Annotated in this window: 56 protein-coding genes and 1 tRNA gene (1 of these 57 running past the window's edge); 32 read left to right on the top strand and 25 right to left on the bottom strand. The window is 26.0% G+C overall.

Going from position 1 to position 57,671, the window contains the following annotated elements; genetic code table 11:
- The 23 genes from AS160_RS03305 to aspS all read right to left on the bottom strand — a co-directional run.
- Positions 1 to 15 carry the beginning of a carbohydrate binding domain-containing protein gene (locus AS160_RS03305; protein ID WP_165144880.1) on the bottom strand. Its footprint begins 597 nt before the window's first position, so 15 of the gene's 612 nt are visible here — the first part of the coding sequence; it begins with the start codon at positions 13 to 15; its stop codon lies off the left edge, out of view.
- 31 nt (positions 16 to 46) lie between these two features.
- Positions 47 to 931 (bottom strand): hypothetical protein, encoded by an 885-nt coding sequence (locus AS160_RS03300; protein ID WP_165144878.1) that lies wholly within the window; start codon positions 929 to 931, stop codon positions 47 to 49.
- Positions 932 to 1,158: 227 nt separating this feature from the next.
- Complete coding sequence (locus tag AS160_RS03295) at positions 1,159 to 1,539, bottom strand: desulfoferrodoxin (RefSeq protein WP_165144876.1); 381 nt, start codon at positions 1,537 to 1,539, stop codon at positions 1,159 to 1,161.
- A gap of 12 nt (positions 1,540 to 1,551) precedes the next feature.
- Positions 1,552 to 2,064, bottom strand: coding sequence for a ferritin (locus tag AS160_RS03290; RefSeq protein WP_165144874.1), 513 nt, complete (start codon positions 2,062 to 2,064; stop codon positions 1,552 to 1,554).
- 166 nt (positions 2,065 to 2,230) lie between these two features.
- Positions 2,231 to 2,809 (bottom strand): CPBP family intramembrane glutamic endopeptidase, encoded by a 579-nt coding sequence (locus tag AS160_RS03285; RefSeq protein WP_165144872.1) that lies wholly within the window; start codon positions 2,807 to 2,809, stop codon positions 2,231 to 2,233.
- Positions 2,806 to 4,392 (bottom strand): CTP synthase, encoded by a 1,587-nt coding sequence (locus tag AS160_RS03280; RefSeq protein WP_165144870.1) that lies wholly within the window; start codon positions 4,390 to 4,392, stop codon positions 2,806 to 2,808. Before AS160_RS03280 ends, AS160_RS03285 begins: the two co-directional genes overlap by 4 nt.
- Before the next feature lie 89 nt (positions 4,393 to 4,481).
- On the bottom strand, positions 4,482 to 4,736 hold the full coding sequence (acpP, locus tag AS160_RS03275) for an acyl carrier protein (RefSeq protein ID WP_165144868.1): 255 nt from the start codon (positions 4,734 to 4,736) through the stop codon (positions 4,482 to 4,484).
- A gap of 110 nt (positions 4,737 to 4,846) precedes the next feature.
- Positions 4,847 to 5,683, bottom strand: coding sequence for a hypothetical protein (locus AS160_RS03270; RefSeq protein WP_165144865.1), 837 nt, complete (start codon positions 5,681 to 5,683; stop codon positions 4,847 to 4,849).
- Between the two features lie 4 nt (positions 5,684 to 5,687).
- Positions 5,688 to 6,953: a histidine--tRNA ligase gene (gene hisS, locus AS160_RS03265; RefSeq protein WP_165144862.1), complete on the bottom strand. Its 1,266-nt coding sequence runs from the start codon at positions 6,951 to 6,953 to the stop codon at positions 5,688 to 5,690.
- A 10-nt stretch (positions 6,954 to 6,963) separates the two neighbouring features.
- Entirely contained in the window at positions 6,964 to 8,466 is a 1,503-nt protein-coding gene (locus AS160_RS03260; protein ID WP_165144859.1) for a TrkH family potassium uptake protein, read from the bottom strand.
- 4 nt (positions 8,467 to 8,470) lie between these two features.
- On the bottom strand, positions 8,471 to 9,154 hold the full coding sequence (locus AS160_RS03255) for a TrkA C-terminal domain-containing protein (RefSeq protein WP_165144856.1): 684 nt from the start codon (positions 9,152 to 9,154) through the stop codon (positions 8,471 to 8,473).
- On the bottom strand, positions 9,144 to 9,581 hold the full coding sequence (locus tag AS160_RS03250) for an NAD(P)-binding protein (protein WP_165144853.1): 438 nt from the start codon (positions 9,579 to 9,581) through the stop codon (positions 9,144 to 9,146). Before AS160_RS03250 ends, AS160_RS03255 begins: the two co-directional genes overlap by 11 nt.
- Positions 9,571 to 10,254: a response regulator gene (locus AS160_RS03245; protein WP_165144850.1), complete on the bottom strand. Its 684-nt coding sequence runs from the start codon at positions 10,252 to 10,254 to the stop codon at positions 9,571 to 9,573. The genes AS160_RS03250 and AS160_RS03245 overlap by 11 nt, the downstream gene beginning before the upstream one ends.
- 9 nt (positions 10,255 to 10,263) lie before the next feature.
- Entirely contained in the window at positions 10,264 to 11,655 is a 1,392-nt protein-coding gene (gene hslU / locus AS160_RS03240; protein ID WP_165144847.1) for an ATP-dependent protease ATPase subunit HslU, read from the bottom strand.
- A 45-nt stretch (positions 11,656 to 11,700) separates the two neighbouring features.
- Positions 11,701 to 14,586, bottom strand: a complete 2,886-nt coding sequence (locus AS160_RS03235; protein ID WP_165144844.1) for a polysaccharide biosynthesis/export family protein — start codon at positions 14,584 to 14,586, stop codon at positions 11,701 to 11,703.
- Positions 14,587 to 14,606: 20 nt separating this feature from the next.
- On the bottom strand, positions 14,607 to 15,059 hold the full coding sequence (locus AS160_RS03230) for a tetratricopeptide repeat protein (RefSeq protein WP_165144841.1): 453 nt from the start codon (positions 15,057 to 15,059) through the stop codon (positions 14,607 to 14,609).
- On the bottom strand, positions 15,049 to 16,800 hold the full coding sequence (locus AS160_RS03225; protein ID WP_165144838.1) for a hypothetical protein: 1,752 nt from the start codon (positions 16,798 to 16,800) through the stop codon (positions 15,049 to 15,051). The genes AS160_RS03230 and AS160_RS03225 overlap by 11 nt, the downstream gene beginning before the upstream one ends.
- Before the next feature lies 1 nt (position 16,801).
- Complete coding sequence (plsY, locus tag AS160_RS03220) at positions 16,802 to 17,398, bottom strand: glycerol-3-phosphate 1-O-acyltransferase PlsY (protein ID WP_241244212.1); 597 nt, start codon at positions 17,396 to 17,398, stop codon at positions 16,802 to 16,804.
- Between the two features lie 19 nt (positions 17,399 to 17,417).
- Positions 17,418 to 18,743 (bottom strand): ribosome biogenesis GTPase Der, encoded by a 1,326-nt coding sequence (gene der, locus AS160_RS03215; protein ID WP_165144835.1) that lies wholly within the window; start codon positions 18,741 to 18,743, stop codon positions 17,418 to 17,420.
- Positions 18,744 to 18,755: 12 nt separating this feature from the next.
- Positions 18,756 to 20,312, bottom strand: coding sequence for a S1 RNA-binding domain-containing protein (locus AS160_RS03210; protein ID WP_165144832.1), 1,557 nt, complete (start codon positions 20,310 to 20,312; stop codon positions 18,756 to 18,758).
- Positions 20,312 to 21,154 carry a 4-hydroxy-3-methylbut-2-enyl diphosphate reductase gene (ispH, locus tag AS160_RS03205; RefSeq protein WP_165144829.1) on the bottom strand — a complete coding sequence of 281 codons (843 nt, stop codon included), beginning with the start codon at positions 21,152 to 21,154 and terminating at the stop codon, positions 20,312 to 20,314. The genes AS160_RS03210 and ispH overlap by 1 nt, the downstream gene beginning before the upstream one ends.
- Before the next feature lie 4 nt (positions 21,155 to 21,158).
- Positions 21,159 to 21,818, bottom strand: a complete 660-nt coding sequence (cmk, locus tag AS160_RS03200) for a (d)CMP kinase (RefSeq protein WP_165144826.1) — start codon at positions 21,816 to 21,818, stop codon at positions 21,159 to 21,161.
- An 11-nt stretch (positions 21,819 to 21,829) separates the two neighbouring features.
- Positions 21,830 to 23,590, bottom strand: coding sequence for an aspartate--tRNA ligase (gene aspS, locus AS160_RS03195; protein WP_165144823.1), 1,761 nt, complete (start codon positions 23,588 to 23,590; stop codon positions 21,830 to 21,832).
- A gap of 215 nt (positions 23,591 to 23,805) precedes the next feature.
- On the opposite strand from aspS, the gene AS160_RS03190 reads away from it, so the two are divergent.
- The 4 genes from AS160_RS03190 (at position 23,806) to AS160_RS03175 (ending at position 26,799) form a co-directional block, all read left to right on the top strand.
- Positions 23,806 to 24,927, top strand: a complete 1,122-nt coding sequence (locus AS160_RS03190) for an S-layer homology domain-containing protein (protein WP_165144820.1) — start codon at positions 23,806 to 23,808, stop codon at positions 24,925 to 24,927.
- A gap of 75 nt (positions 24,928 to 25,002) precedes the next feature.
- Positions 25,003 to 25,200, top strand: a complete 198-nt coding sequence (locus tag AS160_RS03185) for a hypothetical protein (RefSeq protein ID WP_165144817.1) — start codon at positions 25,003 to 25,005, stop codon at positions 25,198 to 25,200.
- Positions 25,185 to 25,667: a hypothetical protein gene (locus AS160_RS03180; RefSeq protein ID WP_165144814.1), complete on the top strand. Its 483-nt coding sequence runs from the start codon at positions 25,185 to 25,187 to the stop codon at positions 25,665 to 25,667. Before AS160_RS03185 ends, AS160_RS03180 begins: the two co-directional genes overlap by 16 nt.
- A 1-nt stretch (position 25,668) precedes the next feature.
- On the top strand, positions 25,669 to 26,799 hold the full coding sequence (locus AS160_RS03175; protein WP_165144811.1) for a transglycosylase SLT domain-containing protein: 1,131 nt from the start codon (positions 25,669 to 25,671) through the stop codon (positions 26,797 to 26,799).
- A 327-nt stretch (positions 26,800 to 27,126) separates the two neighbouring features.
- On the opposite strand, the gene dnaK is transcribed toward AS160_RS03175, so the two are convergent.
- The gene (gene dnaK / locus AS160_RS03170) at positions 27,127 to 28,932 is read right to left on the bottom strand and encodes a molecular chaperone DnaK (RefSeq protein WP_165144808.1); all 1,806 of its coding nucleotides are present in this window, start codon (positions 28,930 to 28,932) and stop codon (positions 27,127 to 27,129) included.
- Between the two features lie 280 nt (positions 28,933 to 29,212).
- Between dnaK and argS the strand changes: the two genes are divergently transcribed.
- The 8 genes from argS to uvrA all read left to right on the top strand — a co-directional run bounded on the left by argS (position 29,213) and on the right by uvrA (position 37,350).
- Positions 29,213 to 30,922: an arginine--tRNA ligase gene (argS, locus tag AS160_RS03165; RefSeq protein ID WP_165144805.1), complete on the top strand. Its 1,710-nt coding sequence runs from the start codon at positions 29,213 to 29,215 to the stop codon at positions 30,920 to 30,922.
- Between the two features lie 9 nt (positions 30,923 to 30,931).
- Positions 30,932 to 31,381 (top strand): hypothetical protein, encoded by a 450-nt coding sequence (locus AS160_RS03160; protein WP_165144802.1) that lies wholly within the window; start codon positions 30,932 to 30,934, stop codon positions 31,379 to 31,381.
- Complete coding sequence (locus tag AS160_RS03155; RefSeq protein WP_165144799.1) at positions 31,356 to 32,555, top strand: TIGR04013 family B12-binding domain/radical SAM domain-containing protein; 1,200 nt, start codon at positions 31,356 to 31,358, stop codon at positions 32,553 to 32,555. Before AS160_RS03160 ends, AS160_RS03155 begins: the two co-directional genes overlap by 26 nt.
- A gap of 2 nt (positions 32,556 to 32,557) precedes the next feature.
- Positions 32,558 to 33,262 carry a hypothetical protein gene (locus tag AS160_RS03150; RefSeq protein ID WP_165144796.1) on the top strand — a complete coding sequence of 235 codons (705 nt, stop codon included), beginning with the start codon at positions 32,558 to 32,560 and terminating at the stop codon, positions 33,260 to 33,262.
- A 91-nt stretch (positions 33,263 to 33,353) separates the two neighbouring features.
- A tRNA-Asn gene (locus AS160_RS03145) sits at positions 33,354 to 33,428 on the top strand.
- A gap of 371 nt (positions 33,429 to 33,799) precedes the next feature.
- A complete protein-coding gene (locus tag AS160_RS03140) occupies positions 33,800 to 34,204 on the top strand; it encodes a Fur family transcriptional regulator (RefSeq protein WP_165144793.1) in 405 nt (134 codons plus the stop codon).
- A gap of 12 nt (positions 34,205 to 34,216) precedes the next feature.
- Complete coding sequence (gene rd, locus AS160_RS03135) at positions 34,217 to 34,378, top strand: rubredoxin (protein ID WP_165144790.1); 162 nt, start codon at positions 34,217 to 34,219, stop codon at positions 34,376 to 34,378.
- A 146-nt stretch (positions 34,379 to 34,524) separates the two neighbouring features.
- The gene (gene uvrA, locus AS160_RS03130) at positions 34,525 to 37,350 is read left to right on the top strand and encodes an excinuclease ABC subunit UvrA (protein ID WP_165144787.1); all 2,826 of its coding nucleotides are present in this window, start codon (positions 34,525 to 34,527) and stop codon (positions 37,348 to 37,350) included.
- Between the two features lie 23 nt (positions 37,351 to 37,373).
- Here uvrA and rd (AS160_RS03125) read toward each other — a convergent pair whose 3' ends face one another.
- The gene (gene rd / locus AS160_RS03125) at positions 37,374 to 37,535 is read right to left on the bottom strand and encodes a rubredoxin (protein WP_165144784.1); all 162 of its coding nucleotides are present in this window, start codon (positions 37,533 to 37,535) and stop codon (positions 37,374 to 37,376) included.
- Positions 37,536 to 37,640: 105 nt separating this feature from the next.
- On the opposite strand from rd (AS160_RS03125), the gene AS160_RS03120 reads away from it, so the two are divergent.
- From AS160_RS03120 to AS160_RS03025, 20 genes are all read left to right on the top strand, one after another.
- A complete protein-coding gene (locus AS160_RS03120; RefSeq protein WP_165144781.1) occupies positions 37,641 to 37,874 on the top strand; it encodes a DUF3783 domain-containing protein in 234 nt (77 codons plus the stop codon).
- 4 nt (positions 37,875 to 37,878) lie between these two features.
- The gene (glgX, locus tag AS160_RS03115) at positions 37,879 to 40,026 is read left to right on the top strand and encodes a glycogen debranching protein GlgX (RefSeq protein WP_165144778.1); all 2,148 of its coding nucleotides are present in this window, start codon (positions 37,879 to 37,881) and stop codon (positions 40,024 to 40,026) included.
- A gap of 1 nt (position 40,027) precedes the next feature.
- On the top strand, positions 40,028 to 41,242 hold the full coding sequence (locus tag AS160_RS03110; RefSeq protein WP_346774416.1) for a CinA family nicotinamide mononucleotide deamidase-related protein: 1,215 nt from the start codon (positions 40,028 to 40,030) through the stop codon (positions 41,240 to 41,242).
- Between the two features lie 23 nt (positions 41,243 to 41,265).
- Entirely contained in the window at positions 41,266 to 43,296 is a 2,031-nt protein-coding gene (locus tag AS160_RS03105) for a chemotaxis protein CheA (RefSeq protein ID WP_165144772.1), read from the top strand.
- Positions 43,297 to 43,305: 9 nt separating this feature from the next.
- Positions 43,306 to 43,731 (top strand): chemotaxis protein CheW, encoded by a 426-nt coding sequence (locus AS160_RS03100; RefSeq protein WP_165144769.1) that lies wholly within the window; start codon positions 43,306 to 43,308, stop codon positions 43,729 to 43,731.
- A 40-nt stretch (positions 43,732 to 43,771) separates the two neighbouring features.
- Positions 43,772 to 44,137, top strand: a complete 366-nt coding sequence (locus AS160_RS03095; RefSeq protein WP_165144766.1) for a response regulator — start codon at positions 43,772 to 43,774, stop codon at positions 44,135 to 44,137.
- Entirely contained in the window at positions 44,134 to 44,517 is a 384-nt protein-coding gene (locus AS160_RS03090) for a hypothetical protein (RefSeq protein WP_165144763.1), read from the top strand. Before AS160_RS03095 ends, AS160_RS03090 begins: the two co-directional genes overlap by 4 nt.
- A complete protein-coding gene (fliP, locus tag AS160_RS03085) occupies positions 44,504 to 45,283 on the top strand; it encodes a flagellar type III secretion system pore protein FliP (protein ID WP_165144760.1) in 780 nt (259 codons plus the stop codon). Before AS160_RS03090 ends, fliP begins: the two co-directional genes overlap by 14 nt.
- The gene (fliQ, locus tag AS160_RS03080) at positions 45,283 to 45,549 is read left to right on the top strand and encodes a flagellar biosynthesis protein FliQ (RefSeq protein ID WP_165144757.1); all 267 of its coding nucleotides are present in this window, start codon (positions 45,283 to 45,285) and stop codon (positions 45,547 to 45,549) included. The genes fliP and fliQ overlap by 1 nt, the downstream gene beginning before the upstream one ends.
- Positions 45,550 to 46,317, top strand: coding sequence for a flagellar biosynthetic protein FliR (fliR, locus tag AS160_RS03075; RefSeq protein ID WP_165144754.1), 768 nt, complete (start codon positions 45,550 to 45,552; stop codon positions 46,315 to 46,317).
- On the top strand, positions 46,287 to 47,372 hold the full coding sequence (gene flhB, locus AS160_RS03070; RefSeq protein WP_165144750.1) for a flagellar biosynthesis protein FlhB: 1,086 nt from the start codon (positions 46,287 to 46,289) through the stop codon (positions 47,370 to 47,372). Before fliR ends, flhB begins: the two co-directional genes overlap by 31 nt.
- 5 nt (positions 47,373 to 47,377) lie before the next feature.
- Entirely contained in the window at positions 47,378 to 49,486 is a 2,109-nt protein-coding gene (flhA, locus tag AS160_RS03065) for a flagellar biosynthesis protein FlhA (protein ID WP_165144747.1), read from the top strand.
- A 27-nt stretch (positions 49,487 to 49,513) separates the two neighbouring features.
- Positions 49,514 to 50,869 carry a flagellar biosynthesis protein FlhF gene (flhF, locus tag AS160_RS03060; RefSeq protein WP_165144744.1) on the top strand — a complete coding sequence of 452 codons (1,356 nt, stop codon included), beginning with the start codon at positions 49,514 to 49,516 and terminating at the stop codon, positions 50,867 to 50,869.
- Complete coding sequence (locus AS160_RS03055) at positions 50,866 to 51,723, top strand: P-loop NTPase (protein ID WP_165144741.1); 858 nt, start codon at positions 50,866 to 50,868, stop codon at positions 51,721 to 51,723. The genes flhF and AS160_RS03055 overlap by 4 nt, the downstream gene beginning before the upstream one ends.
- A 15-nt stretch (positions 51,724 to 51,738) precedes the next feature.
- The gene (locus AS160_RS03050; protein ID WP_165144738.1) at positions 51,739 to 52,383 is read left to right on the top strand and encodes a hypothetical protein; all 645 of its coding nucleotides are present in this window, start codon (positions 51,739 to 51,741) and stop codon (positions 52,381 to 52,383) included.
- Positions 52,376 to 52,999 carry a chemotaxis protein CheC gene (locus tag AS160_RS03045; protein ID WP_165144735.1) on the top strand — a complete coding sequence of 208 codons (624 nt, stop codon included), beginning with the start codon at positions 52,376 to 52,378 and terminating at the stop codon, positions 52,997 to 52,999. Before AS160_RS03050 ends, AS160_RS03045 begins: the two co-directional genes overlap by 8 nt.
- 3 nt (positions 53,000 to 53,002) lie before the next feature.
- On the top strand, positions 53,003 to 53,473 hold the full coding sequence (gene cheD, locus AS160_RS03040) for a chemoreceptor glutamine deamidase/glutamate methylesterase CheD (RefSeq protein ID WP_165144732.1): 471 nt from the start codon (positions 53,003 to 53,005) through the stop codon (positions 53,471 to 53,473).
- A 153-nt stretch (positions 53,474 to 53,626) separates the two neighbouring features.
- Positions 53,627 to 54,316: a FliA/WhiG family RNA polymerase sigma factor gene (locus tag AS160_RS03035; protein ID WP_165144729.1), complete on the top strand. Its 690-nt coding sequence runs from the start codon at positions 53,627 to 53,629 to the stop codon at positions 54,314 to 54,316.
- Positions 54,309 to 54,629: a hypothetical protein gene (locus AS160_RS03030; protein WP_206528055.1), complete on the top strand. Its 321-nt coding sequence runs from the start codon at positions 54,309 to 54,311 to the stop codon at positions 54,627 to 54,629. The genes AS160_RS03035 and AS160_RS03030 overlap by 8 nt, the downstream gene beginning before the upstream one ends.
- A 30-nt stretch (positions 54,630 to 54,659) precedes the next feature.
- The gene (locus tag AS160_RS03025; RefSeq protein ID WP_165144723.1) at positions 54,660 to 57,566 is read left to right on the top strand and encodes a DEAD/DEAH box helicase; all 2,907 of its coding nucleotides are present in this window, start codon (positions 54,660 to 54,662) and stop codon (positions 57,564 to 57,566) included.
- Positions 57,567 to 57,671: the final 105 nt, after the last annotated feature.

Below are 57,671 nucleotides of genomic sequence, written 5' to 3'. Positions count from 1 at the left end.
AAATCTTTTATTCATATTTCCACCTCCTAATGAATTTTATTTAAATTTAGAAATACATTGTTATTGATAATGTTCCAGATGTTTGATTTTCTTCTTTATTTCCATCCCATAAAATTGAAGGTGAAACAACTATATCCATATAATTATAATTTGCTGAAATGCCAAATTTTGAAACAGGTGTTTCGCTATCAAAAGTAAAATAACTATTTATAGATAAAATATCAGAAAGTTTATATTCTCCATCAACTCCAATTAAATATGTTTTAAATGTTTCTGCATCCGGGGAAATATATGAAGTTAAATCAAATTGTTCAAAATTAAATTTTAAACCAGCGGTTAGTTTTTCTAATTTATTTTCTTCTATATTATATTTAGCATAAGATAATACATTTAATAAATTCAAATTAACATCAATTCCTGTTTCCATTTTTTTATAATTTTCATATAATACTGTTTTTAGAGATATTGGACTATAAAACATATTTGCAAATAATACATTTACTTTTGGTAATTGATCTTCTTTATTTGTGCTTTTTGAATCGAAATTCATATCTAAAGCAGCATATATACTTCCTAAATTATTAGGAAATTCTACAGATAAATTCCCTGCTAACCATAAGTCGTTGCCAAAAGGAGAAACTCTAAAATTTTGAACTTTTTTACCTAAAAATAAGTTAGCAAAATTTAAGTTTAATATACCATAAGCTTGATCAATTTTGAAACTACTATTAACTGGTTCTCTAATTAAACCTATAAAATATGAATCCCCTTTAATTCCCAAATACAACAATCCTATGCTTTCTGATGATTTGATTTTTGGTTCAAAAGTTAAATCATAATTCACTTCAACATATCCATCTAAGTTAATATCAGCGGAAAATAAAAACGACACCATTAAAACAACTAGAAAAATTGATAATATTTTTTTCATATAATACCTCCCATTCAAAATTTTAGAATCTTCATCATATCTACATTATAGCAATGTAACTATTACATTAAAAACTCAATTATCTTTATTTTTTCCTAATTATTCTCTATTTTTTTGTATTTCTATTTAATAGTTTTTATTATCTTAAAATGCTATTAATAATATTAACAATATATAGTAAATTTTTAGTAAAAAAAAGAGGCCTTAAAGGCCTCAAAATATTTTTATTATTTTTTCCATAATCCATGTAAATTACAAAATTCTCTTGCTGAAACTTCTTTTCCTTTAGCAACTTTAAACAATGCCTCAGGTTTATCGTTTGGAGTTAAGAATTTTTTAAATACTTCTCCATCAACTGTTAATTCTATCCATTCTATATAATGTTCTTCAGTCATAGGATGAGCTGTTGTTTCACCAACTTTTACTAAATAACCATCTTCAACTTCTTGAATAAATGGAACATGTTTTTCAACTGATGAATCTGCTGTTTTTTCTTCAAATAGTTTCATAGGTTCCCCACAACAAATTAATTCTCCAGCACCTTCATGTAATACTTCAACAATGTTTCCACACTTTTCACATTTATAAACTTGTCCTCTCTTAGTCATTAAAATCCCTCCCTACGCTTGTGTTATTGGTGGTGTATAAACCCTTTGAGCCAAATCTTTATCTAACATAAATAATGCATCTTTACTATCACCAATTAATTCTAATTTATCCAATATTTCTCTCGCATTTTCTTCTTCTTCCACTTGTTCATCAATATACCATTGCAAGAAATTATATGTAGCTCTATCTTTTAACTCTTCAGCAATATCAACTAAATCATTAATACATTGAGTTATGTGTTGTTCATGTTCTAATGTAGCTTCTATAACATCTTTAATCCCATTCCATTTATGTTGTGGTTCTTTAATTTCTTTTAAATCAACTTCAGAACCTTGACTCAATAAATAATCAAATAATTTCATAGCATGATCTCTTTCTTCCATTGCCTGAATCCTCATCCAATTCGCAAAACCTTTTAATCCCATATTATCAAAATATGCTGACATCGATAAATATAAATAGGAAGAATATAATTCTTCGTTTATTTGCTTATTTAATGCTTCTGACATTTTACTTTTTAACATACCATCACCCCTTTTTAATTTTATTACATAAATATTATACACCTTAAAAATTTTTAAGTCAATGTTTTTTTAATACAAATATATTTTTATACTTTATCTAAAATTATTATATTATATTTTTTAGATTTTGTCAAGTTATTTTTAAAAAAATCCTCCATAAGGAGGATTAAAGAGTATTTTTGTAAATTCTTAGTAAAGCTGAAAAATCTACTAAAAAATGAACAAAAATTGCACTTATTATTCCATACTTAAAATATAAAAATGAAAAAAATAGACCAAAAGCAAATCTAATTGGAAATGTTAATACAAAATATTTTTTACTTTCTAATCCATTAAATAAATTAAATATATGAATTAATGCAAATAAAAAAGATGATATAATAGAAACATGCATAATATTACTTAATTCATTTAGTAAAAGTTCATTCAAAATACCTCTAAAAAATACTTCTTCAGTTATAGATGCAGCTATAGGTATTAAAAATAATCTTTTTCTGTTAATATAAAATTTAAGAGAATTTGTTTTTACCCATTTATCAGGTAATATATTTATAATTATTCCATATATTAAAAATATTAAATATATTAAATAAGGAATTTTTATAAATATTATTAAATTATATAATGGTATTAATAATAAAAATATTATACTTTTTATTATTAATCCTTTTTCAAATTGAATATTTCTTTCTATTAAATAAATAATAAAAAAATATAAGACAATATTTAAGAATAATAATATCATTTTAATCCCTTTATCTCTTTTAATTTTTCTACAAATGCTTTGAATATCGGGTGTGGTTTTCCAACTTTGCTTTTTAATTCCGGATGATATTGCACTCCAATAAAAAACGGATGTTCTTTTAACTCTACAGCTTCTACAAAATCCGACTTTGCTGATATTATTAATTTTCCTTCTAAATTACTTTCATCTGGATATGCAAATAATTCTTTAAACCTTTCTAAATTTACTTCATATCTATGTCTATGTCTTTCGAATACTATTTCTTCATTATATATAGAATATAATTTAGTATTCCTAAATATTTTTGTTTCTTGAGAACCCAATCTCATTGTTCCGCCTAATTTTAATATTTCCTTTTGTTCTTCCATCATATCTATAACTGGATAAGGTGTATTTTTATCAAATTCATATGAGTTAGCAGTTTCTAATTTACCGACATTTCTTGCATATTCAATTACCATTATTTGCATTCCTAAACAAATACCAAAAATAGGTATTTTATTTTCTCTTGCTATTTTTACTGCCTTTATTTTACCTTCAATACCTCTTCTCCCAAAGCCTCCAGGAATTATTATCCCATCATATTTTGACAATAATCCTTCAGCTTCCTCCTCAGTTAATTCTTCAATTGTTTGAGAATCTAATAATTCAGGTTTTTCTGCTCCGCTTAAGAATATACTTTCAATTATACTTTTATAAGCATCATCTGTTCCTAAATACTTCCCAACTATAGCTATTTTTACTGGAGCAAAGTTTTTAGGATAATTCCAATTTAATTTATTATCTATTTTTATATTTAATTTCTCTGCTATCATATTTTGTATTCCTAAATTAAATATTTTTTCTGGAACTTCATATACATTATCTGCATCTGGCAAATTAATAACATATTTTCTATTAACTCCTGCAAATAAGGCTATTTTATCCATACTATTCGAATCTATTGATTTTTCTGTTCTAATTATTAACATATTAGGATGAATTCCTATTTTCCTTAACAATTGAACTGATTGTTGTGTTGGTTTTGTTTTAAATTCATTAGTAACATTTAAATACGGAACAAATGTTACATGAATAAAAAAGAAATTTTCAATACCTTCTTCTAAAGAAAGTTCTCTTACCGCTTCTAAAAATATTTCTCCTTCGATATCTCCTACAGTCCCACCTATTTCAATCATAAGTAAGTCAGTATCTATACTTTTAATTCTATTTTTTATTTCATCTGTAACATGTGGTACCATCTGCACAGTTGCACCTAAATATTTCCCTTCTCTTTCTTTTTCTATTATGCTTTTGAATATTTGACCTGCTGTTATATTATTATATCTTTTCATATTTATTCCTAAAAATCTTTCATAATGCCCCAAATCAAGATCAGCTTCATACCCATCATCTGTAACGAAAACTTCACCATGTTGATTAGGATTCATTGTACCTGCATCAACATTCAAATATGGATCTATTTTTAATGAATTAACCTTTATTCCGCAATCCTTTAATACTCTACCTATTGATGCAGAAACAATTCCTTTTCCAATTCCACTTAAAACCCCACCTGTTACAACAATATATTTTTTAGCCATTTCTTCACCTCCACAATGATATTTAAATAATAATTATTATATAATTTTAAATAAAATAAGGGAAGCGAAAGCTTCCCTTATAAAGGTCATTATTCTTCATCTATATTTAATTTTTCTGCTAATGAATCTACAACATCTTCTACTGTTTTTATTTTCTCTAATTCTTCATCTTCTATAGATACTCCTAATTCTGACTCGAATGCCATTGTTAAATCAACTAACTCTAATGAATCTGCATCTAAATCATCTGTAAAAGAAGCGTCTAAAGTTACGTCTTCCTCATCAACATTTAATGTATCTACTATAATTTCTTTTACCTTTTCAAAAAGTTCATCTCTTGTCATTTAAATACCTCCCTATATATTTTCACAAGACAGCCAATAATAAAATCGGTATTATTATATTAATATTTTTCCACAATGTCAAGTAAATTTTCTTTGTATTTTTTGTAAAATTAAAACATTTTTTTCAATTTTTCAGCTTCTTCCTCAGAAATCTTATTATTTGATACTAATTCTTCCATTTTTTTTATTCTTTTTACACTATTTAATTGAGATAAAACAGAATATAAATAACTTAAATATTCTTCTCTTGTTTCAAAATTATTTTCTACTAATTCCTCATTATTATCAATATTATTATCAATATTTTTTTCTTCTAGATGTTCTTCAGTTTTTATATTATATGTCCCATCTTTAATATACAATGTATTTGTTTCCCTAATTAAAGAAATAAGTAAAAACCATTCATATAAATTAAATGTAATTATTCTAAGAAACATAATAAAATTGGAATCTCTATATTTTATTACTGGTTTATCAATGACATTATTTATAATTTCCATATTTTGGATAAAAAATTGATCTTTAATTATTTTATTTAAAAGATTTATATATGTAACCCATAAAAAGAATAAAAATAGAATAAACAAAAATGTATCAAATTGAGGCAAAGAATATTCTAAATTTTGTAATTCTTCTAAAGAAGTTATTTGACTATAAATTTTTTCAATTTGATTAGATAATTTTAAAAATATTAAAGTGAATCCCAAAAAAGAAATAATATATCCAAACAATACTTTTAATGAATCTTTTTCTTTTATTTTACCAAAATCATAATTTTTTATTCCTTTTGTTTCAAATATTTTCTTCAATCTTTTTATATGCTCATCTCTATTTTTTAAAAGTATATGATACACAAACATTGTAATAGCAAAGCTTACTGGCCATAAATATGGTATTAAATAAATTATCATGCCGATTATTACAATTAAAGGATTCAAAATAACCATCAAATCACTCCAACATAGATTTTTCTTTTAAAATTTGAGGAGCCCAATATTTTTCCACTTCAAATTGTTCTCCAGTCTGCATATTTTTTATAGTTATTATATTGTTTTGCATCTCATTTTCACCAATAATAACTACAAAACGGGCATTTAATTTATTAGCATGTTTCATTTGATTTCTAATACTTCTATCTGATATATTTAAGAATACTTTTAAATCTTCATCCTTTAACTTTTTAGCTAATTTCATAGCTTCAATATCTGTTTCTTTCCCTGAATAAGCAATATATACATCAATAACTTCAGGATTTTCTATGTTTATATTTTCTTTTTTTAATGCTAATATTACTCTTTCAATTCCCATTCCAAAGCCTATAGCTGGAGTTTCTTTTCCTCCTATTTCTTCCACTAAAGAATTATATCTTCCACCACCTAAAATTACTGATTGAGCACCTAAATCTAAATGCTCAATTTCAAAGGCTGTTTTAGAGTAATAATCAAGACCTCTAACAATTCTTGAATCTATTTCATAATTAATTTCTAATGCATTTAAATAACTTATAACTCTATTAAAATGATCCTTACAATCATCACATAAATAATCTAAAATGACAGGAGCATCCTTTGCATATTTATTATCAATTTTACAATCTAATAATCTCATTATATTTACATCATATCTTTTTTGACAATCTTCACACATATTAGGTAACATAGGCTTATAATAATTTTTAAGAGCCTCTCTATATTTCGGGCGGCATTCTGGACATCCAATACTATTTATCTTAATTTTATAATTTTTTAATCCTAAAGCTTTTAATAGCTCATCTGCCAAAACAATTATTTCTGCATCTGATATTGGTGTATCTGTACCAAAAATTTCTACTCCTATTTGATGAAATTGTCTTAATCTTCCAGCTTGAGGTTTTTCATATCTAAACATTGGACCAATATAATATAATTTTATTGGAGATCCCATATTAATCATTGAGTTTTCTACATATGCCCTTACTACAGAAGCCGTTCCTTCTGGTCTTAGTGTGACCGATCTACCACCTTTATCTTCAAATGTATACATTTCCTTTTGTACTATATCACTAGATTCCCCTACACTTCTTTTAAATAGTTCAGTTGGTTCTATAATAGGGGTTCTAATTTCTTTATAACCATACTTCAAAAATATTTCACGTGCTTTATTTTCTATATAATACCAAAGCTTTATTTCATCACCAAAAATATCTTGTGTCCCTTTAAACTTTTTATACTGACCCATATTTTACCCTTTAAAAGGGGTCACCTCCTCTAAGTTTCAAAAATTTTAGTTGAATAACATCTTTAATATCCCTAAATATTTTAATTATAGCAAAGAATATTACAAAAAATTCTAACCTTCCCAAATACATTCCCAATGTTTCTATCCATATTACACCTAAAGGTGCATTTGGTGTTGTAATACCAACCGATAACCCAACAGCTGATAATGCAGAAGCATATTCAAACAGCGAATCTTCCATAGTATATCCATATGATAATAATACTAATACGCCAATTATGTATATTAAAAAATACATTGATACTACAGCAATTACATCTCTTAAAGTATCATATGATATTCTTTTTTTAGATATTCCCTTATATACTTCAATATGAAAAACACTTCCTTCTGGTTTAAAATAATTTTTTATTTGATGTGTTATTATTTTCCATATAACGAAAACTCTAAATAACTTCAACCCACCTGAAGTAGAGTCCATCATTCCTCCCAATATCATTAAAATTGTCATTATCAATAATCCAAAATTATTCCAATTATCATATGATACTGTAGAAAAACCTGTACCTGTTAACGCAGAAACCGCTTGAAATACTGCATGCCTTAATCCACCAAAAAAACCATATAAAATTTTTGTTGTAAAAAATAATAATAAAAATATTGATATTAAAAGTATGAAAAACATTGTCTTTGGTTCAGGATTTTTTTTAAATAAATCTTTTCTTCTCAACGCCGCATAATGAACCCCAAAGCCAGTACCACCCGAAATCATTAGAATTATTATTATTATTTCAGCATTTACATTATTAAATTCACCAACGCTATTTATTTTTGTAGAAAAACCACCTGTTGCCAATGCGGTTAATGTATGATTAAAAGCATCAAAAAAATTTAATCCAGCAATAAATTTCAAAAGAAATATACCTATAATTGCCCAAGATAAATAAATTCCAAATATTATTTTAGCAGAATCTCTTAAATTCGGAACAACATTATCTGTTCGGCCCTCAGCTTGATATAACCCAACTCCTAATGCGCCAGTAGCAATAACCATAATTAATGCAAAACCTGCACCACCAAAATACTGCATTAAACTTCTCCATAATAAGAAAATTTTAGGTATTTTTTCCACATCAACTAAAGTAAGCCCAGTTGTTGTCCAGCCACTAGTAGATTCAAAAATTGCATGGTGTATATTTAATATGCCAGAAAATACAAATGGCAGAGCAGAAAAGAAAATTGCTAATGTCCAAACTAAAAAAATTATTACAATTGCATCCTGAATATTTATAGAATCATTTTCTTTATTCCATCCTATTAAAATAAAAAATGAACCAACAAAAATACTTATTAATCCAGATTCTAAAAAACTATATAAAGAATTAAAATCTTTATATAATAAAGAAAGAGTTCCAAATAATATTAATCCTATTCCAAAATATACTAACATTGTACCAGTATTTTTGAATATTATTTTATATCTATGTTTCAAATTATATAAGTATTTTGGCATATTTTCATCCTTTCAAAATCTTGAGTTTTACCTCTGGAACCTTGTCTTTCAAAGAAAAAATAACCAATTTATCTCCTGGTAAAATCTCCGTATTTCCTTGAGGAACAAATATACCATCTTCCCTAATAAGCATACTTACTATTGAATTTTCTGGCATATGTAAATCTTTTAATTTTTTATTTGCTGCATAATCTTGCTTTTTTATTTTTACTTCTATAATTGCAAGTTTATCAGCATAAGGATTAAAGAAGCTTAAGTTTGTTTGATATTCTAAAGATGCTTCAATTATTTTTTCTATCCAATTAGTTATACTAACAGTTTCTATATGATTTAATAAAAATAATTTTTCATTTTCAGGATAATTAACTAATGAAATAACTCTTATATCCTCATATAAACTTTTAATTAACCAAGATACTACAAAGTTCAGTGCATCATCATCAGAAAGAGATATAACTCCACCTACTCTATTTGGAGCCATATCTAAACTTTCTAAAAAACTAATTTCTGTAGGATCATGTAAAATACCATCTAAATTAGAATAATAGGCTTTCAAAGATAAAATTTTATTTATATTTACTTCTTTAGAAGAAATATAATAAACACTATAACCTTTATGTAATAAATTTCTGACAATAGAATAAGCTATATTCTCTCCTTCTATAATATAAAAAATTTTATTTTTCATTATTTACACCTTCATTCCCAACTAGTTCATCAACTGCATGTTCTATTGGACAGAAGATATTTAACCCAGCTTTTTCAAATAAACTTTTTTTATGAGGATCATTAACACGTGCTATTATTTCTATGTTAGGATTTTTGGATTTATAAAACATATTGCAAGCATTAGCTAACATAAAATTCAAATTATCATCAGGTGTAACCAAATATATAATATCAGCTTTTTCAGCCTTTACTTGCTCTAAAATGGCAATATCCGAACTATCCACAACCATAGAAAACCCAGTAAAGTTGTATTTTTTTAATCTCTCTAAAGCTTCGACCTTTTTATCTACAACAATAACATTATGATCTTTCGAAAATTTTTTAGCTAATTCAGATCCCAATCTCCCACAACCAATAATAATAATATATTTCATTTTATTTTTCATTATCATATTCCTCCAAAATGCGGATGATAATATCTTCCAATTCTTTATCTTTTATAACATTTTCAGCCAATGCTTTTGCAGCATAATAATGTTTTTTTAATAAATTAATATTTTTTAATTTTTTCCAATATAAATATCCTAAAAGGATATGTCCTTCATATCTATTAGGATTATCACATATCAAAGAACTAATTTTATCTTCTAGAATAAAAAAATCCAAATTATTATCAGATTCAAATTTAAATAATTCATTCTTCAATTTTCTATATTTGCTTTCAAAACTTTCACCTTTAAATATTGATTCAGCCAACATTATAGAAAATTCTTCTGGAACTATTGGCTTTTCAATCCAATCTATAACCCCTATTTTAAAAGCATTTTTTATTGAACTTAAATTCATTTTATTACTTACAATATACAATGGGGTTTTTGGCTGATATGTTTTTAAAACCTCTAATAATTCTATTATATTTTCTCCATGTAATTCACTTTCGCTTATAATAAGCGAAAATCTTTCTTTAAAATTTTCTTCGTGATAAAGAAATTCTTTAAGCTCTTTTACAGTATATATTATTGTATTAACAAAATCAATATCTTGAAGATAATTATTTATCATTTTTTCGTATAACATCACTATTTCAGGTGTATCATCGATTATTAATATTTTATTCATAATCTCCTCCTAAAGGACAAACTCACTTAAATCCTTATTATCTGCTAAATCTCCAATTCTTTGCCTTACATATTCTTTGGTAATTTGAATATCTACTTCCGAATCTAGCGGAGCTTCATAGGAGATTTCTTCTAATACTCTTTCAACTACAGTATATAATCTTCTAGCGCCAATATTTTCTATTTTTTCATTTAGATTAAATGCAATTTTTGCAATTTCTTCTATACCCTCATTTGTAAATATAATATTTACACCATCTGTCTTTAATAATGCATTATATTGTTTTGTAATAGCATTTTCTGGCTCTACTAAAATCCTAACAAAATCTTTTTCTGTTAAAGCTTCTAATTCTACTCTTATTGGAAATCTTCCTTGCATTTCAGGAATTAAATCAGAAGGCTTTGCAACATGAAAAGCTCCTGCTGCAATAAATAACATATAATCAGTTTTTATTGGTCCATGTTTTGTAATTACTGTAGTACCTTCAACAATTGGTAATAAATCACGTTGTACTCCTTCCCTAGAAACATCAGGTCCAGAACCTCCTGATTTTGCTGCTATTTTATCCATTTCATCAATAAAAATAATACCTCTGTTTTGAGCTCTATCTATAGCTTCTTGAATCATTTTTTCCTTATCTATTAATTTCTCTGCTTCCATAGGAAGTAAAACCTTTCTAGCATCTTTTATTTTCATTTTTTTTCTAATTGTTTTCTTAGGCATCATATTTGAAAACATTTCTCCAATTTGTATTCCCATATCTTCAAATTCAGGACCTAATCCTGCAAACATTGGTGTTGGAGTTTCTTCAACTTCAATTTCTATTTCAATATCTTCTAATTCTTTGTTAATTAATTTCTTTTTTAATTCCTGTCTTCTTTCAAAATTATTTGTTTCTACTACAGGTTCTTCTTTTTTAGGTTGATTCTGACCAAACATATTTAACAATTCCATAAAATTGCCCGCTGGTTGTTGTTTTTTCTTATTAATTCCCATTATAGCATCAAGAATTTTCTCTTCTACCATTTCTTCAGCTTTTTCTTCAACATCTTTCATCATTTCGTTTCTAACCATATTAATAGATACATCAACTAATTCTCTAATCATTGATTCTACATTTTTCCCTACATAACCAACTTCTGTGAATCTAGTTGCTTCAACTTTAATAAATGGTGCATTAGCGATTTGCGCTAATCTTCTAGCAATTTCAGTTTTTCCAACGCCAGTTGGACCTATCATTAAAATATTTTTAGGCATTATTTCCTTTTTTATTTCTTCAGGCAATTTTAATCTTCTATACCTATTCCTTAAAGCTACAGCTACTGCCTTTTTAGCATTATTTTGCCCTATAATATATTTATCTAATTCCTTAACAATTTCTTTTGGTGTTAATTCTACCATATACTCACCTCCGCAAATTCTTAATCCCCCTTACGGGGGATTTAATTAATTTCCATTAAAAGAATTTATTATACTATTAACATTACTATATGTTGTATAACCTGTATTAAAGAAACTCATAAAATTACTTACTATACTCATAGCATTAACTACATTTGTTAAAATATTTTTTGGAACATATATTATATCTCCTGGTTCTAATAATTTATTCATAACATCTGGAACATTTCCACCATTATAAAAGTCTTTTAAATTCAAAACAATTGGTGGTTGATCTGGTCCATCTTTAAACAAGAAAACATTTGATAATTCAGCTGATTGTGTATTAATTCCAGCTTTAAATAATGCCTCTATTACATTTAATCCTTTAGTATATTGTAATAATCCTGGTTTTAATACTTCTCCAAAAATATATACATATTGATTATGGGTATTAGGAACATAAACAACATCGCCTGGATTTATATAAATATTATTCAAATCTTTTATTTTATCTAAATCAATATTATCTAAAACTCCGTTCGGTTTATATATTTTAATATATTTTTGTGTTTTCCAATCAATAGATAATTGACCTAAAATTTCCGTTAAAGGCATTGCAACTTCTGTTTTAATACTTCTAGGTGTAGTATTTCCTAGTATAGTTATGTAATTTAAATTTATTGATAATACAAAACTAACATATGATCCTTGAGGAATTTTAGCCAAAGGATTATTTATAACATCTAAAGAATTATATTCAGCAATTTTTTCATTATTATAGTAAACAGTTATTGTTCCTTCCTTGGAAGGAGAAAAACCATTTACAGCACTAAAAACATCAATTAATGTTACATAATCTTCTGTTTTAGGGGTAATAACATTAACTGAACCATTTTTATATATTAAGACATTATCATTTTTTACTTTCTTTACATTTATATACGTTTCTCCTACAACTGGTAATTTACTTAAATCATTTTCAGCATCTACTCCACTATATTTTTGAATTTCTTCGTTAATCTTAATTTCTATTTCATATTTATCTGAAGGTATATATCCTGCTCTTAATAATATATTCCATATTGAATCATTTAATTTAGCAGAATATGTTCCATTAACAACACCTTCTCCTAATATATAAACTTCTCTTTTTGAAGCTTTAGCTAAAATCATTGTTCCTGGATCAATAATATTATTATATACTTTATTTTCTTCAATAATTATTGATTTACTTTCTCCATTATTTACCAATAATAACTCGCCACTAAAATCATTATTGAATCCTTTTGTTTTAGAAATAATTGCTGATAATGTAATTGGTTCTGAAATATCAAAATCTAATCTTCCCGTATAATTAAAAGCACCAGATGTATAAACATAATTCTTTTTTATTTTTATAGTTATAACACTTCCCGGTTCTAAACTAGAATATTCAAATGAATTTATTTTTTCTTCTGTAAGCCCTAATTTTGCTAAAATTGTTTTTTTGTCAATTCTTTCTTTTTTATCAAAATATATAGTTTTTGCAATATCACCAACTATATATACATATTTTTCAATTGGTATAATATCTATATACATACCATTTTTTAATTCAATATTATCATTTGCTAATATTGTTTCTTTAGTTTCAGGATCAAATATTCTTATTTCTGATAATTCTTTATCTACTCCTAATTTACCTATTAATGTTTCTAAATCAAATTTTTCTGTTTTTGTAAAGATTACTTTTCCTTTATTTGTTACATATACATATTTTTCAATAGGGGTAAACTTAATAATCATACCTTTTGTTAGGTTAATATTTTCTGTTGGATATGCTATTTCACCAGTATCAGGATTAAATATTTCTATATTATAATCATTTTTTTCAAATCCCATTTTCCCCAATAGGGTATATAAATCAAATTTTTCTTTTACATCAAATAATATTTTTCCTCCACCATTATTAGAACTTACATATACATATTTTTCAATTGTATCAAATTCAACTATATCTCCGATATTCAATTCAGTATCTTCATTAATATTTTCCAACTTATCTTCTCTATATACTGAATACTTTACATATTTTGGTTCTATTCCTAATTTAGCCATCAATGTTTTTAAATTAAAATTTTCGTCCTTTTCAAATAAAATTTTACCACCTTTATTTAATCCAAATACATATACATATTTTTCCAATTTATTAAATATTACAGTATCGCCTTTTTCTAAGGATATATTATTATTTCCTTTTAAATCTTGAAATGTATATTTAAAAACATTTTCGCCTCTTAAAATTAAAATTTCATTTTCATAATTCTCTGGATTAATATTTGATAATGATATAATATCTTTTAAAGTAATACCTTCAAAATACTGTATAGTTTTAATCCCAAAATCAGTATAAATATTAATATTTGTATTAAATTCTATCGGAATGACAATTGTAGAATTTTCTGGAATAATAGGATCTTCATCCAACAATAATCCTTTAAATAAATTTGTTATATCATATGATTTCTCTGTTCCATCAGGATACTTTACTATGGCTCTAGAACTTTTCCAAGGCTCCGCAAATCCTCCACTTAGTGATATTATTTTAGTTAAGGATAACTCTGGTTTTGGTAATTGTATAATTCCAGATTTCATAACATTTCCAATAACTTGTACTTCAAATGGAGCATAACTTACAATACCTAAAGTTACATTTGGAGATTTAATATACTCACTTATTTTATCTTTAATCTCTTTCTCCAAAATTTCAATTGTTTTCCCTTGAGCATATAATCTTCCAATAGGAGGAACTGTTATTTCTCCATCAGGCCCTACTAATATTTTTTGATTAGAATATTCAGAATATCCAAAAACCCATAATCCCAAAACATCTCCCGTTCTTATCAAATAGTTAGAAAATGCAGAAATAGTTAATATTACTAAAACTACGATAGCCGCTTTGTGTTTCATACCTTAACCTCCTCAATATCCTAATATTGATTACTTATTATGCTTTCTATCAAATTTATTTCTTGACTAGAAAAACCTTTTAATTTTAAATTCTCAATAATATTTTTTGCAATATCAAATTTATTTAATTTCATAGCAGATTTTAATTTTATTATATTCATATCAATATAAAATTTTTCATTAACATTTACTTCCAAGCATTCATTATAATTTCCTGATAAATAAAGTGCTTTAATATAATAATAATATGTTTCTTCTTCATCCATCCCTTTTTCAATAGATTTTTCAAAATTAACAACTGCATCATTATAATTATTTTCTAGCAAAAAACAAACGCCTAAATTATGATATATTAATGGATTTTCCTCATCTTCTTTTAAAGCTAATAAATAATTTTCTATTGCTAATTTAATATTATTTAATGATAAATATTTATTTCCTAATTTAATAAAATAATTACTTTTATTCTGCAATTCCAACACCTTCCGAATAATAATACATTGTATCGCTAATAATTTTACTATCCAATTGTAAATTAATCTTTACAGGTCTAATACCTGGAGCTATTGGTGCAAATAAATTATATGAAATATTTTGAATTATTTTATAACTATTCTTTATATAATTTTCAAAAACATTAATATATTTAGTTTGAATAATATCTCCACCAGTTAATTGAATTAAATGTTTTATCTCATCATTTAAATCTTTATCGGTTATAATATATAATGTAGTATTAGTTACCAATAACGGCATTATGTTAGTTATATTTATATATTTTTCATAATTGAAGTTTTCATCATCTTTCAATATAATTATTGATTCGCTCTCAATTAATGGAAGCATTTCTAAAAATAAATATTCCATATTGTAAAATTTCATTATTTTAGGTTTTTTATAAGACATATAATAATTAAACGCATATCTTCCTTCAGTATCTGTTATATATATTTTTTTTCTTATATAGTTTATAAAATTATCTTCAGGAGATACTGTATTTATCTTTAAATTAATTTGTTTTTTTGCTACATTAAAGTCTATACTATATAGAAAAACATAATAATTCATTATATCCGTTAAATATTCAATTTGATCTAAAACTAATTCATATTTATTATAATCAAATTTCATCAAAATCCCTTTATCATATTTAATTAGATATGGAAAATCAAATATTTTTGTTATTAAATTATTTTGATATAGATAAACTCCATCATTCATATATGATATAATATATGCATTATAAGGTAATGATATTATATTTATAGGATAATGTTCATTTTCTAGAGGAATTATTTTCTCTATTTCTAAATTCCATGTTGAAAATACTAATATTTGCTTATTTTTTATATCTAATAAACTCAATTCATCGTTAACAAAGCTTCCATGGGTTATGACATATTTTTCTTCTAATTTTTTTTCTTCAATTAATTTACCATTAATATCAAAAACTAATATACTATTATTCGATGCAGAATAAGTCCAAAATCTTCCAACTCTATCAAAATTAACTAACAATAAATTACTAAAGTTATTTAATTTTTCAAATCTAAAATCTTGCTGATTAGAAAAGTTTCTTATTATATATAATCCGCTATTTCCAGATAAATAAAAGTTATCTGTCCTAATGTCATAGTACATATTAAATGGTTTAAAGGTTTCTTCTTTAATACTTTCAAATCTTATCCAATTTTCCTCTGAATTTTCTAAATTTGTATAGTATATTAAATCATTTTCAATATCTAATATATATATATATTCATTTATAATCAAAAAATCATTACCAATAAAAAATTTCTCATTTGAATCAACAATATTTTTTATTCTTCCAATCTCTTTAATTTTTATTTCCGGGTTTATATTAAATTTTATCTTTTTTAAAGAATCGATAAAATTTAATAAAGATATAGCTTCACTATTATTAGGCGAAAAAAATAAAATATTATTTAAATCTTCTTTTGCTCTATTAATATTCCCCAATAACAAATCCAGCTTTGCTGCATAATACCAGAAATATGGAATATCATTTAAATATATTTGATTAGACATAGCTTCTTCCAATTTCAATTTCGCATCATACCTTTTTCCAGAGAAAAAAGAATCTAGGCTCTCAGAAAAAAGTTTTCGAGCCATTTTTTCGCTTTCTGTTAAATTTTGCGAAAAAGATACACTAATAATAAAAATAAATAATAATATAATAAAATTTCTTTTCATTTTATTTATTAAATGTCTTTCTAAATATTTCTATAATATCTGTTTTATTTTCATTTTTATTTAATAATCTTTCAATATTTGATTTGTGTTTATAAACACTAATTAATGCTAATAAAATATTTAATATGCCCAATTCAAATGAATATATAAAACTTATAATACCTATTGTAGTTAAAGTAACAATAGAAGCTAATGAAACATATTTTGTAAATAATGTTATAGGAATCCATATTAAAAAGAATATAAGTCCTAATATAGGATTTAATGCAAAATAAACTCCAACTGTAGATGCAACTCCTTTACCACCTCTAAATTTTAATACAATTGGATAGATGTGTCCTATTACAGCAAAAAAACCTACAAAATATGCAATATTACCGCTTAGTTTATACGCTAAAAAAGTTGGAATAAAAGCTTTTAATAAATCAAGTATCATACTGAACACACCATAAAAAGCTCCTGCACTTCTTAATACATTTGTACCACCTACATTACCACTTCCAACTTTTGTTATATCAATTCCAGCTAATTTTGCCATAATATAACTAAAAGGTATTGATCCACTTATATAACCTATTATAATCCAAAATATATCCATCAATATAATCACCTCAATACTAGCCTCTTTTTTTAAATTTAACAAATACTGGTGCTCCAATAAATGGATCGATATATCTTCGAATCATATTTTGAATTGCTCTTTGATATGACTTAGGTATTTCTTGAGGCATATTACAGAAAAATGTAAATACTGGAGGTTTTATATCTACTTGAGTCCCATAATAAATTTTAATCCTTTTTCCTTTTCTAATTGGAGGTGGAGAAACCATCATAAATCTTTCCAATGCAGCATTTAACGCACTAGTTGGTATTCTTTTGGTATATGAATTATACGAATTATCTATAGCATCCATTAATTTTTCTATGCCCCAATGTTTAGCCGCTGATGTAAAAACTACTGGACTATAATTTACAAAATATAATTCTTTTTCAAAAAGTTTTAAATATTCTTCCATTCTTTTATCATGATATTTTACTAAATCCCATTTATTAAATGCAATTACTGTAGCTTTACCTCTATTTTCTGCAGTCCCTATAACTTTTTTATCTTGTTGAGTAATACCTTCAACAGCATCTATTAATAAAACTACAACATCTGAATTTTCTATTGCTCGAATAGTTCTAACTGTACTGTACATTTCTACAGACCCATAAGATGTTTTTGATTTTCTTTTTAAACCTGCAGTATCTATAAATAAATATTTTTGACCATTAATTTCAACTAACTCATCTATGCTATCCCTTGTAGTTCCAGGAACATCAGAAACTATAGCTCTTTCAATACCAGTAATAGCATTAAACAAAGAAGATTTACCAGCATTAGCTCTCCCTATTAAAGCAACTTTTATAACCTCTTCATTAGATTCTTCTTCAATTGGATGTTCAGGTATTTTTTCAAAAATCCCCTCTATAAGTTCATCTAAATTTTTATTATGTTCTGCCGAAATAGGAATTGGTTCACCTAAACCCAATTTATATAATTCAGGCAATATATTTATCTCATATTTTTCATATGATTCAACCTTATTAGCAACAAATATAACTTTTTCTTTTACCCTTCTTAAAATATCTGCTAAGTAATAATCTTCTGGTGTTAATCCATTTCTTCCATCTACTACAAATAATATTAAATCAGAATCATTTAATGATTCTATAACTTTTTTCTTTGCAATTTCTTCTAATTCATTAGTAGGTTCCTCAAAAATACCACAAGTATCAACTAAGGTGAAGGCACGCCCATCATAGCGTGCCTCACTAAATATTTGATCTCTAGTAACGCCTGGATAATCCATTACAATAGCTTTTTTTTCTTTTATCAACCTATTAAATAAAGTTGATTTACCTACATTTGGTTTTCCAATAATTAGCACAACTGGTTTCATATACTCACCTCATTATTTTATTAAACTAATAACCATACTACCTTTTTGCTCTTCATTTTCAAATTCAATAGATAATATTTCCCCTTCAACACTATCTCCAATTTTCAATACATGTTCCATTTCTTCATTTTCTTTCAATTCAATTTTTGATTTTGGAACAAACGCTTCAACTTCATATTCATCAATTAATACAACTGCACCCTTTCCAACATATTTAACAACTTTTCCAGATATTTTATCTCCTTTTTTCAATTCATTAGATATTTTTTTCCAAGGATTTTCTTTAGTTTGTTTTACACTTAATTTTATTTTTCTATTTTCTTTATCAACATGCAAAACTTTAACTGTAATTTTTTCCCCTTCGTTAAATAAACTTTCTACATCATCTACAAAATTCCAAGACAATTCTGAAACATGCGCAAACCCTGTTAATCCATCATTTAATTTAACTATTATACCATTAGGTAATATTTTTTCAACAATACCTTCTACTATATCTCCATATTTTAATTTATTTTCAATATCTTCCCAAGGATCCCCCATAACTTGTTTATAACTTAAAGATATTTTTTTATTATCTTTATCGATGGATAATACTTTAACTTTTACTACATCTCCAACTTTGACCACATCTTCTATTTTACCTTTACCCGACCAGAATATTTCTGATTCATGAACTAATCCTTCTATACCCTCATCTAATCTAATTGCAAAACCAAATGGGAATATTTCTACAACTTCTCCTTTAACAATAGAATCTATTGGGAACTTTCTTTCAACTTCGTCCCATGGATCATTTTTTAACCTTTTTACTGAAATAGATACTTTTTTACTATCTTTATCTAATTTTATTATTACACCCTTTAATTTATCTCCAATTTTATAATATTTCATATGATCAAAATTTTTGTCCCAAGATAATTCACTCTTTGGAGCCAATGCTGTAATATATTGATTTAAATTAACAAACAAGCCAAATTCTTTTATATCGGTTACAACACCTTCTATTATCATATTTAAATGATGATTATTAAAGAATTCTTCTGTATATTTTTCTATTATACCTCTCCTAGATACAACAATATTTGTTTTATTTCTTCTCTTTTCATTTTTTAATACAAGAAAATCCATTTCTTCCTTTGGAAAATCTGAATTTCTATTTATCATTGCTAAAGAACCTGGTAAAAATCCTTCTATTACATTCTCTAATATTACCTTATATCCTTTATTAACCTTTTCTTTTATCTTTCCTTTAACAATTTTACCTTCCGTTATTTCTCCAATAATTTCATCTTTTTTTGCTGCTTTTTCAGATCCAAATGCTTGACCTTCTGATTCATTAATTTTTAATAATTTAACTGTAATTTCATCACCCAATTTATAATCATTAACATTTTTTAATAAATAATCTTTTCCCACATAAACATCAAAAGGTTTACCTTCAGCAGAAACAAAAACTCCATCGGAACCTTGAGTAATAATTTTTCCTTTTATAATATCCCCCTTTTTTATTTGAAATTCCGTTTCTTCGTTTAAAAGTTTTTCAAATTCGTTTTTATCTCCAACCATCAAAAACCCCTCCTTAAATATTCAATAACTTCTTCAACAGATTTATTTGGTGTTGATGTACCTGTTAAGATACCAATTTTATTATAACCTGAAATATCCATGCCCTTCAATTCATCTACCGAGTCAATATGAACAGCATTATCATTGTATTTTTTTGCTATTTCATATAATTTTCTAGTATTCGAACTGTGTTTTCCTCCTATTATTATAACAAATTCTGCCCAAATTGCAATATCTTTAGATTCATTTTCTCTTATTTTCGTTTCATAACAGATTGTATCCTTTATAACAACTTCATTAAAATCAGATAACCTAACTATCTCTGCAGAAAATTCTCTAAATTTATTGTAATCCATTGTTGTTTGGCTAATAATACATATTTTACTATGATTATATCCCTTTGGTTCTTTAATAATTTCTAGTTTTTTTTCATCAATATTACCTTTTAATCCTATCATCTCGGCATGCTCTTTTTTCCCATATGCAATTATATAATACCCATTTTTTTGTATATTATATGCATAATTAAAAACTTTTTCAACTATAGGACAAGTTAAATCAATTACCTTACTAAAATTATCTCTTAAATATTCTTTATCTTTTAATGGAATACCATGCGCTCTTATTATGCATATAGAATCTTTCGAATCCATGGGTAATTTATCTAATTCATAGAAAAAACAAATATTGTTTTCTATAAGCTCTTTTTTTACCTTGTTATTATGAACAAGATCACCATATATATATACCTTTTTATTTTCTTTTGATAATGTTAAAGCTTCTTTATAGGCTCTTTCTACACCATAACAAAAACCTATTTTTTTTGCCAAACGTATTTCCATATTTTCACTCCAAATTTATTTTTCTAATAATTATATTTTTTATTTCATTTACTACTGTTTCAATATCTTTGCCTGTTGTATCTACTATAATTGAATCAGACGCAGGTTTTAATGGAGCTATTTCTCTTGTAGAATCAGCTTCATCTCTCTTTTTAATATCTTCATATATACTTTTATACTCTACATTTTCTCCTTTTTCTAATAATTCTTTATACCTTCTTTTAGCCCTTTCTTCTATCGACGCTGTTAAAAATATCTTCACTTCAGCATTTGGTAAAACTACTGTTCCTATATCCCTACCATCTATTACAACACCGTGATTTTTAGATATATTCCTCAAAATTTCATTTACTTTTTCCCTAACTAGTGGTCTTTTTGCTACTATAGAAGCAGCCTTTCCTATTTCAGATGTTCTAATTTGAAAATCTAACTTTTCATCAAAAAGATAATAATCTCCATTTATTATTTTTATGTCAAATTCTTTTAATGCACTATATATATCTTCATCATTGTTAAGATCAATACCTTTTTTCTTTAAAAAATATCCAAAAGCTCTATATAAAGCTCCACTATCCAAATAATATAATTTAAATATTCTTGCTATTTCCTTTGCTATTGTGCTTTTTCCAGAACCCGCAGGACCATCAATTGCTACATTAAACATTTTATTCCTCCTTAAAGATCTAATTTAATCTTTAATTCTTTTAATTGTCTTTCTGACACCGCAGAAGGCGCTTCGGTCATAGGATCAGAACCACTTGCTGTTTTAGGAAAAGCTATTACTTCTTTTATTGATTCTTCACCAACCATAATAGCTATTAGCCTATCAAAACCTAATGCAGCTCCACCATGTGGAGGTGGTCCATATTTAAAAGCTTCTATTAAAAATCCAAATTTTTCATTAATTTCTTTTTCGCTTAATCCTATTAATTCAAAAATTTTATTTTGTAAATCCTTTCTATGAACCCTTATACTTCCACTGGCCATTTCATATCCATTAATTACCAAATCATAACATTGAGCTCTAATTTTTAAAGGATCTGTATCTGCGTATTTTTCAAACTCTTCTAATTTTGGCATTGTAAAAGGATGATGTTCTGCAACTAATCTTTTTTCTTCTTCATCCCATGCAAACATTGGAAAATCAACTACCCACAATACATCAAACCCTTCTTTTTTATCCATTTCTTCTTTTATTAATTTATTTCTAATATGACCTAATATTTTATTAATTTCTAATCTTTTTCCTACTAAAATAAATGCTATATCATTGTTTTTTATTATTTCTTTTTCAAATAATTCTTTTAATTCATCTTCAGCTAATTTCTTTATAGACGATTTTACTTCACCATTTTCATTTCTCACCCAAATCATACCGTTTGCACCAACAGATTTTGCAAATTCTGTATATTCATCTATTCTTTTTCTAGAAAATTTATTCCCTTTGTTTTCTAATACGATACCTCTAACACTTTCACCTTTTTCAATAGAAGATTTAATAAATTCTGCTTTCGTATTTTTAAAATATTCAGTAAAATCTTGAATTTCTAATCCATATCTTGTATCCGGTTTATCTGATCCATATTTATCCATAACTTCATCATATGTATATCTTCTCAATGGCAATTCCAACTCATAATTTAGCAATTCTTTAAATAATTTCCCTAATAATCCTTCTGAAAAAGTTAATATATCATTCATATCAACAAATGACATTTCAAAATCTATTTGAGAAAATTCTGGTTGTCTATCTGCTCTAAAATCTTCATCTCTAAAACATCTAGCTATTTGAAAATATCTATCAAAACCAGATACCATTAATAATTGTTTAAATAACTGAGGCGATTGAGGTAATGCATAAAAAGAACCAGGTTTTAACCTTGAAGGCACTAAGAAATCTCTTGCTCCCTCTGGAGTACTTTTTGTTAAGTATGGTGTTTCTATTTCAACAAAATCATTTTCAGAAAAATATTGTCTAACTATTTGCAATGCTTTATGCCTCATTAATATATTTCTTTGCATTCTTTCTTTTCTTAAATCTAAATATCTATATTTTAATCTCAAATTTTCTGAAATTTCTTCTTCCTTATTAACATATATAGGTGGCGTCTCAGATTCTGATAATATTTCAAGATCTTCAACTAAAACTTCTATTTCACCGGTTTTCATATTTTTATTTACTGCATCTTCAGGTCTATTTCTTACCTTTCCTTTAATAGCAATAACATATTCATTACCTATTTCATTAGCTAAATCATATATATTTTTATTTTCAGGATCTATTACAAATTGAATTTTCCCATATCTATCTCTTAATAATCCAAATTTAATACCTCCTAAATCCCTTATTCTTTCAACCCAACCATTGAGAATAACAACATCATTTACATTTTTACTATTTAATTCTCCACATTTATGTGTTCTTTTTAAACGCATAATACACCTCCGCTAATTTCATTTTTATATTTTAAAGGATTATGATATAATACTGTAGAAAGTTATATTAGATTACTTAATTTATTTTAAATAAAGTATATCATAAAAATGTGTCTAAAAATACCATTTTATTTTACCATTTTTTTTGATTTTTGTGGTAAAATAGTATTTGATAATTACAATTATAATAAATAAATTTTTTTGGAGGTGTTAGGATGAAAAAACTTTTACTCATTTTAACAGTATTAGCTTTAGCTGTATTTTCCTTTGCAGCGACAACTTATAAGGATGTACCTGTAAATCATTGGGCATTTGATTCTATTGAAAGATTATCATCCTTAGGTATTATAGAAGGATTCCCAGATGGTACATATCAAGGATTATCCCAAGTAAACAGATACCAACTTACAGTAGCTTTAGATAGAGCATTAAAATATGTTGAACAACAATTATTTGCTACATTAGCTGAAAAAGTTGTTTCTATTGATAAGCAATTACAAGAATTATCTAAAAAATCTTCTGGATTAACTAAAGCTGAAGTTGAAAATATTATAAAAGATTCTATGTCAAATTTTGATGCTGGCGATTTAAACAATAGAATAAAAGAATTAGAAAACTCAATCAACGAATTAAAAACAGCTTATGAAGTTATTAGTTTCTTAAGTACAAAAGTTGATTCATTATCAAACTTAGAAACAAGAATTGCTAATTTAGAAAATAATCTATCTACTTTAAAAGAACTCTCAACAGAATTATCTTCATTAAAATCCGAAGTTGCTACAAATAAAGCAGCTTTAGAATCAATAGGTGTTTTAGCTAATAAAGTTGCATCTTTAGAGACAAAAATTAATTCAATTAATTTTGATTCTCAACTTGCATCTTTAGAAAGTAAAAAAGCTGATAAAACTGATTTAGAAGCTTATGCAAAAATTTCTGATTTAAATACTTTATCAGGAAAATTAAGCAATTTAGAGAATTTGACTTTATCTAATTCTGACAAAATAAAATTATTAGAATCAAATTTAAATAACTTTGTTACAAAATCTGATCTTCAAGAATTTGTAACTTTCGGATCTTTAAATAATGAATTAAAAAATTATGCTTTAAAATCTGATTTATCAGGTTTAGTAAAAGATTCTCAATTAAATGATTATGTTACAAAAAGTGATTTAGAAGCTCAATTAGCTAATTATGCAACTTCAGATTCAATTGTTGATTCTGCTAGAGTTAATAAAATTGAAAAAACTGCAAATCAAGCAAATATCTTGAGTTGGTTAGGTGTTTTATTAGGAATAGCAGGAATAACTATATACTTTATAAATCCTTCAAACTATTAATCTCAATCCCCTATATATAGGGGATTTTTTAATATGGTATAATATTCATGGAATTAAAGTAATTGGAGGTGAAGTATGAAAAATAATAATTGGAAAAAACTTTTTGAAGATTATAAAAATAATGAGGAAATAAAAGATGATTTAAACAAATTTAGAGCAGGATATTATAGAAGAAACGATGATTGTGCAGAATGTTTACAATGCATAGGAACAATCGCTGTAGTTGATACTTGTTGTGAATGTGCGGGAGGGGATCTTTGTTCTTGTATTTAAACAAGCTTTATTTAACTGGAATATTTTTATCTATATCTTTTATATTATATATTATTTCAAAATTTTATCATATTGCACCGAATATAATACCTTTATTATTACCAATATTTATCCCACTGTTGAATAATTTATACTATTCTATAATATTTACAGTGGGATTTTTCTTTTTAAACTTACTTGTTGGATTACATATACAAACTTTATCTTTAATTATATTATTTTTTATTCCTTTAATTTTCTTTTATTATTCTAAAAAATGGATATATTATGTTTTAGCTTATATTATTTCTCTTACTACATTTTTAATTTTTTTTAATTTTCTAATACCTCATTTTTTATTAAACAATAAAATATTGTATATTTTTTCTATTTTAGCTTATTTGATAGGAATAAATATTTATTGTATAGGAATAATTGAGTTATCTATAAGAATCAAAAATTATTTAAAAGATTATTGGGGGAAATAATATGAAAAAATTATTTATTATTATAATATTACTTCTTACTATAATATTATATTCGGATCTACCAGATATAGATATAAATTTTGATTCAAATTTGTTTTCTGATGATTTTAATGAATATTTCGAAGATATGAATAAAGAATGGAATGAACACTTAAAATATATAGATAAACAATGGGAAAAATTATATGAAGAAAGTCAAAAGGAATGGGATAAATATTACGAAGAATATACCAAAAAAGAAGTAGAATTTATAAAAAACTTTAAAGCAATTTGGGGAGAAGATTTTGAATATGTACCAGATAAATGGTACGATTTTTCCAATGATTTAAAATCTTTTAGTATTGTCACTTTTAAAGGTGACATTGAAAATAAATATGGATATATAGAAGTTAAAGTTATAGTTGATAAAAATGAATCTAAAAAAAATATTGAAAAAAAAATTAAAGATCAAGCAGAAAAAACAATTTTTAAAAAGGATGAATATACAAATAAACCTATTTTAGATAATTTGGTGAAAAAAAATGATTTAGAAACTGTCAAAATAAAAAAGGAAAAAGAGTTTGAGAATAAGGTTATATATACTACGAAAATACCTATAAAAAATAATCCATTTCTAGAAAGAGCAAAACAATATATACCAATTATTGATAATATAAAAAATAAGTACGGAATTCCAAGGTCATTTATTTTATCTATAATACAAAAAGAATCTTCTTTTTTACCAAATGTAAGATCTAAAAGCGGAGCATTAGGTTTAATGCAATTAATACCGCGATACGCAGCAACTGAAGCATATATATATTTATATAATAAAAAACCTAATCCAAGATCTTTAGTTAATGAACTATATAACCCAGAAAAAAATATATTGTATGGTGCTACTTATATATATTTATTACATAATAAATACTTTGAATTTGAAAAAGATTATTCAAAGAGAAAATATTTAGTTATTGCTGGATACAACATGGGTCCAATTGCAATTTCAAAAATGGTTAGAGGACTTAATCTTGAAAACTTTGATTTATCTTCATTATACCATTATCTAATAAATAACACCAGGAAAGAAACATCAAATTACTTAAATAAAGTTTTAATATACGAGAAAGAATGGAATAAAGTTTACCCTTAAGATTTAAAACATTTTAAGGCTATAAAAAATTAATACAATTATACTAAAAATTATAAAAATTTTTTTGGTAAGATAAAAAACTACGATGTAATACACTCTCAGAAAGTGGCACAATTAAAAATGAAATAAAGAACTTATACAACATAGTTCCAGTACTCTGAGTATATTATTTAATTTGATTGGAATTTATACTTTTTTTATGATTGTATTTTTTAATGCTTTTTATATATCCACAAAAAAACACCCCCTACTTTTATTTTATCACTTTCGGGGGTGTTTTTTTTATTATTTTATTTTTTGGGTTCAGATCAATGGTCCAGAGTTTTTTTAATTATTTTGTGAATCTTCTGGATTCGTATTTGTTTCTTCATTTGTTGATTGTTGAGCTTGTTGATAGATAAATTGTCCTAATTTCATTGATTCGTTCTTTAAGTCTTCCATAACTATTTTTAATTTAGATATATCATTATTATTTATAGCATCTCTCACATCACTTATTAATGATTCTAACCTTGTTTTTTGATCTTCTGGTATTTTATCCTTATTTTCATTAATTAATTTTTCCACTTGATATGATAAGTCATCTGCTTGATTTTTAAGTTCAATTTCTTCTCTTTTTCTCTTATCTTGCTCTTCATATTCTTGAGCCTCTCTAATCATTCTTTCAATATCTTCTGAAGATAATTTATTCCTTCCAGTTACAACCATTGATTGTTGTTTTCCAGTTCCTAAATCTTTAGCAGAAACATTAACAATACCATTAGCGTCTATATCAAATGATACTTCAATTTGAGGAACTCCTCTAGGTGCTGGTGGAAGTCCTGTTAATTTGAAACTTCCTAAGAAGAAATTATCTCTAGCAATTGGTCTTTCACCTTGGAATACTCCAATTTCAACCTCAGTTTGAAAATCTGCTGCTGTTGTAAACACTTTACTTTTTCTGATAGGAATTTTACTATTCTTTGGAATAATAACTTCCATTAATCCACCTTTAACTTCAACCCCTAATGATAATGGAGTAACATCAACTAAAACTAAATCTTGTTCAGTGTTACCTGTCATAATAGCTGCTTGAACTGCAGCTCCAACAGCAACTGCTTCATCAGGGTTTACTCCTTTACTTGGTTCTTTATGGAATATTGATTTTACTAATTCTTGAACTGCTGGAATTCTTGTTGATCCTCCAACTAATAATACATCATCAATTTCATCAGCTGATAACCCTGCATCTTTTAATGCTGTTTCAATTGGTTTCCTTGTAGATTCTACTAAATCTCTTACTAATTCTTCAAATTTCTTTCTTGTTAATGTTTTTTGCAAATGTACTGGTTGGCCATTAACAACTGTAATAAATGGCAAATTAATTTCAGTTTCTAATTTTGTAGATAATTCAATTTTTGCCGTTTCAGCAGCTTCTTTTAATCTTTGCATTGCTTGTCTATCAGAAGAAATATCTGCACCATTTTCTTTCTTGAATTCTTCTACTAACCAATCTATAATTTTTTGGTCAAAATCATCTCCACCTAAATGGTTGTTTCCTGATGTTGATACAACTTCAATAACACCTTCACCAACATCAAGAATTGAAACATCAAATGTACCCCCACCTAAATCATATACCACTATTTTTTTATCTTCATGAACTTTATTTAATCCAAAAGCAATAGATGCTGCTGTTGGCTCGTTAATAATTCTTAAAACTTCTAATCCTGCAATTTCACCAGCTTCTTTTGTCGCTTGTCTTTGTGCATCATTAAAATATGCAGGAACAGTTATAACTGCTTTTTTTATTTTTCCACCCAAATATGCTTCTGCATCTCTAACTAATTTTTGTAAAACAAAAGCACTAATTTGTTGTGGAGTAAAACTTTTGTTATCCACATTTACTTTATAATCTGATCCCATTTTTCTTTTAATTGATCTAATAGTTCTTTCAGGATGCAATACAACCTGTCTTTTTGCTGGTTCTCCTACAATAACTGTTCCATCTTTTGAAAAATGTACAATTGAAGGTGTTGTTCTTTTACCTTCAGCATTAGGAATTACTTCAACGTTTCCATCAGGTTTCATCCATGCTATAGCTGAGTTTGTTGTACCAAGGTCAATACCAACTACATATTCTTTTTCAGCCATTTTATCTACCTCCTTATTCTTCTTTTCGATTTCCATATATATTATACTGCAAAAATCAAAAAAATGTTCAATCGAAATATAAATTTAACAATTTTATACAATATTTATTATTAAATAATTATATTAAATATAAATGTATTTTTTACTAAATTGTATAGCATTCTTAATTATAGATTGCTATATAAATTTATTTTTTATTATTAACAATATAATTTATACTTTTTTTAACAATATCTATGTTATAATAAGTTATATAGAATTTTTGAAAGGGAGTGAAAAAATGAAATTAATTGAAAAAATATTAGAGGATATATTCAAAGAAACTGTAAAAAAAATATACCCAGATACAGAATTAAAGGATCCTATAATCCAAAGAACATCAAATGAAAATTTTGGTGATTTTCAAACTAATTTTGCTATGATAAATTCAAAAATATTAAAGAAAGCTCCTAGGTCAATAGCCCAAGAAATAATAGATAATATACCTGAAAATAATATAATTGAAAAAATAGAAATTGCTGGGCCAGGATTTATTAATATTTACATAAAAAATGAATTTTTGGTTGATTATCTACCAAAAATTGAAAAAGAAGATCCAGATTTTTCATTTATTAAAGACAAAGGAACTGTTGTTATTGATTATTCTTCTCCAAATATCGCAAAACCAATGCATATAGGTCATTTAAGAAGTACGGTTATTGGTGATTCTATAAAAAGAATATATAGATATTTAGGATATGAAGTAATAGGAGATAATCATTTAGGTGATTGGGGAACTCAATTTGGAAAACTAATAGTCGCTTATAGATTGTGGTTAGATAAAGAAAATTATGAAAAAGATCCTATAGGCGAAATGGAAAGAATTTATGTAAAATTCGAACAAGAATCTGAAAAAAATCCGGATTTATTAGAAGAAGCACGACAAGAATTAAAAAAATTGCAAGATGGAGATCCAGAAAATAGAAAGTTATGGCAAGAATTTATTGATCTTTCTTTAAAAGAATATAATAAAATTTATAAAAGAATGGATATAGAATTTGAAACATATTATGGCGAATCACATTATCATGATATTATGCCAGATATTGTTAAATTATTATTAGATAAAGGAATAGCTACATATAGCGAAGGCGCTGTTGTTGTATTTTTTGAAGAAGAAGAAAATTTACCACCAGCTATTATACAAAAGAAAGATGGCGCATTTCTATATGCAACATCTGATCTAGCTTGTATTAAATTCAGAAGAGAAACATATAATCCAAATAGAATATTATATGTAACCGATGAAAGACAACAAACTCATTTTAAACAAGTATTTAATATTGCAAGAAAAATCGGCTGGGACGGAAATTATCAACATATTTGGTTTGGATTAATGAGATTTGCTGATGGTGTATTTTCAACAAGAAAAGGAAATGTTATTAAATTAGAAGAGTTATTAAATAAAGCCGTTGAAAAAGCTAAAGAAATAATTGAAGAAAAAAATCCTAATTTATCAGAGGAAGAAAAAAATCATATTGCAGAAATTATAGGTATCGGAGCCGTAAAATATTCAGATTTGAGTCAAAATAGAATTAGTCATATAATTTTTGATTGGGATAAAATGTTAGCATTTGACGGAAATACCGCGCCATATTTATTATATACATATGCTAGAATTCAATCTTTAAAAAGAAAAGCCAAAGAGACCGGATATTCTTTAGAAAATATAAAATTAAATTTAATTGAACCATTAGAAAGAAAACTAGGACTATTATTAACACAACTACCAATAGTAGTTATGAGAGCGGCTGATGACTATAAACCAAATTTAATTGCTGATTATTTATTTGAATTAGCACAGACATATAATTCATTCTATAATAGTTTACCTGTATTAAAAGAAGAGGAATCTATTTTAAAATCAAGATTATTATTATCTCATTTAGCTGGTGAAGTTCTAAGAAAAGGTTTAAACTTGTTAGGAATAAATGTAGTAGACAAAATGTGAGGTGTGATGATGATTTACCCTATAGCTTTTTCGTTATTACTATCTGGATTAGCAGCATTTTATTTAAAAGCGAATTTATTATATATGATCTTAGTAGTAATTTTTGGATTAATCACAGCATTATTTTCCTTTTTATCAAAAAAATATGATAAATTAACTATTGTTTATTTGTTTATAGGTACATTATTATCTATTTTTGGAATTATTAAAAGTTTTAATATAGACATATTTATTATTTTAGTATTAGCATCTACTATTTTTTCATCTTTATATAGTTATAAAAATAAGAGATTATTTATTACTTTAGCTTGGATTATTAATGCTTTAGCTATTGGCTCATATATATATGTAAATATCTCTACTTCTTCTGCAATCATTATTGCTATATTGATTTTTGCATCTGGATTAAGAGATATATTCCCTAAAAAGGATGATGCTATTGAAAAGGATAATTTTTAGATTATTTAAATCAAATAGGTATTCATATGTTGCATTAATATCTGCAATAGAAAAAGAAGATATTCAAATAGAAATAATATTAGAAAAAAATTTTGAAAAAATATTAGAATATAATCCTAAAGATACATTAATTGCCTATTCATTCATGAGTTTTGATATATTTGATGTTGAAAAAGAAATTCCAATTTTAAAAGAAAAAGGTTTTAAAATAGTAGCAGGCGGGCCCCACCCAAGCGCAATGCCTGAAAACACATTAAATATAGGTTTTGATTATATATTTGTAGGTGAAGGGGAAAAAAACTTCACCGATTTTTTAAAAAATATATTAAATAATATTGAAATAAAAAACAAAATAATTTTTTCTACAGATATTGTAGATCTAAATAAATATCCTCCTTTTGCAATAAAAAATCAACATTTTATGCCTATAGAAATTACTAGAGGTTGTCCATTCCTCTGTGGATACTGTCAAACGCCTAATTTATTTGGAAGAAAAGTTAGACATAGAGATGTTGAAATTATACTAGAGTACGCTAAAAAAGGTATTAAATTTAATAGAAAAATTGCCAGGTTTATAACCCCAAACGCCTTTGGATATGGTTCAAAAAATGGTGTGATACCAAATGTAGAAAAAATAGAAGAATTACTTTTTAATTTAAAGAAAATAGGTATGGAGGAAATTTATTTAGGATCTTTTCCATCTGATGTAAGACCAGAATCTGTTACTCCTGAAGTTTTAAAAATTATAAAAAAATATGTAGATAATAATATGATAATTATAGGAGCTCAAAGCGGTAGTGAAAGAATTTTAAATAAAATTAAAAGAGGTCATAATTTAGAAATTGTGGAAAGAGCTTTAGCTTTATTAAACGACTACGGATTTATACCTTATGTTGATTTTATATTCGGATTCCCATTTGAAACTGATGAAGATATTAAAAAAACTTTTGATTTTATGGATAAAATAACAGAAAAATATAATGCAGTTATTCACTCACATACATTTATGCCATTACCTGGAACTCCTTTGTTTAATACTGGACCAGGGAAACTAAATAAAAAATATTATAAAAAATTAGGAGATTTATCTAGAGATGAAAAATTAGGCGGTTATTGGCATAAACAAGAACAATTATCACTAAAACTATATAATCATTTTTTTGGAGGCGAATAAATATGAAAAAGATTGTAGTATTATTAATTATTTTATTTCCATTATTAATGTTTTCAAATGTAATCATCCAAAAAGCTGTTGATTTAAACAATGATTCCCTTAATGAGAAAGTTATATTAGAAGGTGATTATATTAGTTCTATTTTTATTGATAATCTTAAATTAACTATTGTAGGAAAAGAGTCAACTACAATAGAACTAGGATTTGGAGCTTATGAACCTTCAATTGATTTTTATGATTTTGATGGAGATAAAGAATTAGATATTTTTGTAAAAGGATATTCTGGAGGTAGTGGAAATTATAATTATTATTATATATATTCATATGAAAATGGAGAATTACTAAATCCTGATTTTATTTTTTTAAAATTAGAAACGTCGTTTATGGATGGATTTAAAGCATTAATAAAATACGAAGATGCTTATACATATATAGATTTATCAGATAGAAAAGAAGAATATATAAATATGAATGCTTATAATAAATACGAGAAGTTTATTGGTGAATATAATGAACTTTTCATAGGAGGAGTAAATGAATTATACCCATATGACTTTGGAAATGATGGAGTATATGAACTATCTGGAAAAATAAAAATTTCAGGGTTATACCATGCTGATACTATAGGTTATGCTAATTTTATTTATTCAATAAAAGAAAAAAGAATTAGATGGCTTGAAATTTCCAAAATAATTTATGTAAAATAATTATTTAAAAAATATATATATATATTTAATAATTGTATCAAAAAATTTTCTTGATTAAATTCAAAATATATGTTATAATAAGTCTTGTCGTTCCGGCGTAGCTCAACGGTAGAGCGGGTGGCTGTTAACCACTAGGCTGGGGGTTCGAATCCCTCCGCCGGAGCCATTAAGTTCAGCGAAAGCTGAACTTTTAATTAAAAAAACGTTTTGTGAAAAAAATATTTTTTTCTTAAATTTTTTATAGAAAATATGAAAGTTTTCTTTTAAGTAATATTTATTTTTGGGAGGGATAATATGGAATTAGGATTGGGGATTCTATTATTTTCATTTGTAGTAATTGTGAGTTTTTTAACAAGCGGTTGTGCATTATGTAGTTTAAAAAATATAAAAAAATAGAGACCATTTCCATCCTTCTGCCCCTTCGGGGGCTTTTTTATATATATGATATCAATTTTACATATTTGAAATATATAAATATTGACAATATCTAAAAAAAATAGTATAATAAATTTAGATAATGTCAAAGGAGATATGATTATGAAAAAATATGAGGAAATTCTTAAAAGTTATGGGATTAGACCAACATTTCAAAGATTAACTATTTTAAAGTTAATATCCGAAAGAAAAGAACATCCTTCAGCAGATGAAATATATGAACTATTAAAAGATCATACTCCTGCAATTTCAAGAGCAACAGTTTTTAACACTGTAAATTTATTAAGTGAAAAAGGTGTAATTGAAGAAATCGTTACCCCCCGTGCAATTAGATACGATTATTTTTATAATGAGCATAATCATTTTTACTGTGAAAAATGCGGAAAAGTTTTTGATATCGAAGAAAAACTTCCAGATGTTCCTAAAATAGAACAGATTGAAGGCCATAAAATAACGAAAATACAATATTTACTTACAGGTATATGTAAAGATTGTCTAAATAAATAAGGAGGGAAAACTATGAAAAAATATGTATGTACAGTATGTGGTTATATTTATGATCCAGAAGAAGGAGATCCAACAGCAGGTATCCCAGCAGGAACAACTTTTGAGAATTTACCAGAAGATTGGGTATGTCCAATGTGTGGTGTTGGAAAAGATATGTTTGAAGTACAAGAATAATTTCAGCCCGCTTTTAAAGCGGGTTTTTTATTATTTATTTTTATTCATTATATATTTTACATATAATATTTATTTTTTTGTTTTAAAACAAAAAAATAAGTTTGATATAATTGATATAATATTATAAAAATATATGAGGTGGAGAAATGGATTACATATTTGTAAAAGGCGCTAGAGAACACAATTTAAAAAATATTGATGTTAAAATACCTAAAAATAAACTTGTCGTCATTTCAGGGCTTTCTGGCTCCGGAAAATCCACTTTAGCCATGGATACAATTTATGCTGAAGGACAAAGGAGATACTTGGAATCTGTTTCTTCATATGCAAGAATGTTTTTAGGAGAATTAAAAAAGCCTGATGTTGAATATATTGAGGGATTATCTCCAGCAATAGCTATTGAACAAAAATCCGTTTCTCATAATCCTAGATCTACTGTAGGTACAGTTACTGAAATATATGATTATATGAGAGTTTTATTTGCTAGAATCGGGAAGCCGTTTTGCCCTAATTGTGATATACCTGTAGAAAAATCTTCTGTAGATGAAATAATGGAAAAAATTTATACTCAATTTGAAGAAAATTCAAGAATTTATATTTTTGCTCCAGTTGCTAAAGAAAAAAAAGGTGAATTTAAAAAAGAAATAGAACAAATGAAAAAAAATGGTTATAAAAGAGTTGAAATTGATGGTGAAATATTTGACCTAGAAGATATTACCTCTTTGAAAAAGAGTTATAGACATACTATTAATCTTTTAATAGATAGATTAAAATTAAAAAAAGAAAATTTTGAAAGATTATATGAAGCAGTTGAATTATCGTTAAGAGAATCAGATGGTTTTGTTGAAATTAGAGAAATAGATACTAATGAAAAAACAATTAAATCAATTATATATAGTGAGAAATTAGTTTGTCCAAAATGTGGATTTAGTTTCCCTGAAATTACTCCAAAATTATTTTCTTTTAATAGTCCATATGGTGCATGCGAAGAATGTCATGGTCTTGGATTCAAATATGAATTTGAACCCACATATATACTTGATCCAGATAAAAATATTTACGAAGGTGCTTCTAAATCTGGAAAAGATACTTATATGGTAAAAAATTTAGAGAAGGTTATATTACATTATAATGATGATCCAAATAAGAAAATAAAAGATCTAAAACCAGAAACTCAAAATGCATTATTATATGGTTCAAAAGATAAAATAACCTTTGAATACATTACCCCTAATGGTACATATACTTTTAAAAAACAATTTGAAGGTTTATACAATATGTATGAGCGAAGGTATAATACCGCAGAATCTGATGAGGTTAAATTACGTTATCAAAATGAATTTATGACTATGAAAACCTGTCAAAGTTGTGGTGGAAAAAGATTAAAAATCGAACCTTTAAGTGTGAAAATAAACGGATATAACATTCAAGAAATATCTGATATGCCTATAGAACAATCAAAAAAATTTTTTGAAAGCATTCAGTTATCAGATTTCGAAACCCAAATTGTTGGCGAATTATTAAACGAAATTAAAAAAAGATTGGGGTTTTTAGTTGATGTTGGTCTAGGATATATTTCTCTTTCGAGAACTGCAAACACATTATCAGGAGGCGAATCTCAAAGAGTACGTTTAGCTACACAAATAGGTTCTGGTTTAACTGGTGTTACATATGTTTTAGATGAACCTACTATAGGGCTACATCCTAGAGATAATGATAGATTAATAAAAACTTTAAAAAAATTAAAAGATTTAGGAAATACAGTTTTAATAGTTGAACACGATGAAGAAGTTATTAAGTCTTCAGATTATATTGTAGATTTAGGACCTGGTGCTGGTGTTAATGGTGGTAATGTTATATATAGTGGTTGGATAAAGAACTTACTAAAAAATCCTAAGAGTTCTTTAACTGGTCAATATATTACAGGTCAGAAAAAAATAGAAATTATTAAATATAAAACTCAAAGAAAAGAAATTAATAATTCAATAAAATTATTCGGTGCTTCTCATAATAATTTAAAAAATATTGATGTTGAAATCCCATTAGGTAAATTTATTGTCGTCACTGGTGTATCTGGGTCCGGAAAATCTTCCTTAATTATGGATACATTATATCCTGCGATGATAAAAAAATTAAGAGGTGCTAAGGTAAAGCCAGGATATTATAAAAAAATAGAAGGTTTAGAAAATGTAGATAACGTGATAGCTATAGATCAATCTCCTATAGGAAGAACTCCTAGAAGTAACCCTGCTACATATACTGGAGTCTTTGATTTAATTAGAGATTTATTTGCTGCAACCAAAGATGCAAGAATGAAAGGATACAACAAGGGAAGATTTAGTTTTAATGTTAAAGGCGGAAGATGTGAAGCTTGTAATGGAAATGGATATTTAAAAATAGAAATGCAATTTTTACCAGATGTATATGTTACTTGTGATGTTTGTAAAGGTCAAAGATATAATAAAGAAACATTAAGTGTTAAATATAAAGGAAAATCTATAGCTGATGTATTGAATATGTCTGTGGAAGAGGCTTTAGAATTTTTTGAAAATATTCCAAGAATAAAAAATATTCTTAAATTATTAAATGATGTTGGTGTTGGATATATAAAATTAGGGCAACCAGCTACCACCTTATCTGGTGGTGAAGCTCAAAGAATTAAATTAACATCTGAATTGAGAAAAAAAGCCACTGGAAAGACTGTATATTTTCTAGATGAGCCAACTACAGGATTGCATTTTGAAGATGTTAAAAAATTAATTGAGGTATTACATAAACTTGTTGAAAAAGGAAATACAGTAATCATTATTGAACATAATTTAGATGTAATAAAAAATGCTGATCATATAATAGATTTAGGACCTGAAGGAGGAGAAAACGGAGGTTTTATAATTGCACAAGGCACAGTAGAGGATATTATTAATGCAAATACTTATACAGGTCAATATTTGAAAAATGTATTAAAAAAATAATTGCCCCAATCGGGGCAATACTATTATTCTTGTACTTCAAACATATCTTTTCCAACTCCGCACATTGGACATACCCAATCTTCAGGTAAATCTTCAAAACTTGTGCCTGCTGGAATACCTGATGTAGGATCCCCTTCTGCTGGATCATAAATATACCCACATACTGTACATACATATTTTTTCATAAAATCTCCCCCTTTTTAAAATCTATAATAATTATACTATTTCTTTTTATCATTGTCAATTATATGGTATAATATATTTGATAATATAAAAATTGGAGGGATAATATGTTTGATGAAATAAAAGATACACCTGTTATTATTTTAAATGGTTTTGATAGTGAGCAAATAAATAAATTAATGAAAGCTGTAAAAAGTATCGATGGCTTACCACGAATTATTTTTGCTACTACTACTAAAACAAATGTAGAATGGAAAATAGGTGATTTAATAAAAGAATTAAAACAAGAAGATGCGGAGGTTAAAAAAGCTTTAAGAGAAGCTTTACAAAAAAAAGAGTGATTATATGAATAATTTTTTCTATTATGAAAATCCTAGTAAGGATGTAATTTTAAAAACAGAAAAGGGTTACCCAAAATTAGGAGCTACAGTTGACACCGAAGGAGTCAACTTTGCTCTTTTTACAAAAAATGGAAAAAAAGTTTGGCTTGAATTATATGAAAATTTTTATGATGATACCCCTTCTCATATATTTGAATTGGATCCAATAAAAAACAGAACTGGTAATATTTGGCATATATATATTCATAATATTAAACATGGGCAATTCTATGGTTGGAGAGTAGATGGAATTTATGACCCTTTAAACGGACTTAGATTTAACAAATACAAGCTTCTTTCTGATCCTTATGCTAAAGCTATATCAGGTTCATATAATTGGGACGAAGAAGCTGTATACGGTTATGACAAACACTCTGAATTATTAGACTTATCTTTTTCTAAAATAGATTCTGCAATAAGTCCTACAAAATCTATTGTAATTGATGACTCTATATATGATTGGGAAGATGATGTACATCCAAGAATACCTTTTAAAGATTTAATTATATATGAATTAAATGTTAGATTATTTACTATGAATCCAAATTCTAAAGTAAAATCAAGAGGAACTTTTGAGGGATTATTAGAAAAATTATATCATTTGAAAGAATTAGGTGTTAACGCAATTGAATTAATGCCTGTTTTTGAGTTTAACCCAGATTCTATTATACGCACTAATCCTATTACAGGAGAAAAATTAAAGGATGTTTGGGGATATAACCCTCTTGCTTTTTTTGCTGTAACAGGAAATTATTCAAATGGATTAAAAATTGGAGAACAAGTATATTTATTTAAAGATTTTGTAAAAACATTACATAAAGAAGGGTTTGAAGTCATATTAGATGTTGTATACAATCATACTGGTGAAGGAAACGAATTAGGGCCAACATTATCTCTTAGAGGTATTGATAATTCAGTTTATTATATATTAAGTGAAAACAAAAGATATTATGAAAATTATTCTGGAACAGGCAATACTTTAAATTGCAATCATACCGTTGTTAAAAATCTTATAATTGATAGTTTGAGATATTGGGTTACTGAAATGCATGTAGATGGATTTAGATTCGATTTGGCTTCAATCTTAGGAAGAGATAATAAAGGAAACTGGATAGGTGACTTGTCATTATTAAAAGATATTGCTGAAGACCCTATTATTTCAGGTTCAAAATTAATAGCAGAAGGTTGGGATGCTGCTGGTGGGTATTTTCTAGGAGCATTTCCTGAAGGATGGGCTGAGTGGAATGGGAAATTTAGAGATGCCGTTAGAAAATTTGTTAAAGGTGATGAAGGATTAGTCGGAGAAATTGCTTGTAGGATAGCTGGAAGCGAGGATTTATATGGTAACAAATCTCCTTTTGCTAGTGTTAATTTTGTTACTTCGCATGACGGTTTTACTATGTGGGACTTAGTCTCATATAATGAGAAACACAATGAAGAAAATGGGGAAAATAATAATGATGGAGCTAATGATAATTATAGTTTCAATTATGGCATAGAAGGCGAAACTGATAATGATGAAATTATCAAAATTAGAAAAAGACAAATAAAGAACTTTTTTACAATATTGATGATTTCTCAAGGAACACCTATGATATATATGGGGGACGAATTTTGTAGAACTCAATATGGCAATAATAATGCATATTGTCAAGATACCATTAAAAATTGGGTAGATTGGGATAGAAAAGAAAAATTTTCAGATATATTTATATTTGTTAAAAAATTAATAGATTTTAGAAAAAAACATCATACTTTAAGAAGAGAACATTTTTTTACAGGAAAAGATTACAGTGGTGATGGAATACCGGATATTACATGGCATGGTGTGAATTTAAATAATCCTGATTTTTCTTATCATTCTAAATCTTTAGCATTTATGATTAGCGGAATTGATTTTATAAACCAAAATGTTGTTCCAGATAATGATATTTATATTGCTATGAATTTTTATGATCAAGAATTATCTTTTGAATTACCTAAAGAAAGAAATTGGTATAGAGTTGTTGATACTTATTTTGAAAATCCAAATGATTTTTTAGAATTCCCACAAAGAGTTTATACTAGTTATAAGGTAAAACCAAAAAGTATAATTATATTAATATCAAAATGATATTAGAGGTGATATTATTAAAGTAGCTATATTGAGCACCGGAGATGAAATTATAGAAGGTAATATATATAATATTACTTCTAAAGAAATTTCTAATTTATTATATTCTTTAGGATTTGAAATAACTAAACACATTAATGTGAGAGATAATAAAGAAGATATTATCTCTTCTTTAGATTTTTTAACAAATAATAATGATATTATCATCATCACTGGAGGACTCGGTTCAACAGAAGATGATATTACTAGAGAAGCAATTTCATCATTCTTGAATAAAAAATTAGTTTTTAACGAAATTATATATAATAATATATTAAATAGATATAAAAAATACAATTTTGAAAAAAATAATATTATAAAAAAACAAGCTCACATAATTGAAGGAGCTACAATTTTAGAAAATAAAGTTGGAAGTGCTCCAGGGATGTTTTTAAATAAAAATAATAAATATTATATATTATTACCTGGCCCGCCTAATGAAGCGTTAAATATTATAGAAAATAATATTTCTATTTTTAAGCAATTTAAGTTAAACAAACCTTATATAAAAAAAATACAATTCTATAATATAACAGAATCTAGTTTAATGGAGAAATTAGAAAGCAAGTTAAAAAATATACACTATTCTACTAAAATAGAAATTCCTATTGGACCTTCTATTATTTTTAAAGATAGCTCTGATAAAGTTAATAATATAATTGAATATATAAATGAAATATTTAAAGAATATATTATCCCAAATGAACCTTTGAAATATTTATTAAATAAATTATCAAAAGAAAATTTAACTATATCCACATTTGAATCTTGTACAGGGGGACTTGTTAGTAAACTTATTACAGATATACCTGGATCATCAAAAGTATACAAGGGGAGTGTAATTGCATATTCTAATGAAATAAAAAATAAATTATTGAATGTTGATTATCATATATTAAAAAGATATGGTGCTGTTAGTAGAGAATCTGTAAATTTAATGGCTAAAAATGGAGCCTTATTATTTAATACAGATTTTTCTATAGCTATAAGCGGAATCGCCGGTCCTGAGGGAGGTACAAAAGAAAAACCTGTTGGAACAGTATTTTTTGCTTTTTTTGATAAAAATTGTGATAAAATAATAATTGAAAAGAAAATCTTTTCTGGCAATCGATATTTAATAAGAGAAAAAGCAGCATATTATTCTTTGATTCGATTTTTAAAAATTTTTAATTTATAGAATGATATATGGGAGGTATTTTTATGGAAGAAATGGATATTTATTTGAATGTTTTTATAGAAGAAGCAAATGAAAATTTGCAACGTTTAAATGAGGAATTATTGGAATTAGAAAATAACCCAGATGATTTGGAAAAAGTTAATGAAATTTTTAGAGTAATGCATACTTTCAAAGGAATGGCTGGAACAATGGGGTTTGATAAAATTGCTAAATTATCTCATAAAATGGAAAATATTTTGGATAGAATTAGAAAAGGAGAAACCCATGTTGATTCTAATTTAGTCGACTTACTTTTTAAAACATTAGATGCATTAACAGAAAGTATTGCAGATATTTCAAACGGAGGAAAAGGAGATATTTCTTCATTGGATCAATTAATATCTGTTTTAGAAAATACAAAAAAGGAACAAACAGAAATAGAAAGTAAAGAAAGTACTAAAGTTGAAGAAAAACAAGATTCTTCTGACAAATTATCTCATCTAGATGATATTACTAGAGAATCTTTAAAAAACTTATATAATGCTGCTAAAGAAAAAAATATGAATTTTTACTTAATAACAATAAAATTTGATAAAAATGTTCAATTAAAAGCTGCTAGAGCTTTTATGGTTCTTCATAAAATAAATGATCTAGGAGGCGAAGTTGTTTATACCAATCCTTCATCCCAAGAAATAGAAGATGAAAAATTTGATTTAGAATTTGATCTTGGTGTAATAATAAGTGTTACTGCTGAAAAATTAAGAGAATCTATATTAGGTATATCTGAAATAGAAAGTGTTGCCATAAATGAATTTGAGAATATAGATTTCGAAAAACCCGTAAATACCGCACCTTCTTCTAAAGAAGAAAATAAAATTGCTGGTAGCGAGAAACAAGAAAATTCAAATACTCATAAAAAAATACAACTTCAATCTGTTAGAGTTGATATTGAAAAATTAGATCAATTGATGAATTTAATGGCAGAATTAGTTATATCAAGAAGTAGAATAACAGAAACTTTAAGAAAATATGAAATAAAAGATGTTGATGAAAGTTTAGCTAATTTGAGTAGAATCACTTTGGATTTACAAAATATTGTTATGAAAATAAGAATGATACCTATCGCTTTTGTTTTTAATAGATTCCCTAGAGTAGTTAGAGATACTGCTAAAAAATTAAATAAAGAAGTTAATTTGATTATTGAAGGGGAAGATACTGAATTAGATAGAACTGTTGTTGATGAAATAGGTGATCCATTAATTCATTTAATAAGGAATTCAATTGATCATGGAATTGAACCAGTTGAAGACAGAATAAAAAAAGGAAAACCAAAAATAGGTACTATAAAATTATCAGCTTGGCATGAGGGTGACGGTGTAGTTATTAGTGTTGAAGATGACGGAAAAGGTCTAGATAGAGATATAATTGCTAATAAAGCTATTGAAAAAGGATTAGTAGATCCTTCAATGGTTTCATCAATGAGTGATGAAGAAGTCTTTTCATTTATATTCTTACCAGGATTTTCAACAAAAAAACAGGCTACCGATTTATCTGGTAGAGGAGTTGGAATGGATGTAGTAAAGACTGTCGTTGAATCTTTAAATGGTACAGTTTCAATATCTTCTAAAAAAGATATTGGTACTAAAATTATAATAAGATTACCATTAACCCTTTCTATTATACAAGTTCTTTTAGTAACTGTTGATAACTATGTTTATGCAATACCATTAGCTAACATAGACACAACTCAAAAAATAACTGATGGAGATATACAAATTGTTCAAGGAAATGAAGTATTTGTTTTAAGGGGCGAAGTAATTCCATTAATTAGACTTAGAGAATTATTCAATATGCCTAAAAATGAAAATGAAAATTCGGAGAAAGTTGTTATTGTAAAAACTGCTAATAAGAAAATAGGTGTTGTCGTTGATAGTCTTTTAGGTCAAGATGATATTGTTATTAAATCATTAGGGAAATATTTGAACAGTGTTAAAGAATTCAGTGGCGGATCCATTTTGGGTGATGGAAGAATTGCTTTAATCTTAGATGTTACATATTTAAATGAATTAGGATGAGGTGATATAATGCAAAAAGAAATTATTTCATTTGAAATCTCAAAACAAGAGTTTGGTATTGATGTTGATTTTGTTGAAATGGTTATTGAAAAAGAAGAAATAACTCCTATTCCAAATACAAAAGATTTTATTGAGGGTGTTGTAAATTTAAGAGGTAGAATCGTTCCTGTATTTAATTTAGTTAAAATTTTAAGTTTGGATTTTTCGGAAGAAATAGTATTTGATAGTATAGTTATTTTAAAAATTGATAAAGAAGAAGTAGGAATTTTAGTAAATAGGGTAAATAATGTTATTTCATTTGACGATGAACAATTAGATATTCTTCCTTCCAAGAACGGTAAATTTATTGGAATCTCAAATGGTATTTTAAAAATAAATAACAGACTTATTGTTTATTTAAATTTAGAGAAATTATTTGAAACAATAGAAATATAATTTAACAGAAATATAATTTAAATATTTGGAGGTGCTTTTAATGGCGATTAAGGTTTTAATAGTTGATGATGCTGCTTTTATGAGAATGTTATTAAAAGATATTGTTACAAAAGCTGGTATGGAAGTTGTTGGTGAGGCTGCAAATGGGCAAGAAGCTGTGATGAAATATCAAGAATTAAAACCAGATATTGTTACTATGGATATTACAATGCCTGTTATGGATGGAATTCAAGCTATAAAAGAAATTAAAAAAACTGATCCTGGAGCAAAGGTTATAGTATGTAGTGCTATGGGACAACAAGCTATGGTTATTGAAGCTATACAAGCTGGAGCTAAAGATTTTATTGTTAAACCATTCCAAGCAAATAGAGTTATAGAAGCAATACAAAAGGTATCTAGGGGGTGATTTTTACGCCCCCTACTTTATCATCAACTCAAACTTCTATTTTAACAAGCTGGACTATATGGGCATTTCTTTTATTATTTTTCTTTATCCTTTTCATTATTTTACTTCTTTTTATTCAAAGAAAATTAATTAATAAAGGAATTTTAAATACTCCTTCAGTTAGATTAGTAAAAAAATTTTATATTGATAGAAATTTAACATTAAATATAATTAAAGTGTTAGATAATTATTATCTTGTTTTAACAAATAATAATTCAATTTCTTTCTTAGATAAAATAAATTATGACGAACTTTCAGAATTATTAAAAGGAAAAAAGGAATTTTTTGATACTTTTATTGGAGTATTAAAGAGGGAGAAGAATTTAGATGAAATTCAATAAAATAATATTTCTAATTCTTATATCTTTATTTTTATTTTCATCAGTTTCTGCTCAAGAACCTGTTCCCATACCAGAAATTTCTATTAATATAGGTGGAGATATACCGAGTCCTGATACTTTAATACCAACACTAGAAATATTATTATTAATAACAATTCTATCATTAGCACCATCTTTTATTATGATGTTTACCTCTTTTATGAGAATTGTTATTGTTCTATCATTTTTAAGAACTGCATTAGGAAGTCGTCAGGCCCCTCCAAACCAAGTTTTAATAGGTATATCTTTAATTTTAACTTTTTTAATTATGTCTCCAATATTTAATGATATTTATCAAAATGCTATAATACCTTATACTGAAGAAAAAATTTCTTATACACAATTATTTGAAAATAGTTGGAATCCTATAAAAAAGTTTATGCTCGGCGAAATAATTGCTCATAAAAATCAAGATAATATTTTTATGCTAGCTTCAAGTGTAAAACGCGAAATCAATAATATAAACGATACACCTCCAGAAATTTTAATACCCGCTTTTGCATTAAGTGAGTTGGAAATTTCGTTTAAAATGGGTGTATTAATATATATACCTTTTATCATTGTTGATATGGTAGTTGCAAGTATTTTGTTATCTATGGGTATGATGATGATACCACCTGTAATGATTTCAATGCCATTTAAATTATTACTAATTATATTAGTAAATGGATGGGATTTATTAATTGGTGGATTAATTAGGAGTTTTCAAATTTCAGGAGGTCTGTAATGACTTTAGAATTATTTATAGATGTTTTTAGAGATGGAATTTCTGTATTTTTAACAATCATTACTCCTATCCTTCTAGTAAGCCTCGGAGTAGGATTGATAATAAGTATTTTTCAAACAATAACATCAATAAATGAACAAACATTAACTTTTGCTCCAAAAATTATTATTACATTTTTAATTGTTGGTATATTGTTTGGATGGATAGCTCAACAACTTATTGACTATACTTTTCAAATATTAACTACTTTTTTTGAGATGATATAGATGGATGTAATTTTGTTTTTAGAAACAAAATTCTGGGTATGGTCATTAATTTTTTTCAGAATAGCTGGTTTAACAGTTTCAGCACCTATTATTGGATCTAGATCAATTCCTAGATCCTTAAAGGTTTTTTTTTCTATTTTTATTTCTTGGATTTCTCTTCCGCTAATAAATTTAACAATTCCAGATTTACCTATTTTTTATTTAATCATATTAATGATACTTAATTTCTTTTTAGGTATTTTAATTGGGTTAATTTCATATATTCCAGTAGCTGCTATTCAATTTGCAGGCCAATTTTTTGCTTTTCAAATGGGATTTGCAATGGCAGGTATTTTTGATCCAATAAGCGGAGAAGAATCTCCTATTATTGGTCAATTATCTTTTTTGATTGGAATATTTGCATTTTTAACTATGAAATTACATATATTGTTATTTCAAGTTATAATAAATTCTTTTAATAGTATTCCTTTAATTTTTTCTTTTAAAATTCAGTTTTTTCCTGAAATTGTTTCAACTTTTGGAAAAATTTTTGAAATTGGTGCTCAATTAGCTATACCTATGAGTGCATTTATGTTAGCTGTAAATATTAGCTTAGGAATTATATCTAGAATGATACCTCAAATAAATGTTTTTATTGTAGGGTTACCTTTAAATATTTTAGTTGGAACTCTAATTTTATTAACTATTATTGGAGTATGGGTTGAAATCTTTCATATTAATATGTTGGAGATAATAAAATGGATAAATTCATTATTAAGTCTAATATAAACCTTCAATTATTTGCAGATCCTAGTAAAACAGAAGAACCTACTCCTAGACGGTTACAACAAGCAAGAGAAGAAGGAAATGTTCCAGTTTCTAAGGAACTTTTAACTTCGTTCTCATTTTTAGGAGTAAGTGCTGTATTTTTCGTAATGTCAAAATATTTATTTGAAGGCTTAAAAAATGCATTTATTAAATACCTTTCTCTAGATACAGAAATTATAGATGAAAATGCATTGTTAAGTGTTATATTGCAACAAAATAATCTTTTTATTATTGTATCAATTTTTCTTTTATCTGCTGCGGTTATAAGTTTGGTTTTAGGTATGTTACAAACAAAATTTCTTTTTGCTCCTAAATCTATTAAATTTGATTTAGGAAAACTTAATCCGTTAAAAGGACTTCAACGTATTTTTTCTATGAGAACATTATTTGAATTATTGAAATCATTAATTAAATTATCTTTAGTAGGATATATATCTTATTCTATAATCACATCTCATTGGAAAGATATTGTTTCATTACCATATTCTGATGCTACATTTACATTATCTTTTTTATACTCTATTATAATTGAAATATTTTTTAAATTGGGTCTTTTGATGTTATTGCTTGGTTTGTTTGATTTTTGGTATCAAAGACGCGAATATAGGAAAAACCTTAGAATGACCAAACAAGAAGTAAAGCAAGAAATGAAAGATATTGAAGGAGATCCCCAAATAAAATCTGCTAGAATGAGAAGATTACGTCAAATTGTTATGCAAAATATGATGAAGGAAGTACCAAAAGCCACTGTTGTTGTTACAAATCCTACCCATTATGCAGTTGCTATAAAATATGATGAAAATATAACTAGCGCACCTATTGTAGTCGCAAAAGGACATGATGAAGTTGCATTTAGAATAAAAGAAATAGCTCGTGAAAATCACGTTCCAATTTTGCGAAATCCACCTGTAGCAAGGCAGCTATACGAAAGAGTTGAAATAAATGAAGAAATACCCGAGGATATGTATCAAATTGTCGCTAAAATTCTTGCTTCTGTTATGAAAACAGCGAGGTGATTTTATTGGGGGAACTATTAAATAGATTTTTAAAACAGTCGGATATTTTAATACCAATTTTAATCGTTAGTGTTGTTATATTAATGGTTATTCCTATACCTCCATTTTTATTGGATTTTTTACAAATGGCTAATATCTCTTTAGCCATAGTTTTGCTTTTAGTTTCTATGTATATAAAAAATGCTCTTGAAATATCAGCTTTTCCAACATTATTATTAGTAACTACCCTTTTCAGATTATCCTTAAATGTTTCTTCAACAAGATTAATACTTTTACAAGGAAGAAACTTTCAAGGAAAAGTTATTAGAGCTTTTGGAGATTTTGTTGTTGGAGGAAATTATGTTGTTGGTATTGTTATATTCTTAATTTTAGTAATAATCCAATTTGTAGTTATTACAAGAGGTTCTGAAAGAATTGCAGAAGTTGCTGCTAGATTTACATTAGATGCAATGCCTGGAAAACAAATGAGTATAGATGCTGATTTAAGTGCTGGTATAATTACAGAGGAAGAAGCAAGAAAAAAACGTGAAGATATTAGAAGAGAAGCAGACTTTTACGGAGCAATGGACGGTGCCTCGAAATTTGTAAGAGGAGATGCTATTGCTGGTATTATTATAACATTAATTAATATATTAGGCGGATTGATTATTGGTGTTTTGCAACAAGGACTTTCTATATCTGAAGCAGCACAATTATATACTCTTTTTACAGTTGGTGATGGTTTAGTAGCACAAATACCTGCGCTATTAATATCAACAGCTACTGGTATTGTTGTATCGCGTGCAGCTTCAAATGAAAATCTAGGAACAGATCTGTTAAACGAATTAACTTCTGAAAAAAGAGTATTATATATGACAGGTGGAGTAATTTTAACTCTTGGATTAGCTACACCTCTACCAATACTCCCTGCCGTATTGTTAGGTGGTGGATTATTAACTATTGCTTATTTAAATACTAAAGGATATTTAAATAAGACAGTTCCAGCATCTGGTCCGAGCGAAGATTTTGAAACATCTAGTCAAGAAGTTAGCAGATCAACACCTAGACCATCTGGACCTCCTTTAACTTCAGCTGAAGAAGTTTCGGAAATTATTCAAAGTGATGTTTTAGAAATAGATATCGGATATGGTTTAATTCCTCTAGCCGATCCAAGTCAAGGCGGTGATCTTTTAGAAAGAATTACAATGGTTAGAAAGCAAATTGCGTATGAATTAGGTATTGTTATCAGTCCTATAAGAGTAAGAGATAGTGTTTTATTAAGCGCAAATGAGTATATAATTAAATTAAAAGGGGTTGAAGTTGGAAGATTTGAATTATTCCCTGACAAGTTGTTAGCTATAAATTCTGGTATGGCTAATGAGGAAATTGCTGGTATATATACTAAAGAACCTTCATTTAATTTAGATGCTTATTGGATTGATGAAGATCAAAAAGAAAATGCGATAAATCTTGGTTATACGGTTGTTGACTCGCCAAGTGTTTTTGCTACTCATCTATCTGAAATTATTAAAAAATATGCTCATGAAATTCTTGGCTCAAAAGAAACTGAAATGCTTATTGATGGTTTAAGAGTTAAAAATTCTGCTTTAGTCGATGAACTTACTCCAACAATCTTTAAAACATTTGAAATAAGAAATGTTTTAAAGGAATTATTATATGAAAGAATATCTATTAGAAATTTACCAATTATTTTTGAAAAATTATTAGAATTAGGTAGTAATGATATTAAAGATACAGTTTCTTTAGTAGAAGGAGTTAGAAGCTCTCTTTCTAGACAAATATGTGAAAACATGAAGTCCGCTGATGGCGTATTACATTTAATAATATTAGATAAAAACACAGAAAATACATTAAATAATTATACAATAGAATATGGAGGAAATTATACTTTAGCTCTATCACCTCAATTATCTCAAAATTTATTAAATAATATTAGTAAAGCTTTAGAAGATCAAATGATGAAAAATTATAATCCTGTAATATTATGTAGCTCTCCTTTACGTTTTTATTTTTCAAGATGGTTATTATCCAACATACCAAATGTTAATGTAATTTCATATAATGAAATAATTCAAGAAATACCTATTTCTGCTGATGGAAATATATCTATTTAATCATATGGTTAATATGAGGTGATGAATGTGAAGATAAAAAAATATATTGTATCTACAATACCTGAAGCAATGGAAAAAATAAGAAATGAATTGGGAGATAATGCATATATTCTTGATACAAAAAGAATTAATAAAGGTGGATTTTTAGGCATTGGTGGAAAAAAATACATTGAAGTAACAGCAGTTCTTGATGAAGATCCTGAAGAGGTCATAAAAAATATTAAAAGACCATCAGGATTCTCAAATAATTCACAAGGAAAAATTAATGAAATTCAACAAATTGTAGAAAACAATAAAAAGTTGGATGAAAGAATTCAAAGGATGAAAAAATCCGATGCTTATGAACAATATGCTCCAGGAAAAGATAAATTAGAGTTATCAGCTAAAAATGATATTTTAAAATTAATAGAAGAACAACGCGAAATATCTAAATTGATTGATAAAGATGCTGAAAAATTTTATGATAAAAATGAATTTAATGAATTGAAATATAGAAAAGTTACATATAATAATAATAATAATAATTCTAACAAAAATAATAACACTAACGAAGATTTAAAAGAAATAAAAGATTTAATTGAAAAATTGTCAAAAAGAGTTATTTTACATGGATCAAATCCTTTAATTTCAGAATTAATTGAAGTTTTTAAAAAACAAGATTTATCAGATAACTTAATAGAAAATATATTAAATAATTTACCTCACAATATAAATAAAGAGAATTGGAAATTTGATGATACATTTAAAAATATTTTATTTGATATTTTTAGAAATAATATTAAAGTTGATGTTCCAAAATTACACGGAACAGTAATGCTTATTGGCCCTACTGGAGTGGGGAAAACCACTACTTTAGCTAAATTAGCTGCTTTAAATAAATCAAAGAAAATTGCTATTGCTACAATTGATTTATATAGAATAGCTGCTACAGAACAATTAAAAACATATGCTGAAATTATGGATATACCTGCTTCTATTTGTTATACACCTACTGAATTAAAAACAACTGTGGAATCTTTAAAAAACTTTGATATTTTATTAGTTGATACAGCTGGAAGAAGTCATAAGGATGATATTCATATTGGTGAATTAAAAATATATATTGATGCAAGTAAACCAGATTTTATTTTTCTAACAATTCCTGCTAATATGAGATTAAAAGATATGATAGATGTATATAATAAATTTTCAATATGCAAACCTACTCATTTAATAATAACAAAATTGGATGAAACTTCATCCTATGGACAAATTCCGTCTATTATTAACATTTCTAATTTACCATTAAGTTATATTACAACTGGACAAGCTGTACCAAATGACATAGAAATTCCAAACTCACAAAAATTATTTAACCTCTTTTATGAGGAGTTGAAATTATGATAAAAGATCAAGCTGAAATTTTAAGAAAAAACTTTTCAAAAAATAAAACAAAAATAATATTAGTGACTGGGGGAAAAGGCGGTGTTGGAAAATCTATAGTATCTGTTAATACCGCTGTTAATTTAGCAAAATTAAATAAAAAAATATTAATTTTCGATACAGATGCTGGATTTGCTAATGCTTCCATATTACTTGGCGTATCCCCATCTGTAAGCATTAAAGATTATTTTGATAAAAAATTATCTTTAGAAGAATGTGTAATAAATACTCCTTATGGAATAAAATTATTAAGTACTGGTGTTGATATAAAAGATTGGATAGCATTTCAAAAAAATTTTACAAGAAAGGCTATTGAAGAATTTTTTAATATAGCGAAAGAGAATGATTATGTTATTATTGATGTAAGTGCTGGTTATAATGAAAATTTAAAACCATTTTATATAGCTGCTGATACAATATTAATTGTTACAACACCTGAACCAACAGCAATTGTAAATGCTTATACTGTCGTTAAAGCTTTATCAATATTAGAAGTTGAAGGAGATGTTGATTTAGTAATAAATATGATTAGAAAAAAAACTGAAGCTGAAACTGCTGAAAAGGTTTTACGAAAAACAATAAAAGAATATTTGTATAAAGATATAAGAAATGTATTTTATATAAATTTTGATCATTTAGTTCATGAAAGCGTAAAGTCTCAAACTCCAATTTCAAGTTTTAAACCTTCTTCTATAGTTTCTAACGATTTAATGAAAATTGCCGAGAAAATTGAAAACTTTGAATTTACAAAAAATAAAGAAAATGATAATCTATTAAAAAAACTTTTAGTATTATTTGGTTTTTATAATAAATAATTAATAAGGTGATGTATGGATAAGAAAAAATTTATAAAACGCATATTCTTAGTTTTTTTCCCTGGAAACTCTATAAGAATATATATTAATAACGATGTAATTAAAGCTAAAATTAAAAATTTTAAAGGTAAAGAAATTATTTTAATTTCTCCTAAATATCCTTTTAAAATAGGAGATGTTGTAAATTTAGAATCAATTTTTGAAGGAGCATATTATGAAGCAAATTTTATAATTTCTCAAATAATGCCATTTGGTGAAAATGAAGTACTATTAATAATGAATTTAAACAGTAATTTTAAAATTAAGAGCAAAAGAGGAAAAGAAAGATTATATATTTCAATTCCCGTAAAAATTGAAGATAAATATAATGGGTTATTATGGGATTTAAATGATAATTTTTTAGGTGTAATTACTTTAAATGAATATATAAGCGATATAAAAAAGAATATTGATGTAAAATTAGAAATTGAAGAATTCAATATTATCTTTGAAGGATCAATATTTAAAATAAGACAAGAATTTTTTAATTTAAGTAAAATAATTTATGAAATTAAAATTATAAAAGATCCAACTGGATTATTTGGCAAATATATAGAACATATTAGTGGTGAAGATATTTTCGAAGAAAAAAAATCAGCGGAGGTGGATAATAATGAATGATAATAACGAATTTTTTATGTCGGCTTTTAAAGAAATTACTAATATTGGAATGGGTAATGCAGTAAGTTCGTTATCAATGATGCTCAATAAAAAAGTAGATATTTCTGTGCCTAATTTAGAAGTTATAAAATTATCAGATATATTTTTAAATATGGAAGATCCTGATGAAATATACGCCTGTTCTTATGTAAAAATGGAAGGTGATTTATCTTCTTCTTTAATTTTTTTAATAGAAAAGGATTCTGTAAAAAGATTAATCAAAGAAACTGTTGGTTTTGAAATTGAAAATATAACTGAATTGGATGAAATGTCATCTTCTATGATTGGTGAATTAGGAAATATAATGTTTGGTTCTTATACTAGTGCGATATCTCAATTTTTAAACATTAATTTGCAAATAAACCCTCCTCAAGTCGCTGTTGATACATTTGCATCATTAATAGCTGAATCTATAGTAATGAGCATTACTTTTGAAGATGAGGTAATATTAACTGAAACGGAAATACAAGTTGAAGATTGGGAAAATGCTATAAAAGGTAAAATTGTATTTCTAATGAACGAGGATAATAGAAGTAAATTATTCGAATTTGTCAAAAAGGTATTTTATGGAGGTTAAAAAATGAAAAAAATAATTGGTATAGGAGAATATGCCGTATCAAAAAGTCCTGATATACTAGTTACTCTAGGATTAGGTTCTTGTGTAGGTGTTTGCTTATGGGATAAAGCTAATAAAATTGGTGGATTAATTCATGTAATGTTACCTAATGCTCCTAATGACAATGTTCCTAAACCAGCAAAATATGCTGATTTGGGTATTAAATTGTTATTAGATGATATAATAAAATTAGGTGGGAAAAATTTTACTGCTAAAGTATTTGGTGGTGCTGCTATGTTTAAAGGATCATCTATGGATGTTGGAAAAAAAAATATTTCTTCAGTAAAAGAGCAGTTAAAAAAGTATGGAATTAAAATTATTGCAGAAGATACTGGTGGAAATAGAGCTAGAAGTATTGAATTCAACTTAGATAATGGAGAAGTTATGGTTAAAAAGGTTGGTGGTGGTGAAAAAGTTGAAATTTTCAAATATTGAATTAATTTTTTATTCTATAACTTTTTTCATTTTTATGCTAATTAATATTTTAATTTCAAAAAACTTTTTTATAACCTCCTTACTTAGATCCATAATTAGTATTGCCATTATAATTATAATAAATACAGCTATAAAGGTAGTGATAAATAAATAATGAGAAAAAACATTAATAAAGATGATATAATAAAAAATTTTTTGCCTAAAATAAAATATATTGCTTTAAATCTTATATCTACCCTTCCTAAAAATGTAGAATTAGATGATTTAATTCAGGAAGGAATAATAGGTTTAATGCAATCTTTAGATAAATTCGATCCATCAAAAGGTGTAACTTTTTATTCTTTTGCAATAAAAAGAATAAGAGGGGCTATGTTAGATTATTTACGTAAAATTGATTGGCTTCCAAAAGATTTGAGGCATAAAATAAAAAAAATGGAAGATATTTTAGCAGAACAAAATTTAGACGATAATATAAGTGATGAGGACCTATCTAAAAAATTAGATATTTCGATAGAGGATGTAAAAAAATTGAAAGCTGAACTGCATAGAAGTCAAATTCTCAGTCTTGATTCATATTTATTATCTAATAATGAAATAAATATAGGTTCTGTTAATGATGAAAATGATCCTGAAATTTTAGCTTATAAAGATATTTTAAAAAATGAACTTATAAAAGCTATTTCCAGTCTAAATGAAAGAGAACAATTAATTCTTTCATTGTATTATGAAAAAGAATTAACTTTCAAAGAGATTGGCCAAGTTCTTAATATTTCAGAATCGAGAATTTCACAGATTCATTCTTCTATCATATCTAAATTGAAGAAAAAATTGGATGGTGATTAAGATGCCAGAACCAATTAATTTTACTATTTCATATATTACAAATGTAGAAACATCTAATAATATACAGAATTTAAATAATGCTCTTATTGCAGCAAAAAACACTGATATGCAAGAACATATTAAAAAGAAAGAAAATTCAAAATCACAAGTAAATAACACTGAAGAAAAATCTAAAACATCTAATATTAATAATAATGAAGAAAAAAATTTATCTGAAAACAATAAAAAGAAAAAGGAAAAGAAAAAAGATGAAACAAAAGAAAAAATTGTTGTTGATGATTATAGAGGTCATTCATTGGATATTAGGATATAACGGACTTATGTCCGTATTTTTTTTGTAGGGGTGATTATTATTAAAGATATTCTCAATTTAATAAAAAAATCTAAAAAAAATATTAAAATTGTTATTTTTCCAGAATCTTGGAATATTGAAAATATTATAGATGAAAATATATTATATTTCCCAAATTATGATGTATTTCCTTTTGAATCAATAAATGTATCAAATAAGATAAAATATCATAGAATTAAAACTTTGTTTAATATTTTATCTAATAATAACTCAATTATTTTTACTACATTTCATGCATTAACTAGATATACAATTCCAAAAAACATTTTTAAAGAAAATATCTTTAAATTTACTTTGTCAAATAATTTTAATATAGATCCTTTTGTATTTGGATACAATAAAGTATGGAACGTTTATGAATATTCGGAATTTTCTCAAAAAGGTTTTGTCAAAGATATTTATATCCCAATATATGATTACCCAATTAGAATAGAATTATTTGATGATGAAATAATCAGATTAGCATTATTTGATTCAAATTCTCAAAAAAGCGTTAAAAATATAAGTGAATTTTATTTTACACCTGGTTCAGAATTTATGTATAAGTATGAAAAAAATTTGTATAACAATTTAAATAATTTTTATAAAACTTATAATATAAGAAATTTCAATATTGACATAAATTCTCTTGAAACATTACCTGCTATACTATATAATGAAAAAAATACTATTTTAGACTATATAGATAATTATGATATTTTTGTAATTAATGAAGACGAAGCATTAAAATCCTATTCAGAAAGAGAAAGAGATAACTTAGAATTTATATTCTCTAATATTCATAAGGAATTGTATAAATTATATAGTGGAAAAAGTATTGAAAATATTTTAAATAAGTATAAAGCGATTGAAGTAAATAAACAAAATTTTTTAATAAAAAAAGTTATTAATAAGAAGAAAGTAGAAGATATACCTGTTTTTGAATGGGAAGATTTAGAATTAAACGATCTAGTAGTTCATGAAGATTATGGTATTGGTATATACAAAGGTTTAGAAAAAATTAAAACGCAATTTGGCGAAAAAGAATTAATTAAAATTGAATATGATAATAACGCTAAAGTCTTTCTGCCAATAGAAAGAATAGATAAAATTACAAAATATATTGGAGATTCTGATTTAGTAAAATTAGACAAGATTGGTTCTACAGCATGGAAAAAAAGAAAGAAAAAAGTTAAAGATAATATTCAAAACAAAATAAAAGAATTAATACATTTATATGCAATAAGAGAACATGTTACTGGAATATCATTAAACGGAGATGAAGAAATAGAAGAAAAATTTAGAAAAACTTTTGAATATATTGAAACTACTGATCAAGAAAAAGCAATTGAAGAAGTCTTAAATGATTTATCCTCTGTTAAACCTATGGATAGATTAATTGCGGGAGATGCTGGATTCGGAAAAACCGAAGTTGCACTTAGAGCTGTAGTTAGAACTGTAAGTTCAGGATATCAAGCAGCTATATTAGTTCCAACTACAATTTTAGCTCAACAATATTATGATAATGTAAAAGAGAGATTTGATGAAATTGGGATAACTGTTGAATTAATTGATAGATTTAAAACAAAAAAAGAAAAAGATAGTATTATAGAAAAAATTAATTCTGGTAATATTGATGTAATAATAGGAACTCATGCATTACTTAATAAAAATATTAGATTTAAAAAACTTGGACTTTTAGTTATTGATGAAGAACAAAGATTCGGAGTTTTCCAAAAAGAAAAGATAAAAGAATTAAGCCATGGTATAAATGTACTTACAATGAGTGCAACACCTATTCCTAGAACGCTATATTTTTCATTAACTGGACTAAGAGATTTATCTGTTATTTCAACTCCACCTTTCGGTAGAATTCCTGTTGAAACTTTTGTATATAAATACTCTGAAAAAATAATAAGAACCGCTATTTTAAGAGAAAAATCTAGAGGAGGACAAGTTTTATATGTTCATAATAGAATAAATGACCTAGAGAAAATTGAAGAAGAGGTTAAAAAAATTGTTCCTGAAGTAAAAACTGTAGCAGTTCATGGAAGAATGCCTAAAAGATATTTATCAAAAGTAATTAAACAATTTTATAATGGAGATATTGATGTTTTGATATCAACTACCATTATAGAAAATGGAATAGATATACCTAATGCAAATACCTTAATAGTTGATGATGCAGAAAGATATGGAATTTCGCAATTATATCAATTAAGAGGTAGAGTTGGACGTAGTAATAAAAGAGCTTTTTCATATTTCTTATACAAATCTAAATTAAAACCTGATACAATAAAAAAACTAGATGCTATTAAAAATATATCAGGACCTGGAAGCGGATTAAAGTTAGCTATGCAAGACTTAGAAATAAGAGGTTTTGGAGACTTATTAGGTGTGGATCAAAAAGGACATATAAATAATGTAGGACTTCATATGTATAAAGAAATATTAAATAGAACATTAGCAGAATATTATTCCAAAGACATAGAAATAAAAAATATAAAAGAAAAAATTAATTTAGATATTAAAGGAATAACTTTACCTATTATTATTCCAGAAAGTTATATAGAAAATCCTATTGAAAGAATGAGGATATACAGAATAATAGCTAGTGAAAATAAAGTTGAAAATATAAATAATATTAAAAAAGATATTGAAGATAGATTTGGAAAGTTACCGAATGAAGTACTTAATCTATTAAATTATACAAAATTAAGAATTATTGCCTATAATAGAGGAGCAAGAAATATTGAAATTTACGATAATAGTTTAATTATAGAGTATAAAGACTATTTAGATATAGATATAAAAATTCTTAAAAAATATTCTAAAAGATTTAATTATTTCCCCGATGAAAATAAAATAGTTGTGTATTCTATAAATCCAGAAAAAACATTGTTTGAAATTTTCAAATAAAAACCCCCTGTCTTTTGACAGGGGGAAAATAAAAAGAGGGGCGCTACCTACTCTCGCATGGATTGCCCATACTACCATCGGCCCAGATATGCTTAACGGTCGGGT

It is taken from the genome of Marinitoga sp. 38H-ov (assembly GCF_011057715.1).
Lineage (GTDB): Bacteria > Thermotogota > Thermotogae > Petrotogales > Petrotogaceae > Marinitoga.
Note: the sequence above shows the minus strand (reverse complement) of the source record. Positions and strands in the feature narration are given on the sequence as shown.

What these genes read in the sequence shown, in the direction of transcription:
- ispH (WP_165144829.1), bottom strand. Translation starts at nt 21,154, where the DNA reads ATGGAAATACGTTTGGCAAAAAAAATAGGTTTTTGTTATGGTGTAGAA.
- rd (WP_165144784.1), bottom strand. Translation starts at nt 37,535, where the DNA reads ATGAAAAAATATGTATGTACAGTATGTGGGTATATTTATGATCCAGCA.
- dnaK (WP_165144808.1), bottom strand. Translation starts at nt 28,932, where the DNA reads ATGGCTGAAAAAGAATATGTAGTTGGTATTGACCTTGGTACAACAAAC.
- aspS (WP_165144823.1), bottom strand. Translation starts at nt 23,590, where the DNA reads ATGCGTTTAAAAAGAACACATAAATGTGGAGAATTAAATAGTAAAAAT.
- AS160_RS03105 (WP_165144772.1), top strand. Translation starts at nt 41,266, where the DNA reads ATGGAAGAAATGGATATTTATTTGAATGTTTTTATAGAAGAAGCAAAT.
- cheD (WP_165144732.1), top strand. Translation starts at nt 53,003, where the DNA reads ATGAAAAAAATAATTGGTATAGGAGAATATGCCGTATCAAAAAGTCCT.
- AS160_RS03055 (WP_165144741.1), top strand. Translation starts at nt 50,866, where the DNA reads ATGATAAAAGATCAAGCTGAAATTTTAAGAAAAAACTTTTCAAAAAAT.
- fliP (WP_165144760.1), top strand. Translation starts at nt 44,504, where the DNA reads ATGAAATTCAATAAAATAATATTTCTAATTCTTATATCTTTATTTTTA.
- fliQ (WP_165144757.1), top strand. Translation starts at nt 45,283, where the DNA reads ATGACTTTAGAATTATTTATAGATGTTTTTAGAGATGGAATTTCTGTA.
- AS160_RS03285 (WP_165144872.1), bottom strand. Translation starts at nt 2,809, where the DNA reads ATGATATTATTATTCTTAAATATTGTCTTATATTTTTTTATTATTTAT.
- AS160_RS03140 (WP_165144793.1), top strand. Translation starts at nt 33,800, where the DNA reads ATGAAAAAATATGAGGAAATTCTTAAAAGTTATGGGATTAGACCAACA.
- AS160_RS03150 (WP_165144796.1), top strand. Translation starts at nt 32,558, where the DNA reads ATGAAAAAGATTGTAGTATTATTAATTATTTTATTTCCATTATTAATG.
- AS160_RS03120 (WP_165144781.1), top strand. Translation starts at nt 37,641, where the DNA reads ATGTTTGATGAAATAAAAGATACACCTGTTATTATTTTAAATGGTTTT.
- AS160_RS03100 (WP_165144769.1), top strand. Translation starts at nt 43,306, where the DNA reads ATGCAAAAAGAAATTATTTCATTTGAAATCTCAAAACAAGAGTTTGGT.
- AS160_RS03155 (WP_165144799.1), top strand. Translation starts at nt 31,356, where the DNA reads ATGCTATTGAAAAGGATAATTTTTAGATTATTTAAATCAAATAGGTAT.
- AS160_RS03235 (WP_165144844.1), bottom strand. Translation starts at nt 14,586, where the DNA reads ATGAAACACAAAGCGGCTATCGTAGTTTTAGTAATATTAACTATTTCT.
- argS (WP_165144805.1), top strand. Translation starts at nt 29,213, where the DNA reads ATGAAATTAATTGAAAAAATATTAGAGGATATATTCAAAGAAACTGTA.
- acpP (WP_165144868.1), bottom strand. Translation starts at nt 4,736, where the DNA reads ATGACAAGAGATGAACTTTTTGAAAAGGTAAAAGAAATTATAGTAGAT.
- flhB (WP_165144750.1), top strand. Translation starts at nt 46,287, where the DNA reads ATGGATAAATTCATTATTAAGTCTAATATAAACCTTCAATTATTTGCA.
- uvrA (WP_165144787.1), top strand. Translation starts at nt 34,525, where the DNA reads ATGGATTACATATTTGTAAAAGGCGCTAGAGAACACAATTTAAAAAAT.
- AS160_RS03035 (WP_165144729.1), top strand. Translation starts at nt 53,627, where the DNA reads ATGAGAAAAAACATTAATAAAGATGATATAATAAAAAATTTTTTGCCT.
- AS160_RS03045 (WP_165144735.1), top strand. Translation starts at nt 52,376, where the DNA reads ATGAATGATAATAACGAATTTTTTATGTCGGCTTTTAAAGAAATTACT.
- glgX (WP_165144778.1), top strand. Translation starts at nt 37,879, where the DNA reads ATGAATAATTTTTTCTATTATGAAAATCCTAGTAAGGATGTAATTTTA.
- AS160_RS03260 (WP_165144859.1), bottom strand. Translation starts at nt 8,466, where the DNA reads ATGCCAAAATACTTATATAATTTGAAACATAGATATAAAATAATATTC.
- der (WP_165144835.1), bottom strand. Translation starts at nt 18,743, where the DNA reads ATGAAACCAGTTGTGCTAATTATTGGAAAACCAAATGTAGGTAAATCA.
- AS160_RS03050 (WP_165144738.1), top strand. Translation starts at nt 51,739, where the DNA reads ATGGATAAGAAAAAATTTATAAAACGCATATTCTTAGTTTTTTTCCCT.
- AS160_RS03250 (WP_165144853.1), bottom strand. Translation starts at nt 9,581, where the DNA reads ATGAAAAATAAAATGAAATATATTATTATTATTGGTTGTGGGAGATTG.
- AS160_RS03290 (WP_165144874.1), bottom strand. Translation starts at nt 2,064, where the DNA reads ATGTTAAAAAGTAAAATGTCAGAAGCATTAAATAAGCAAATAAACGAA.
- AS160_RS03295 (WP_165144876.1), bottom strand. Translation starts at nt 1,539, where the DNA reads ATGACTAAGAGAGGACAAGTTTATAAATGTGAAAAGTGTGGAAACATT.
- hisS (WP_165144862.1), bottom strand. Translation starts at nt 6,953, where the DNA reads ATGGGTCAGTATAAAAAGTTTAAAGGGACACAAGATATTTTTGGTGAT.
- AS160_RS03255 (WP_165144856.1), bottom strand. Translation starts at nt 9,154, where the DNA reads ATGAAAAATAAAATTTTTTATATTATAGAAGGAGAGAATATAGCTTAT.
- cmk (WP_165144826.1), bottom strand. Translation starts at nt 21,818, where the DNA reads ATGTTTAATGTAGCAATTGATGGTCCTGCGGGTTCTGGAAAAAGCACA.
- AS160_RS03280 (WP_165144870.1), bottom strand. Translation starts at nt 4,392, where the DNA reads ATGGCTAAAAAATATATTGTTGTAACAGGTGGGGTTTTAAGTGGAATT.
- hslU (WP_165144847.1), bottom strand. Translation starts at nt 11,655, where the DNA reads ATGGTAGAATTAACACCAAAAGAAATTGTTAAGGAATTAGATAAATAT.
- AS160_RS03190 (WP_165144820.1), top strand. Translation starts at nt 23,806, where the DNA reads ATGAAAAAACTTTTACTCATTTTAACAGTATTAGCTTTAGCTGTATTT.
- AS160_RS03185 (WP_165144817.1), top strand. Translation starts at nt 25,003, where the DNA reads ATGAAAAATAATAATTGGAAAAAACTTTTTGAAGATTATAAAAATAAT.
- fliR (WP_165144754.1), top strand. Translation starts at nt 45,550, where the DNA reads ATGGATGTAATTTTGTTTTTAGAAACAAAATTCTGGGTATGGTCATTA.
- rd (WP_165144790.1), top strand. Translation starts at nt 34,217, where the DNA reads ATGAAAAAATATGTATGTACAGTATGTGGTTATATTTATGATCCAGAA.
- AS160_RS03300 (WP_165144878.1), bottom strand. Translation starts at nt 931, where the DNA reads ATGAAAAAAATATTATCAATTTTTCTAGTTGTTTTAATGGTGTCGTTT.
- AS160_RS03095 (WP_165144766.1), top strand. Translation starts at nt 43,772, where the DNA reads ATGGCGATTAAGGTTTTAATAGTTGATGATGCTGCTTTTATGAGAATG.
- AS160_RS03210 (WP_165144832.1), bottom strand. Translation starts at nt 20,312, where the DNA reads ATGGTTGGAGATAAAAACGAATTTGAAAAACTTTTAAACGAAGAAACG.
- AS160_RS03225 (WP_165144838.1), bottom strand. Translation starts at nt 16,800, where the DNA reads ATGAAAAGAAATTTTATTATATTATTATTTATTTTTATTATTAGTGTA.
- AS160_RS03160 (WP_165144802.1), top strand. Translation starts at nt 30,932, where the DNA reads ATGATTTACCCTATAGCTTTTTCGTTATTACTATCTGGATTAGCAGCA.
- AS160_RS03270 (WP_165144865.1), bottom strand. Translation starts at nt 5,683, where the DNA reads ATGGTTATTTTGAATCCTTTAATTGTAATAATCGGCATGATAATTTAT.
- plsY (WP_241244212.1), bottom strand. Translation starts at nt 17,398, where the DNA reads ATGGATATATTTTGGATTATAATAGGTTATATAAGTGGATCAATACCT.
- AS160_RS03245 (WP_165144850.1), bottom strand. Translation starts at nt 10,254, where the DNA reads ATGAATAAAATATTAATAATCGATGATACACCTGAAATAGTGATGTTA.
- AS160_RS03175 (WP_165144811.1), top strand. Translation starts at nt 25,669, where the DNA reads ATGAAAAAATTATTTATTATTATAATATTACTTCTTACTATAATATTA.